At 41.5% G+C, this 57,671-nt stretch carries 47 protein-coding genes and 3 pseudogenes (1 of these 50 running past the window's edge); 25 read left to right on the top strand and 25 right to left on the bottom strand.

The genetic code is table 11. The features are described 5' to 3' along the window. From V2H77_RS14940 to V2H77_RS14920, 5 genes are all read right to left on the bottom strand, one after another. On the bottom strand, window positions 1-101 hold the beginning of the coding sequence (locus V2H77_RS14940; protein ID WP_341499427.1) for a hypothetical protein. The gene continues 343 nt to the left of window position 1, outside the view; 101 of the gene's 444 nt are visible here — the first part of the coding sequence; it begins with the start codon at window positions 99-101; its stop codon lies off the left edge, out of view. A 232-nt stretch (window positions 102-333) separates the two neighbouring features. Beyond that, complete coding sequence (locus V2H77_RS14935; protein ID WP_341499426.1) at window positions 334-1,641, bottom strand: 6-phospho-beta-glucosidase; 1,308 nt, start codon at window positions 1,639-1,641, stop codon at window positions 334-336. Then, on the bottom strand, window positions 1,638-1,979 hold the full coding sequence (locus V2H77_RS14930) for a PTS lactose/cellobiose transporter subunit IIA (protein WP_341499425.1): 342 nt from the start codon (window positions 1,977-1,979) through the stop codon (window positions 1,638-1,640). The genes V2H77_RS14935 and V2H77_RS14930 overlap by 4 nt, the downstream gene beginning before the upstream one ends. An 18-nt stretch (window positions 1,980-1,997) precedes the next feature. After that, on the bottom strand, window positions 1,998-3,326 hold the full coding sequence (locus V2H77_RS14925; RefSeq protein ID WP_341499424.1) for a PTS sugar transporter subunit IIC: 1,329 nt from the start codon (window positions 3,324-3,326) through the stop codon (window positions 1,998-2,000). Between the two features lie 28 nt (window positions 3,327-3,354). Next, window positions 3,355-3,660, bottom strand: a complete 306-nt coding sequence (locus tag V2H77_RS14920; RefSeq protein ID WP_265379307.1) for a PTS sugar transporter subunit IIB — start codon at window positions 3,658-3,660, stop codon at window positions 3,355-3,357. A 369-nt stretch (window positions 3,661-4,029) separates the two neighbouring features. On the opposite strand from V2H77_RS14920, the gene V2H77_RS14915 reads away from it, so the two are divergent. From V2H77_RS14915 to hda, 3 genes are all read left to right on the top strand, one after another. Beyond that, on the top strand, window positions 4,030-4,707 hold the full coding sequence (locus V2H77_RS14915) for a DUF2384 domain-containing protein (RefSeq protein WP_341499423.1): 678 nt from the start codon (window positions 4,030-4,032) through the stop codon (window positions 4,705-4,707). Further along, the gene (locus tag V2H77_RS14910; protein ID WP_341499422.1) at window positions 4,700-5,365 is read left to right on the top strand and encodes an RES family NAD+ phosphorylase; all 666 of its coding nucleotides are present in this window, start codon (window positions 4,700-4,702) and stop codon (window positions 5,363-5,365) included. Before V2H77_RS14915 ends, V2H77_RS14910 begins: the two co-directional genes overlap by 8 nt. 234 nt (window positions 5,366-5,599) lie before the next feature. Then, window positions 5,600-6,307, top strand: a complete 708-nt coding sequence (gene hda, locus V2H77_RS14905) for a DnaA inactivator Hda (RefSeq protein WP_088374386.1) — start codon at window positions 5,600-5,602, stop codon at window positions 6,305-6,307. A 38-nt stretch (window positions 6,308-6,345) separates the two neighbouring features. Here hda and arsC read toward each other — a convergent pair whose 3' ends face one another. Then, complete coding sequence (gene arsC, locus V2H77_RS14900; RefSeq protein WP_341499421.1) at window positions 6,346-6,702, bottom strand: arsenate reductase (glutaredoxin); 357 nt, start codon at window positions 6,700-6,702, stop codon at window positions 6,346-6,348. A gap of 9 nt (window positions 6,703-6,711) precedes the next feature. Further along, a complete protein-coding gene (locus tag V2H77_RS14895) occupies window positions 6,712-8,175 on the bottom strand; it encodes a beta-barrel assembly-enhancing protease (RefSeq protein WP_341499420.1) in 1,464 nt (487 codons plus the stop codon). Window positions 8,176-8,311: 136 nt separating this feature from the next. On the opposite strand from V2H77_RS14895, the gene V2H77_RS14890 reads away from it, so the two are divergent. Further along, entirely contained in the window at window positions 8,312-9,391 is a 1,080-nt protein-coding gene (locus V2H77_RS14890; protein ID WP_341499419.1) for an AI-2E family transporter, read from the top strand. Window positions 9,392-9,518: 127 nt separating this feature from the next. On the opposite strand, the gene bcp is transcribed toward V2H77_RS14890, so the two are convergent. Next, window positions 9,519-9,989, bottom strand: coding sequence for a thioredoxin-dependent thiol peroxidase (gene bcp, locus V2H77_RS14885; RefSeq protein WP_265379313.1), 471 nt, complete (start codon window positions 9,987-9,989; stop codon window positions 9,519-9,521). A gap of 26 nt (window positions 9,990-10,015) precedes the next feature. Continuing rightward, on the bottom strand, window positions 10,016-10,561 hold the full coding sequence (locus tag V2H77_RS14880) for a glycine cleavage system transcriptional repressor (protein ID WP_341499418.1): 546 nt from the start codon (window positions 10,559-10,561) through the stop codon (window positions 10,016-10,018). A gap of 258 nt (window positions 10,562-10,819) precedes the next feature. On the opposite strand from V2H77_RS14880, the gene dapA reads away from it, so the two are divergent. The 7 genes from dapA to V2H77_RS14845 all read left to right on the top strand — a co-directional run bounded on the left by dapA (window position 10,820) and on the right by V2H77_RS14845 (window position 19,557). Next, window positions 10,820-11,719 carry a 4-hydroxy-tetrahydrodipicolinate synthase gene (gene dapA, locus V2H77_RS14875; protein WP_341499417.1) on the top strand — a complete coding sequence of 300 codons (900 nt, stop codon included), beginning with the start codon at window positions 10,820-10,822 and terminating at the stop codon, window positions 11,717-11,719. Between the two features lie 16 nt (window positions 11,720-11,735). Then, window positions 11,736-12,785 carry an outer membrane protein assembly factor BamC gene (bamC, locus tag V2H77_RS14870; protein ID WP_341499416.1) on the top strand — a complete coding sequence of 350 codons (1,050 nt, stop codon included), beginning with the start codon at window positions 11,736-11,738 and terminating at the stop codon, window positions 12,783-12,785. Window positions 12,786-13,192: 407 nt separating this feature from the next. Beyond that, window positions 13,193-13,906 carry a phosphoribosylaminoimidazolesuccinocarboxamide synthase gene (gene purC, locus V2H77_RS14865; RefSeq protein ID WP_265379317.1) on the top strand — a complete coding sequence of 238 codons (714 nt, stop codon included), beginning with the start codon at window positions 13,193-13,195 and terminating at the stop codon, window positions 13,904-13,906. A 622-nt stretch (window positions 13,907-14,528) separates the two neighbouring features. Next, window positions 14,529-16,244 carry an ABC transporter ATP-binding protein gene (locus V2H77_RS14860; RefSeq protein WP_341499415.1) on the top strand — a complete coding sequence of 572 codons (1,716 nt, stop codon included), beginning with the start codon at window positions 14,529-14,531 and terminating at the stop codon, window positions 16,242-16,244. Next, a complete protein-coding gene (locus tag V2H77_RS14855) occupies window positions 16,241-17,893 on the top strand; it encodes an ABC transporter ATP-binding protein (protein WP_341499414.1) in 1,653 nt (550 codons plus the stop codon). The genes V2H77_RS14860 and V2H77_RS14855 overlap by 4 nt, the downstream gene beginning before the upstream one ends. A gap of 91 nt (window positions 17,894-17,984) precedes the next feature. Continuing rightward, entirely contained in the window at window positions 17,985-18,251 is a 267-nt protein-coding gene (locus V2H77_RS14850; protein WP_088374396.1) for an antitoxin of toxin-antitoxin stability system, read from the top strand. A 130-nt stretch (window positions 18,252-18,381) separates the two neighbouring features. Then, a complete protein-coding gene (locus V2H77_RS14845; RefSeq protein ID WP_341499413.1) occupies window positions 18,382-19,557 on the top strand; it encodes an alpha/beta hydrolase in 1,176 nt (391 codons plus the stop codon). 136 nt (window positions 19,558-19,693) lie between these two features. Here V2H77_RS14845 and V2H77_RS14840 read toward each other — a convergent pair whose 3' ends face one another. The 8 genes from V2H77_RS14840 to V2H77_RS14805 all read right to left on the bottom strand — a co-directional run bounded on the left by V2H77_RS14840 (window position 19,694) and on the right by V2H77_RS14805 (window position 30,658). Further along, window positions 19,694-19,924, bottom strand: a complete 231-nt coding sequence (locus V2H77_RS14840) for a phosphopantetheine-binding protein (protein WP_341499412.1) — start codon at window positions 19,922-19,924, stop codon at window positions 19,694-19,696. 34 nt (window positions 19,925-19,958) lie between these two features. After that, window positions 19,959-21,182, bottom strand: coding sequence for an ABC transporter permease (locus V2H77_RS14835; RefSeq protein ID WP_341499411.1), 1,224 nt, complete (start codon window positions 21,180-21,182; stop codon window positions 19,959-19,961). Window positions 21,183-21,184: 2 nt separating this feature from the next. After that, a complete protein-coding gene (locus tag V2H77_RS14830) occupies window positions 21,185-21,850 on the bottom strand; it encodes an ABC transporter ATP-binding protein (RefSeq protein ID WP_341499410.1) in 666 nt (221 codons plus the stop codon). Beyond that, the gene (locus V2H77_RS14825) at window positions 21,834-23,000 is read right to left on the bottom strand and encodes an efflux RND transporter periplasmic adaptor subunit (protein WP_341499409.1); all 1,167 of its coding nucleotides are present in this window, start codon (window positions 22,998-23,000) and stop codon (window positions 21,834-21,836) included. The genes V2H77_RS14830 and V2H77_RS14825 overlap by 17 nt, the downstream gene beginning before the upstream one ends. Window positions 23,001-23,015: 15 nt before the next feature. Next, window positions 23,016-27,458: a condensation domain-containing protein gene (locus V2H77_RS14820; protein ID WP_341499408.1), complete on the bottom strand. Its 4,443-nt coding sequence runs from the start codon at window positions 27,456-27,458 to the stop codon at window positions 23,016-23,018. 110 nt (window positions 27,459-27,568) lie between these two features. Then, the gene (locus V2H77_RS14815) at window positions 27,569-28,063 is read right to left on the bottom strand and encodes a hypothetical protein (RefSeq protein ID WP_049581221.1); all 495 of its coding nucleotides are present in this window, start codon (window positions 28,061-28,063) and stop codon (window positions 27,569-27,571) included. Then, entirely contained in the window at window positions 28,060-29,070 is a 1,011-nt protein-coding gene (locus V2H77_RS14810) for a hypothetical protein (RefSeq protein ID WP_341499407.1), read from the bottom strand. Before V2H77_RS14810 ends, V2H77_RS14815 begins: the two co-directional genes overlap by 4 nt. Window positions 29,071-29,593: 523 nt before the next feature. Continuing rightward, the gene (locus V2H77_RS14805; RefSeq protein ID WP_341499406.1) at window positions 29,594-30,658 is read right to left on the bottom strand and encodes a radical SAM protein; all 1,065 of its coding nucleotides are present in this window, start codon (window positions 30,656-30,658) and stop codon (window positions 29,594-29,596) included. A 253-nt stretch (window positions 30,659-30,911) separates the two neighbouring features. Between V2H77_RS14805 and V2H77_RS14800 the strand changes: the two genes are divergently transcribed. The 5 genes and pseudogenes from V2H77_RS14800 to V2H77_RS14780 all read left to right on the top strand — a co-directional run bounded on the left by V2H77_RS14800 (window position 30,912) and on the right by V2H77_RS14780 (window position 36,784). Continuing rightward, window positions 30,912-32,531 carry a (2,3-dihydroxybenzoyl)adenylate synthase gene (locus V2H77_RS14800; RefSeq protein ID WP_341499405.1) on the top strand — a complete coding sequence of 540 codons (1,620 nt, stop codon included), beginning with the start codon at window positions 30,912-30,914 and terminating at the stop codon, window positions 32,529-32,531. Between the two features lie 22 nt (window positions 32,532-32,553). Continuing rightward, window positions 32,554-33,174 (top strand): annotated as a pseudogene (locus tag V2H77_RS14795) (isochorismatase family protein); the annotation flags it as partial. Window positions 33,175-33,250: 76 nt separating this feature from the next. Further along, a complete protein-coding gene (gene dhbA, locus V2H77_RS14790; RefSeq protein ID WP_341499404.1) occupies window positions 33,251-34,021 on the top strand; it encodes a 2,3-dihydro-2,3-dihydroxybenzoate dehydrogenase in 771 nt (256 codons plus the stop codon). 223 nt (window positions 34,022-34,244) lie between these two features. After that, window positions 34,245-34,697 (top strand): DUF441 domain-containing protein, encoded by a 453-nt coding sequence (locus tag V2H77_RS14785; protein ID WP_049581226.1) that lies wholly within the window; start codon window positions 34,245-34,247, stop codon window positions 34,695-34,697. A 5-nt stretch (window positions 34,698-34,702) separates the two neighbouring features. Beyond that, window positions 34,703-36,784 carry a tRNA(Met) cytidine acetyltransferase TmcA gene (locus V2H77_RS14780; RefSeq protein WP_341499403.1) on the top strand — a complete coding sequence of 694 codons (2,082 nt, stop codon included), beginning with the start codon at window positions 34,703-34,705 and terminating at the stop codon, window positions 36,782-36,784. Here V2H77_RS14780 and V2H77_RS14775 read toward each other — a convergent pair. From V2H77_RS14775 to V2H77_RS14755, 5 genes are all read right to left on the bottom strand, one after another. Next, the gene (locus tag V2H77_RS14775) at window positions 36,735-36,923 is read right to left on the bottom strand and encodes a YpfN family protein (protein ID WP_341499402.1); all 189 of its coding nucleotides are present in this window, start codon (window positions 36,921-36,923) and stop codon (window positions 36,735-36,737) included. The two genes, V2H77_RS14780 and V2H77_RS14775, sit on opposite strands and share 50 nt — an antisense overlap. Then, complete coding sequence (locus tag V2H77_RS14770; protein WP_341499439.1) at window positions 36,923-37,585, bottom strand: M15 family metallopeptidase; 663 nt, start codon at window positions 37,583-37,585, stop codon at window positions 36,923-36,925. Before V2H77_RS14770 ends, V2H77_RS14775 begins: the two co-directional genes overlap by 1 nt. Before the next feature lie 11 nt (window positions 37,586-37,596). Further along, window positions 37,597-38,724: a succinyl-diaminopimelate desuccinylase gene (gene dapE, locus V2H77_RS14765; RefSeq protein WP_341499401.1), complete on the bottom strand. Its 1,128-nt coding sequence runs from the start codon at window positions 38,722-38,724 to the stop codon at window positions 37,597-37,599. A 1-nt stretch (window position 38,725) separates the two neighbouring features. Continuing rightward, complete coding sequence (locus tag V2H77_RS14760) at window positions 38,726-39,109, bottom strand: ArsC family reductase (protein WP_265379351.1); 384 nt, start codon at window positions 39,107-39,109, stop codon at window positions 38,726-38,728. 229 nt (window positions 39,110-39,338) lie between these two features. Beyond that, on the bottom strand, window positions 39,339-39,974 hold the full coding sequence (locus tag V2H77_RS14755) for a response regulator (protein ID WP_011146941.1): 636 nt from the start codon (window positions 39,972-39,974) through the stop codon (window positions 39,339-39,341). Window positions 39,975-40,563: 589 nt separating this feature from the next. Here V2H77_RS14755 and maeB point away from each other — a divergent pair. From maeB to V2H77_RS14730, 5 genes are all read left to right on the top strand, one after another. Beyond that, window positions 40,564-42,843 (top strand): NADP-dependent oxaloacetate-decarboxylating malate dehydrogenase, encoded by a 2,280-nt coding sequence (maeB, locus tag V2H77_RS14750; RefSeq protein WP_265379336.1) that lies wholly within the window; start codon window positions 40,564-40,566, stop codon window positions 42,841-42,843. Between the two features lie 224 nt (window positions 42,844-43,067). Continuing rightward, a complete protein-coding gene (locus V2H77_RS14745) occupies window positions 43,068-43,946 on the top strand; it encodes a ChaN family lipoprotein (protein ID WP_341499400.1) in 879 nt (292 codons plus the stop codon). A 153-nt stretch (window positions 43,947-44,099) separates the two neighbouring features. Further along, entirely contained in the window at window positions 44,100-44,897 is a 798-nt protein-coding gene (locus V2H77_RS14740; RefSeq protein ID WP_341499399.1) for an energy transducer TonB, read from the top strand. A gap of 130 nt (window positions 44,898-45,027) precedes the next feature. Then, on the top strand, window positions 45,028-47,085 hold the full coding sequence (locus V2H77_RS14735) for a S9 family peptidase (protein WP_341499437.1): 2,058 nt from the start codon (window positions 45,028-45,030) through the stop codon (window positions 47,083-47,085). Between the two features lie 122 nt (window positions 47,086-47,207). Next, window positions 47,208-49,484 (top strand): TonB-dependent receptor domain-containing protein, encoded by a 2,277-nt coding sequence (locus tag V2H77_RS14730; RefSeq protein WP_341499398.1) that lies wholly within the window; start codon window positions 47,208-47,210, stop codon window positions 49,482-49,484. Window positions 49,485-49,520: 36 nt separating this feature from the next. On the opposite strand, the gene xseA is transcribed toward V2H77_RS14730, so the two are convergent. Continuing rightward, window positions 49,521-50,894: an exodeoxyribonuclease VII large subunit gene (gene xseA / locus V2H77_RS14725; protein WP_341499397.1), complete on the bottom strand. Its 1,374-nt coding sequence runs from the start codon at window positions 50,892-50,894 to the stop codon at window positions 49,521-49,523. A 172-nt stretch (window positions 50,895-51,066) separates the two neighbouring features. On the opposite strand from xseA, the gene guaB reads away from it, so the two are divergent. From guaB to V2H77_RS23675, 3 genes and pseudogenes are all read left to right on the top strand, one after another. Next, the gene (guaB, locus tag V2H77_RS14720) at window positions 51,067-52,533 is read left to right on the top strand and encodes an IMP dehydrogenase (protein ID WP_341499396.1); all 1,467 of its coding nucleotides are present in this window, start codon (window positions 51,067-51,069) and stop codon (window positions 52,531-52,533) included. 73 nt (window positions 52,534-52,606) lie between these two features. Beyond that, window positions 52,607-54,184, top strand: coding sequence for a glutamine-hydrolyzing GMP synthase (gene guaA / locus V2H77_RS14715; protein WP_341499395.1), 1,578 nt, complete (start codon window positions 52,607-52,609; stop codon window positions 54,182-54,184). Window positions 54,185-55,192: 1,008 nt separating this feature from the next. Beyond that, window positions 55,193-55,608 (top strand): annotated as a pseudogene (locus V2H77_RS23675) (ISNCY family transposase); the annotation flags it as partial. Between the two features lie 97 nt (window positions 55,609-55,705). Here the strand turns inward: V2H77_RS23675 and V2H77_RS14705 are convergent. Beyond that, window positions 55,706-56,302, bottom strand: a complete 597-nt coding sequence (locus V2H77_RS14705) for a type 1 glutamine amidotransferase family protein (RefSeq protein WP_341499394.1) — start codon at window positions 56,300-56,302, stop codon at window positions 55,706-55,708. A gap of 706 nt (window positions 56,303-57,008) precedes the next feature. Between V2H77_RS14705 and V2H77_RS14700 the strand changes: the two genes are divergently transcribed. Continuing rightward, window positions 57,009-57,596 (top strand): AAA family ATPase, encoded by a 588-nt coding sequence (locus V2H77_RS14700; RefSeq protein ID WP_341499393.1) that lies wholly within the window; start codon window positions 57,009-57,011, stop codon window positions 57,594-57,596. Here V2H77_RS14700 and V2H77_RS14695 read toward each other — a convergent pair. After that, window positions 57,559-57,671, bottom strand: a pseudogene (locus tag V2H77_RS14695) (IS630 family transposase); the annotation flags it as partial. The gene V2H77_RS14700 and the pseudogene V2H77_RS14695 overlap by 38 nt on opposite strands.

Here is a 57,671-nt window from a genome sequence, read left to right as displayed (position 1 = left end):
GAGATAATTTCCATTATAATCAAAGTATATTCCACGCCAAATACCTCAAAATCTGAGATGTGTGCTTCCCCATATCCGAGGTTTTCTATTTTAAAAGGCATAGAGTTTCCCAAAATTTCAACGTGTTGAAACTTTATATTTCAGTATTCTTCAATAAATTGATTTCATCACAGTATAATACAGACTTTCCTGTTTAAACTTAGTGTGAGAAATAATTGCGTATTGCACCGCAAAAAAAGTGACAAGATCAATTAACGATACCAGTATTAGTTGCAATGATGGGTATCTCTTTAACTTTATTCCGATCCTAATTTCAAATTAATTACTGTTTATTCATCGAAATTGTGGCAGATAATCACGGTTTATCATTAATACGTCATCCAATAGTGGTGAAGCAATATCTGCATCGGCAACCAGTGGATTGGTAATCAGTGCTAATAGAGCTGCATTGCGATCGCCATAAACGGCTGCTTTGATCGTCAAACGTTCGTAGATTTTTATCTGTTGGGTCAAAGGATACATACTGTCAGGCAAACGGCCAAACGTCAGTGGGTGGGCGCCTTCTGCATTAATAATACAATTGGTTTCGATGACGGCATCGTCCGGCAAACCCCGAATAGCACCGTGGTTTGTGGTATTGACCACCAATTGGCTATCGAGATTGTTATGAATGGCGCAAATCAGATCCAGTGCGACCTCAGAATAGAATGCGCCACCGCGGAAACTGAGTTGTTCTGGCTTGTGATCAAGTTCTGGATCAGCATATAGTTCAAATAGTTCCTGTTCTACTTTCATGACCTGTTCTGCCCGAGTGCCTTGTTTGACCGCAGCCTCGCGCTCTTCCTGTAACATATTGCGGGTTTGGTAGAAATAGCGGTGATAAGGACAGGGGATTGCGCCTAGTGCCTTGAGTAGTGGTGGCGGCCAGGGTGCCTCTTGAATATTATTCATGGTTAAAACCGCACCATTGCATAGCATATCAAGTACTTGTTGAGTTTTATCCTGACCTGAAACCAGTACTTGATGCACCCAGACCATATGATTAAGCCCGGCAAAGCGTAACTGCACGTCCTGATAAGGGCGTTGTAACATATTAGCTATCATATGATGTATTGTGACTGGGACGTTACATAAGCCAATAATTTTTGCTTTGCTATAACGGGAAATTGCTTCGGTGACGATCCCGGCTGGATTGGTGAAGTTAATCATCCATGCGTCTGGTGCAAGTTGCTCGACTTTATGAGCGATATCTAGCAAAACGGGGATGGTACGTAGCGCTTTGGCAAATCCGCCTACGCCGGTAGTTTCCTGACCTATCAAGCCATATTTTAGCCCCAGACGCTCGTCCGCAGCGCGAGCCGGAAGCTGGCCGACGCGTAGTTGAGTCAAAATAAAACTGGCGCCGCGAATGGCGTTATCTGGTGTGAAATGGACGCTGACAATAACGTGATCCATGTCGTGACGAGCTAACATACGGCGAGTAAGCGCGGCGATAATTTCTACTTTTTGTTTTCCACTGTCAATGTCAACTAATGCCAATTCAGATAGGGGAATACTTTTTTTGTGTTGAATAAGTCCTTCGACTAATTCGGGTGTGTAGCTGCTACCGCCGCCAATAACGGCTATTTTGATTCGTTTCATATTTTTTCCTCTTGTGATGGTATTCGGCGATAGAGTTCAATCATATCGTTGGCAAGATCTTGAATAACCATTGCGTTCATTAAGTGATCTTGCGCATGTACAGTGATGAGATTGACCGGTAATTTACCGCAGCCTTCATCCAATCCGATGAGGGTAGTTTGAATGGTGTGTGCTTCTTTGATTGCTTGTTGGGATTCAGCCATCAGTGTTTGTGCTGTTTGAAAGTCACCGTTTCTGGCATGTTGTAATGCCATTAGCGCGTGACTGCGTGCGCTTCCGGCATGAACCAGCAGCTCTACAATAGTTTTTTCTAAATCAATAGTTTGTTCTAAATCCATGTGTAAATCCTCCAAAAATTATGGTTGGGGTTGAGTTTCTACACCGGGGGATGCTGTGTTTTCTCGCTGTTTATCTTCTTCGTTGAGCAATTGTTTTTCATAAATTTTGAAGAAGGGATACCAGATAAAGAGGTCGATGATCATCAATACGATAACTAGCACTGCCGCACGATAATCCCAGGCGGCGGAAATCATTGCGCCGAATGGCGCCGGTGCAGTCCAGGGGGAAAGGGCGACCGTTTTATGCACCAGGTCAAGATGCAGGGTGCTGTAGGACAATACTGCATTGACCAATGGCACAACCAGTAGTGGAATAAATAAGGTTGGATTCATCACAATCGGTGAACCAAATAGCAGTGGTTCGTTAATATTGAATATGGATGGAACTACGCCCAGTTTTCCAATAGTACGCAAATGTATAGAACGGCTGCGCAGATAAAGAATCGCCAGAACCAGTGTAGAACCAGAGCCGCCAATACAGATATAAAACGACCAGTAAGGGTCAGTAAAAATTTGTGTTGCAACAGTACCTTGAGCCATTAATGTCGCATTGGTAGCAATATTTGCCATAAAAATAGGGGCCATCAAACCAGTGACAATGTTGGCGCCATGAATACCGGCAAACCACAGTAGGTTAGAAATGAGTAGCGCCAGTATAATGGCAGGCAGAGTATCACCGACGGAGATGAGTGGGTGGAACATCTGCATTATGGCTGCGGGAATAAGTAGATTGAATTCACTCTGTAATAGCAAGCTGGCAGGATAAATTGTCAACAAGATACCTATGACTGGGTACAGAAGTTCAAAAGAACGGGCAATTGCTGGCGGCACTTGCGTTGGCATTCGGATGGTGATGTTATATTTTTTTAGTAGACGAGTTAGTTCAACTGACCAGATAGCGCAAATTAATGCGGTAAATACACCGGTGCCGCCGAGGAAATCGAGAGCTATTTTGTTTTCTATCTGTGGTGCTGCTGCTAGCAAAAACGCCACCAGTGACAGTAAAGCAGAAGTTAGCCCATCCAGACCGTAAGATTTAGCTAAACTATAGGCGGTACCGACCGCAACAAAGACACTCATTAAGCCCATAGTCATAAAGTAAGGCATGGTGATGGTGCCCCAGTGAGTTTTGGCAAAGGACAACCAAGTTTGGCCGAATGAGGATGTAGTCTGTAAATCGAAGGGTGGGTTTGCCACAATTAACATCATGCTGCCGATGATCAAAAATGGCATGGCCGAGATAAAGCCGTCACGCATTGCAATAATATGCCGTTGGTTACCGATTCGCCCGGCAATCGGGATAATATAGCGTTCTAAGATACAAGTAAAAGAGGTATAGAGACTCATGAGGGACTCCAAGTGGTGGTGAAATGGCTTATTCCAACAGGTTTAATGCCTTATCGAGAACCTTATCACCACGAAGGGTGCCATAATCCATCATGTCAATAACGTCTATTGGTTTGCCGAGTGGTTTGGCGATAGCGGAAAAATGAGATAATTGATACTTCACTTGTGGGCCGAGTAGAACAACGTCAACGTCGGTTATCAGGTGTTCTAATTCAACTATGGGGGCTGCTTTGATCTCAATGTCCAATGCCCGTTTTATCACTTCTGCTTGCATGCGTTGTACCAATATGCTGGTGGACATACCGGCTGCACAACACAATAGGATTTTTTTCATTGCTCAGTCTCCAGTTTGTTATATCGTTTCTTATGGGATAAATGGTTAATGAGAGTTTTCACTTTATTAAGACTAGCAACTTATGTTAAATATGTTGCGATTTTGTTCGCATATTAATCAAGAATAGTTTAAGGAATAGGGATAGAATGTGATCTTCGTTTGGATTGTACAGAGTGTGAAAATGTCAAGTTATGTAGGACGTTGCAGCGAGATTTTTCACTTATGGAATGAGGGTGAGTGCTTGTTTATACCTCGTATGGTTATCGGCTATGGATCGTTAATCTTTGCCTTTTTCATAAATACGCCATATCATTCATATAAGTAATATATGCAAAATACGCACTCAAGTAGATACACTATGGAGGCAGTATGATTACCAAATCCCACACTAAGTCGAAGCATGTTAGCTTTAACTTCCTTTCAATGGATACCATTGAGTTGTCAAGCAATAAGGATGTTGCTAAACATATCAATTTGTCTGATATTCCCGTTGATGAGGCAGATCAATATGTTGTCGTGAAATTGCCAAGATCAATTGATTATTATGATATTAAGCTTGCAATAGCTAGCGCAGTAACTGCTGTCACTACATTCAATAAACACAAACACTTGCCTTTGGTGACTGAACCATCTGAATGTGAATTTGCTTCCCGTAATGAAGCTCGTCTCGAAAAATTAAAAAATCAGATCCTTACTGATTCAAAGTGGCTAACTGCAAGTGAACTTAGCAGATTAACCGGATCTAAATCGGTTAATTCCAGCGCTGCGGCAAATCGGTTGAAAAAGTCGAAAAAAATATTCGCATTGCCCATTAATGGTAAAGATCTATTCCCGTTGTATGCTCTAGACGAAGGCGGCCAGCCGTTACCTGTGATAAAAAACGTTATTGAACTGTTTAAGAACAAAACTCCCTGGTCAATAGCTATTTGGTTTGGTACACCAAATAGTTGGCTCAGTAATAAAAAGCCAAAGGATCTTTTATTAACTCAACTTGATGATGTTTATATGGCAGCCAAAGAAGAAGTTGAAGGGCCGCGTCATGGTTGATGATGAAAAGGAGCTTCAAGAAAATATACCATTTCCTCCAGAGAATACAGGAGTTAAGGTTCAAAAGTGGAAAGCTGGTACACCTATTGAACGTATTCATAGAATTAAGTTTAAAGGGATTGAATTTAATCTTGGCATTGGCAATGCTCGTTTTAGTCCGTTCAAAAATAATGGAATTTTCGTTCCGACAATCTATGGTGGTGAAAACATAGGGGTAGCTATTATGGAGACGGTTTTACATGATATTCCATTGAATTGCTCCGGTATACCTGTTTATCTTGGTAAACTAGATGACTTAGCGCGCAGCAGAATTATTCCGAGAAAGGATATCAAGTATGTGGATATCAATCCACGAATACTGAAGAAATGGGGAATTATTCAGAGCCAGTTAATAGAATCAGAAGCATCGGATTATCATATTACTCGAAGATGGGCAGCCAAAATTTATCATGATAATCCTGATGCTCAAGCAATTCGATGGTCTTCTAAGCAGCACGGGAGCAAAGCGATAATAATTTTTGGGGATCGGGTAAAAGAAGGAGATTTGAGTGTGTCTATTGAATCTGAGCCAGCAGCTACTTCTAAAGAAGTTAACGAAAAACTTCAAGATTTGGCCGATGAAATGGAATTAGTTCTGGTGCCTAAAAATATTACGTAAATATCCGTTGATTTTCATCATTAGAGAGGTTTTTAGGTTGTTCGACTAAACCATTATTTTACAAGTGCTTGCGGGCTGTTCTATATTATGACAAAACATTATGCGCTGCTAGAGCTGGAATGGATTTAACTTATTGAATCCTAAAAATAGTTTTTTTATTATTTACCTATACAGTTCATTTACAACTATTTTCTGTGATAAACTTGTCGGCGTTTATTACCAGCTCTGTTTGAGGTGCTTCTGAACACACCATCGCAGCTTTCGTTACCTTTGTATCTTCCCGATGATGAAACTTTTGCCAGTTTCTTTCCGGGGGAAAATGCCACCCTGTTAGCTGCAATCAAATTGGCCATTAATCAGCCGCATGGCAGCTATATTTATTTCTGGTCCCGTGACAGTGGAGGCCGAAGTCATTTGTTGCATGCCGCCTGTGCTGAGTTGTCCCTGAAAGATGAAGCTGTGGGCTATGTTCCGCTGGATAAACGCGCCTATTTTATCCCTGAGGTGCTTGATGGCATGGAACATTTATCACTGGTTTGTATTGATAATATTGAGAGTATTGCTGGTGATGAAGAGTGGGAAATGGCAGTTTTCAATCTTTATAACCGCATTCTGGAGATTGGTCGCACTTGTTTGCTGATTAGCGGCGATCGCCCGCCTCGCCAGATTAATCTTAAGTTACCTGATTTGGCTTCTCGTCTGGATTGGGGGCAAATTTATAAATTACAACCGCTTTCCGATGATGAGAAATTACAAGCCTTGCAATTGCGAGCGAAGTTACGCGGCTTTGAATTGCCAGAAGATGTAGGGCGCTTTTTGCTGAAAAGATTGGACAGAGAAATGCGAACTCTGTTTATGGCATTGAATCAGTTAGATCACGCTTCGATAGTTGCTCAGCGTAAGTTGACGATTCCATTTGTGAAGGATATTTTGCACCTTTAAAGATGATGGTGGTGTCACCATCATCATATCTATCCTTATCAATCAAGAATTTCTTTTACTTTTTCCGGTGGGCGTCCAAGTCTAGCTTTATCACCGCAAACGACGATTGGGCGTTCAATCAGTTTAGGATTGGCGATCATCGCTTTCAGTAAATCATGCTGAGTGAGTTTTTCATCAGCCAGATTCAACTCTTTGTATAGATCTTCTTTCGTTCTCATCAATTGGCGTGCATCATGGAAACCAAGTTGTTCTAGCAGAACGGATAATTGCTCTACGGTGAGAGGAGTCTCCAGATAGAGGATAATTTGTGGTTTAATTCCCCGTTCTTCAATAAGAGCCAGAGTTTCACGGCTTTTGGAGCAGCGGGGATTATGATAAATCGTCACCTGTTGCATGAGAATTCCTTAACGTTTGTATTGACTGTAACGCTGTTGTAGCTGGCGTAATTGATCGATACGAGCATCATAACGTGCTTGATCGTAACTGCCTAATTTTACGAGCGCGCTGGCGCTACTGAGGTATTTGATCGCATTGTCAAATTGACCGCGAAGCGCCATTTCTTCAGCATGCGCTGATAATTCTTCATGGCGTCTGCCTTGTTTGGCGGCGGCTTCGGCTATCAGGCGCCAACCGTTTGGATCATCTGGGTTATTGAATGTATAGCGGTGGAGTAGTTTTAAAGCTTGTTGATATTGCTTTGCGTGAATAAGCGCATTAGCGAGATTAATTTGTAATACCAAATTGTCCTTTTGTTTTTGTAAGGCGTTTTGCAACCGGGTGATAGCCTGAGCAATTCGGTTTTGTTCTATATCGATGTCAGTCATTGTGTCAATAAACCAGACATTATCCGGTTGTTTTGCTAACAGTGGTTCCAGAATAGCCTGCGCCTCAGTGTATTTTTTATCTTGAGCAAGCAAGATTGCCCGGCCATAAGCGGCGGCAAGTTGCTCTTTAGCTGTGCCTCTGCGGTAATTTTCCAAAATTTGTTCAAGATAGCTGCGTTGCTCGGTGGTGTACATCCCCATAACACGGACTCTGGCGAACAGAAAGTCTTGAGATTGTGGAATGTTCTGGGCCGGGTATTGATTAGCGCGGTTACGCGCATCCGCAAGGCGGCTGTCAGGTAGCGGGTGGGTGAGTAACATTTCTGGCGGCTTAGAACTGTAACGGGTTTGATCTACCATGATCTGCATAAAAGCTGGCATACCTTGAGGATCAAAGCCAGCCTTACGTAGTGTCTGCATGCCGATACGATCAGCTTCCTGTTCATTGGATTGAGTAAAACTGATCATGCCTTGTTGTACGCCAGCAATAGTACCACTGAGGGCTGCCATTCCTGCTTGTGGGTTAGCCATTAGCAAAAGGATAGAACCTAGCGTTCCTGCCCAGGCTAGCGGTGCTGTACGTTGCTGATCTTCCATCATTCGCGCCAGGTGGCGTTGAGTGACGTGAGAAATTTCGTGAGCTATTACGGAGGCAAGCTCGCTTTCATTACGGCTATAACGAAAAAGCGCAGCATGGAGTACCACATTACCGCCAAAGAAAGCATAAGCGTTGATATTCGGGTTATCAATCAGATAGAAATGGAAAGGAGTTTTAACTGAGTCCGCATGAGCCACTAGCCTTTGTCCAATGGCATTAATATATTGTGTTAACAATGGGTCATAAATCAGCGGGGCGTTGCCACGCATCTGGCGAGCGTAGAAATCGCCCATTGCCAATTCCTGATTGATGCTTAGGATTGAGCCGGCCGTGGTACCGATATCCGGCAATGAATCTTCAATAGAGGCGCTGAGAACAGGGGTGTTTGTTAGCAATAATGTACTGATTAATATTGCTGTCAGAGATTGATTAGACATTATTTTCATAAAACAAAAATGCTCTCATTTGACCATCGTTTTAGATAATGCGTGTATGATAAACAAGGGTACCTTAAAATTAATCAATTAGTACAATTTTTAAGAAAAATAGAAATATGAATATTGCTATCAAGGAGCCTGGTCAATGCTGGATATGATTATACAGTGGTATCGCCGTCGGTTTACTGATCCGCAAGTTATTGCGTTATTTGTCATTCTCTTGGTAGGGTTTTGCATTATTTATTTTTTACATGGCATTTTGGCGCCTTTGCTGGTAGCGATTGTTCTTGCCTATTTGTTGGAATGGCCAACAGCTAAACTTGAAAAACTGGGATGTTCGCGTACAGTGGCTGTTTGTATTGTGCTGATTATTTTTTCCGGGATTAGTTTGTTGGTTATCTTGATCGTAGCGCCAACTGCCTGGCAGCAGGGGATTAATCTGTTGTCGGATATACCTAATATGCTTAATCGGTTTAATGAATATGCCCAAACATTACCGGCTCGTTATCCGGTTTTGGTTGATGCTGGCATCATTGATATGATGGCCGAAAATTTGCGTAGTAAGATTTCAACTGCCGGGGAATCTGTGGTGAAGTTTTCGGTGGCTTCATTGATTGGTTTATTAACGCTGGCTATTTATCTGATTCTTGTGCCGCTGATGGCCTTTTTCTTGCTAAAAGATAAAACCCAGATGTTGCAAGCATTGCAACGGGTCCTGCCACGTAATCGCATTTTGGCCGGGCAAGTATGGCGCGAGGTGAATCAACAAATTACTAACTATATTCGGGGTAAAGTCACCGAGATGGCGATCGTCGGTATTTGTACCTACGCGGTGTTTGCATTTCTTGGATTGGATTATTCATTACTGCTTTCTGTTTTGGTCGGGTTGTCAGTGTTAATTCCCTATGTAGGGGCGCTGATTGTCACGATTCCTGTTGTGCTGGTTGCGCTATTTCAATGGGGAGTCGGGACAGATTTCTGGACCTTGATTATTGCTTATCTAGTCGTTCAGGGGCTGGATGGTAACTTGCTGGTGCCGATTTTATTCTCCGAAGCTGTAAACTTGCACCCTCTGGTAATCATTCTTTCTGTGATTACTTTTGGTGGTTTGTGGGGATTCTGGGGCATATTTTTTGCTATTCCGTTGGCGACGCTAATTAAAGCGGTGATCCATGCATGGCCGGAAGAGATAGTGATAACAGAACACGATGAAATAAAAGAGTAAATTTATTTTTAATGATACTGGTACCCGTCAGTAGAGGAAGCACGGGATGGGAATATCCCTCCCGTACTTGCCCTTATGCATCTTGAGCTGTTAAATGAGCGTGATTAAATTTTAAATCATTTTCTATTTAAGGGTGTTGTTTCAGATAATCCACCACGATTTGGTGGTGATCGCTGGTCTTAAATTTATCAAAAACGTGCTCAATATTGCCGTTGGTATCGATCAGGAAACTGATGCGGTGGATACCATCATAGGTTTTGCCCATAAACTGTTTCTTGCCCCAGACGCCAAACTGTTCAGCAACTTGATGATCCTCATCGGACAACAATGTGAAGTTCAGCATTTCTTTCTCCACAAAGCGTGACAATTTACTTGGGGTATCTGTGCTAATGCCTAGCACTTCAACACCTGATTCCTTTAATGTATCCATTTCATCGCGCAGACCACAGGCTTGGACAGTGCAACCAGGAGTCATTGCTTTAGGGTAAAAATAGACTAAAACACGTTGGCCTTCGAAATCAGATAAATCGATTGTTTCTCCATCTTGGTCAGGAAGGCTGAACTGAGGGGCCTTATCACCGGCTTTCAATGGGTTCATCCCGTATTCTCCGTTTAATCTTTCAACTAAAGTGGTTCAAGAATACTAATACTGCCTTGTGCATTTAGATCTGTACATAACTTATTAAACGCCTGCTTAATAATTATGCCGTCATCCTCTAATAGACTATGGGCGGTAATCTGGATCTGCAACCGAGCTGGGGTATCGCCTTCTGGCGGCTGTGTTTTTGATACCAGTTCAGCAATATTAAAATCCTGTGTGGTAAACAGATTGGTAAACTGCTCGACAATACCGGGTGAATCATCAACATCAACCTTAACGGAAACCGTGGAAGGAAATGTTGTATGGGTATCGCACTTTGTACGTTTCATGACGATAAGAAGATCGAGTTCGGCTCCTTTCTGCGGTAGTGAGGATTCAATCATTGTGATAGCGTTCCAGCTACCGGAAAGCAGCATAATGAAGGTGAATTCCTCACCAAACATGGCTAAGCGGCTGTCTTCAATGTTACAACCACACCCACTCACAAGACGAGTAATGGTGTTGACGATACCAGGACGGTCAGCGCCTAAAGCGGTTATAACGAGAAAATGTTGTTCTGATTGTGGCAAAGTCACTTTTCCTTCTCTGCTATGGTTTCGTTAAGGTAAACATAAAAAGGCTATACTGCCAAGGCCAATTGCGTCAAAGTTGCGCTATTGTACTCCCATTCCCAGCCATTGAATTTCAACAAATTACTTTGGTTATCACTTCTTTTTAATAGAGGTTATCTGGTATTAACAAAATTCATTGAAATTCCGCGTTAAATAGTTTCCTTCTGGATGACTAAAAAGTACCATGAAGCTCTTGTTTGTATAGGGGGTTATGTAATGTCTAGCGGGAGATTTGAATTTACAGGCAGCATTGTTGCGCTGGTAACACCAATGGATGCGAACGGTCAGGTTGATAAGGCCAGTTTGAAAAAATTAATCGATTACCATGTTGCTAGTGGGACATCAGCGATAGTCTCGGTAGGGACAACCGGAGAATCTGCCACATTGAGTCATGATGAGCACGGCGATGTTGTTTTGACAACCGTAGAATTGGCTGATGGGCGTATTCCGGTTATTGCCGGAACAGGTGCAAATGCGACTGCTGAGGCAATATCCCTAACGAAACGTTTTGAAAACAGCGGCGTTGTTGGTTGCCTAACGGTAACGCCTTATTATAATAAGCCGTCGCAAGAGGGTTTATATCAGCATTTTAAAACAATTGCTGAAAATACGGATTTACCACAAATTCTGTATAATGTGCCTTCTCGTACCGGGTGTGATCTGCTGCCGTCAACTGTAGCGCGTTTGGCGAAGATTAAAAATATTGTCGCAATTAAAGAAGCTACAGGGAACTTAAATCGTGTTAGTCAAATCCAAGAATTGGTTAATGATGATAGTTTCATCTTATTGAGTGGTGACGATGCAAGTGGATTGGATTTTATTCAGCTTGGCGGCAAAGGGGTTATTTCTGTTACTGCAAACATTGCAGCGCCTGAGGTGGCTAAGTTTTGTGAATTGGCATTACACGGCCAGTTTGCAGAGGCGCGTAAGGTAAATAATCTCCTGATGGATTTACATCGTCAGCTATTTGTTGAACCTAACCCGATTCCAGTTAAATGGGGATGTTACAAATTGGGTTTGATTGCTGGTGACACCGTGCGTCTGCCGATGACGCCATTGACGGATGCAGGAAAAGTCTCAGTTGAAAAAGCCTTGAAAACGGCCGGATTACTGTAAAATTTAGGGAATTTTAATGGCAATATTGTTGCAAAAATCGAAGGTGATAAAGGTTGCTGGTATGTCGCTTGTCGTGTTACTGGCAGCCTGTTCTGGCGACCAAAGTTATAAACGCCAAGTCAATGATGATGACACATATCTTGAAACACCTCCCCTGAAGGCGTTGAAAGTTCCTGCGGGTATGGTATTGCCATTGCAGAATGGTGAATATGATATTCCAGCAATAGCCTCTAAAGGGCAGGTTGGGAAAGCGCTTGATATTCGCCCGCCATCTCAGGCACTGGCCCTGTTGAGTGGTTCCCGTACTGAAAACAGTGTAAAGAGCAGTAAATTGCTACTTGAAAGCACTCCTGAGAATAGTCATTTGTGGTCACAGATTAACAATGTTCTGTTGAAAAAAGGTTACCCAATTAGCCAACGCGATGATGCTAGCCAGACATTGACAACTGATTGGATCGATTGGCCGCGTGCAGATGAAAATGTTCCATATCAGACTCGTCATCGTATTAGTGTCGCACGCCAGAGCTATCAGATTGAATTATCCGTTACTAATGAAGGGCTGAGACAAGGTGATCGACAGGTCACTGATCCTATTGAAATCCAGCGTTATAACTCACTGATGCTCAATGAATTAATTGAAGGTGTGAACCAGCAGCGCGAACGCATTAGCGATGATTCTGTAGCGCGTAATCTAGGTCCATTGGAGGTACAGAGCGGCGGTGATACTTCTGGATTACCTCAGATGATTGTTCGTGCGCCATATAATATTGTTTGGGATAGATTACCGGCAGCATTGGAAAAATTAGGCATGAAAGTGGGTAGCCGCAGCCGTTCAACCGGGGCTATTACTGTGACTTATAAAAGCCTCAGCTCATCTAGCTGGAAATCAATGGGTGTTAGTGAACCATCCATTAGTGAAGGCGATTACAAATTACAGGTTGGTGATTTGAATAATCGGAGCAGCTTACAGTTTATTAGTGATAAAGGTAAACCGTTGACCCAATCACAAAATGACGAATTAGTTGCAGCGTTGAAAGCCGCTTTCAGCCAGAACACAGGATCATAGGTGTAAAATAGAGGGGCAGAAGGTCCTCTTAAAATATTGATAAGGCGTTGGCTGTTTAGTCAGCGCTTTGATTTAATTGGAAGCTCATACGGAAAATGAGCTTGATGTTATGTTAAGAATATCCCCTCTACGTAATTTCTTCCTGAAACGATGTCTAAAGTATTCACGATATTTTGGGTTTTTAACGATCCAGAAAATTTCACCGGATGGCTTTTGAGGAAAGTTTTTCAAAGGTCATCAGCCTACCTTGGAACTGAGAGGGAAGGGAGGCAGTTTTTTAGCATGAGATTTGGGTGTTTTTTAGACTAATCAGATAACTATAGAAAAAATCAGCCCTTTGGACAGGATTTTATCGACAATCTGTTTTATTATTTATCTATGGTAGTAATATCTCTGGAGTATATAAGATGCAAAAAAAAGCTGAGTTGTATCGTGGAAAGGCAAAAACGGTGTACACCACGGATGATCCTGATTTGCTAGTGCTGGAGTTCCGTAATGATACATCAGCATTGGATGGCGAGCGTATTGAACAGTTTGATCGTAAAGGGATGGTGAACAATAAATTTAACCATTTCATTATGAGCAAATTGGCAGAAGCAGGGATTCCGACGCAAATGGAGCGTCTGTTATCGGACACTGAGGTATTAGTTAAAAAGCTGGATATGGTGCCGGTTGAATGTGTTATTCGCAATCGGGCTGCGGGTTCATTAGTCAGACGCCTTGGTGTTGAGGAAGGCTTGGTATTGAATCCACCTCTGTTCGATCTGTTTCTGAAAAACGATGCTAAGCACGATCCAATGGTGAATGAATCTTATTGTGAAACTTTTGGCTGGGTTAGCAAAGAACATCTGGCTGAAATGAGAAGATTAAGCTACAAGGCCAATGAAGTATTGAGCAAATTGTTTGATGACGCGGGTTTGATTTTGGTTGACTTCAAACTGGAATTTGGTTTGTTCAAAGGTCAGATAGTGCTAGGGGATGAATTCTCTCCTGATGGCAGCCGTTTGTGGGACAAAGAAACGTTGGACAAAATGGATAAAGATCGTTTCCGCCAAAGCCTTGGTGGCCTAATTGAAGCGTATGAGGAAGTAGCGCGTCGTATCGGTGTTATTTTGGACTAATTACGCAAACGATTACCTAGGGCCGCAAGGCCCTTTTTATTGGCCCAAGTGATTCTGGTTGTGATTTTTTCATTGGCTTTTTATGACCAAATATTATCCGACAATGAAGTAGTTAATATGAATTAATCCAATTATAGAATAGACTACCTCTTTGTAAGAGGTGATTTGCTTAAGTTTAGAACAATTTAAGGCATGTTAATATTGAATAGGAATTCATTTATATAATCGCTATATATTTAAAAAATCATTATAATTCATTGGAATTATTGTTATTTTTTACTCCATCTATGATTCATCGTTTGGAATAAATTGTTTATTATTCATATTGGCTAGATATTTTACATTTAGTATATTAAATAACCTAATAAAGGTATTGACATTGTAGAATAAGGTATCAATTTTATTTTTTGGCTATTTTCTTGTGATAGTGTTTATAAACATTTCAATCAGATCGTGATAAATGCGGGTATTTTGCGATAATTGCATTTTGCTAAATGTGAACCAGATCTTACTGTTGTGATCGGTCTGTTATTAATAACCTTGATGTTGGCTGCATACACTGATGTTGCAAATAACATCGTTAATTTTGATGAGGTGCCATAACCTAAAGATGAAAAGCGTGATGTCAAAGAATTTAACTGTGTGGCGGATATTGTTACAAAGCGCCATACCATTTAAGGGGACTGTTTTATGTGCGTTTTTGGCCTTAACCGTTACATTATCGTGTGATCTAAGCGGTCCTTATATTATCAGGAACTATGTTGATAAGGCGACATCAGGGACGACTGTTGATCAACTTATCATGTTGGCAATCATTTATGTTTTTATTGCGTCGATTGGTGTTATCGGTAATTTGGTAACCAGTTACATGAGCACCAAAGCCGGTTGGGGTATTGCTGATACCATTAGATATAAGCTTTTTCGCCATGTGATGACAGTGTTGCCTGTATTGGAAATAGAACGACGATCGCAGGGAGAGTTACTGGAAAATATCGAAGGTAACGCAGATATTATAGGAAAAACGATTTCTAAAGCAGGCTTCAAAGCCATCGCTAATTTAGCGCTGACATTAGGGACATTGATAATTATATTCAGCGTTATGCCTCAGGCAGGTATTGCCATAACTGTCGTCGTCATACTAGTAGCGTATGTGTTGATTCAATTAACCAGACTTTCTGTTCGTCGCTGGCTAATTGCGCGAAATGAAAAAGCCCGAATCTTTGGTTTTGTCGGTGATTCATTACATGCAATGGATGATTTACAACCATTGTCCCAGGCGCATTGGCCTGCCATTGCATTTCGTAAAATGTTGTCAATATTGCTCAAATTTGAACGTAGCGCTTATATTGGCGGCAGGGCTTTTTGGCCAATTACTCAGCTCTTTTTTGCCCTCTGTTTCGGTATTGGGTTTGGCTTTGGGCTTCAGTTACTTGGTGAGAACAGTTTAAGTATCGGTACATTAACGATGGTTTATCTCTACGTTGATAAACTTCGGGAACCGGTGGAGGATATGTCATCAGAAATAGAGTTGATACAGAAATTGTTTGCTGCTTTGTCACTTTCGGCAAAAATGTTAAATGAAGGTACTCCTGATAAATCATCGGATAATTTATTGCCTGATGGTCCTCTCTCGATCCATTTCGATAATGTTGATTTCAGTTATAACGGAGAAGAAGCGCAAGTTTTGCATGGCGTTAATTTTTACGTCGCGCCGGGGAGTAAGATTGGCATTATTGGTAGAACGGGGGCGGGAAAAAGTACCATTCTTAATTTGATGTGTGGATTTGCGCGACCTGATTCAGGAAGAGTGACAATTGGCAATGTCGATGTCTCAACGATTAAACCTGAGGAGTTTGCAAAAAAGATTGCTGTCTTGAGCCAGCGTTCTCATCTGTTTTCCGCAACATTGCGGGAAAATTTAACGCTTTTCAGTAGTGAAATATCTGACGACCAAATTTGGGTGGTTCTGCAAGAATTAGATGCGCTTGAATGGGTTAGGGCATTACCTGATGGTCTTGATACACAGGTTGGTACTAATGGTCTGATGCTATCAGCAGGAGAAATCCAAATGATAGCGGGCGCCAGAGTGATGCTACAGCATTGCTCGTTAGTGATTATTGATGAAGGAACTTCTCAACTTGATCCCCGAACGGAAGAGAGTTGGCTGAAATTGCTTGAAAAGTTAAGCCGCAATTGCACTGTCGTGATGGTTGCACATCGCCTTCACACGCTTTCGGTTGTTGATGAAATTATCATTATCGATGATGGGCGGATTCAACAACGAATCCCTGAAACAGAAATCGCAATGTTAACGAGTAATCATGGGCTCATGGTATGACTATATCTAATGTATCAACTAAACTTAAAATGTTGCCGGCCTTGACTGAGCTGATAAAAAAGTTTGCTCCTCTCTATTTCATTACCATGTTTGTGTGGACACTGATGCATGGTTTTCCTCTGTTGATTGGTTACCAAATCAGTAAATTACTTGATAGAGCGATGAATGAGCCAACTAACCCTGTCGTCTGGTGGTTGCTTGCCTCTGCGATTGCGACTATGGTCTTGCGATCGCTATTTCTATTCTTGGGATTAACCTTTGATTTTACGTTGATCTTTAAGGTCAGTGCTTATCTGAAAGAGCGGGTTTTGTGGGGAGTGAGCCATTGTTCCCACAATCAGAGACAGGCTTTTTCTCAAGGCGATATTCTAAACCGTATTCGTGATGATAGTGATGAAATTGCGGAATTTCTGAGTTGGACCTCTGATTTTATTTACCGTGCATTACTTTTAATTATCGCATTAGTTGTGCTTATCAACACTGACATAATAACCACACTTGCTCTTATGCCTATGATTGTGGGCCTGTGGGTCGGGGCGATACTTAAACGCAAGGTAGGGAATTTACAGAAGAGTAAACGTCAATCGCAAGGGGACATTGCCGGCAAGATTACTGATGTCTTAACGGGAATACGCGATCTACGCCTTGGCAACAAAATGGAGGGGCAGATTGAGCGGTTATCGCAGAAATTTGTCAATCGACGGGCTATTCAAGCCAAACATCAGGTATTTACTGACCTTCTTTCTGGGCTGTTCAAAAATATTGTCATACTTGGGACGTCGGCTGTTTTATTGATAGTGAGCAAACGAATTGTCGATGGCAGTTTTACTGTAGGTAATTTGGCACTGTTTTTGACCTATATCGGCTGGATCAGTGAACAGATACTTTTCTTTGGCCGGTCAGTTGCCTATTACAAAAATGCTGATGTGTGTTACGGACGAATCAGACAGTTTCTGGCAAATAAAGTAGATAAAAAAGAAACCAAAGAATATGGGCAAGATGAAATTCTGCATAAGCTGAGCGTTAGTCATCTGACATATTCAAAAAACCAACCCCCTGTTTCATTTGAGGCAACAGCTAATCAGGTTATTGGCATTGTTGGTGATATTGGTTCGGGTAAGACCGCCTTTTTGCGTTACCTGATTGGTCTGGAAAAATCCAGTTCCGGCAGTGTGCTTTGGAATAACAAAGAGGTTCTGGGAAATGAAAACTGGTGGCGGAATCCACGTATCGGATATGCCAGGCAGAAGGCGGGGTTTTTTGGTGGAACCGTAAGACAAAACCTGGCGTTGGGTGATAAGGATATCGATGATGATGTCATGGTGCGGGCGCTGGAGGCAGTCGGTTTGACGCCCGGATCATATGAATTGCCAGAAGGGCTTGATACTGTCATTAATTCTGGCAGTGCTGGTCAATTATCTGGCGGCCAGCGTCAACGTTTGGCATTGGCCCGGATGTTATGTCGTCCCGCTGACGTTTATATTGTTGATAACTGCGATTCGTCATTAGATATGGATACAGCCCGTCGTTTATGGGCGGTTTTACCTGAGCGCTGGCCCGGTCTGTGGATCGTTGTCTCGCATAATGCCGATCTTCTCGCTAAAGCGGATCATATTGTTACCGTTCAACAGCGGAGAGAATTAGCATAATCCATTGGATATCCACTTCTGGCTAAGTCGGTAGGAGTGGATGTCAATAATGAAATGGTATATATTTTTTTATATCAAACGAGGAGGGACTATGGGTAAACAAGCTGTTTTTACTATGAAACTTGAATCAGATCTGCGTGATCACTTTATGGCTGCTACGGCAGCAGAACACCGCCCAGCTTCTCAAGTTGTCCGTGAACTGATGCATGAATATGTCCAGCGTCATAAATATCGTGCTTTCCTTCAGGAAAAGGTTGATATCGCACGCCAATCTGTAAAAGAGGGTAATGGTGTTGAACATAGCGACGTAAAAGCGATTTTTGCGGCTCGAAGAGAACAGGTTAAGGCTCGTAAGTGAACGTAATTTGGACACCTCAGGCGCTTTGCGATAGCGAGGCAATATGGGAGTGAGATCAGTAGTGAAACTGTCTGGATTTTAGCTTTAGCGCATACATCACGGTTGTGGCCGTAGAAAGTTGAGTAATTACATGCTTATTAAAAACTTAATTGCCACATTGGAAGGTGAAATACAGATATTAATAACCACATTGCTTAATGAGCAATGGGAAGCAGCCAGGGAATTAATGAATGAATCATTGCGTATGGCGGCTGATGATTTAGCTTTAACTGTATTGGCAGACAGTTTGTGTAACTCAGATATCGATATTATTTATCAGCAGCAAGGTGCTTGTCATCTGCGGCTAAATACTCTCAATGGAAAGCTCAATCTTTATATTGGGATTAAAGATCGGCAAATTGATTCGCTCACGTTATCTCGATGCCCAATACCTGATGCATATACAAAACAGGGTATTTTTATTGAAAAAACGTTAAAGACGTTTGGTCTTAGAGATGTCCCGGATGGTTTGGTCTGTTTGCCATCACCACATAATGATGCCAAAGCACTTGTACTATTGCTTGCAGGTTCTGGTCCTCATTCGATGGATTATGATGTTGGGCCTAATTCACTGTTTCGTATGCTGGCACATGAATTAAGTCAATATGGCATTGCGAGTGTACGTTTTGACAAACGCTATTACCGTATCCGGCAGAGAAATATGGACCCTGAAGTTGTCGATCTCAATACGGAAATTGTTGACGATGCTTGTAACATTCTGACCGGTTTAATGGGACATATTGAATTACACGATGTGCCGGTATTTCTGGTTGGGCACAGTTTAGGCGGATATGTCAGCCCATTAATTGCAAAGAACTTACAGCAAAAATCGGGTTTAAATGTTACGGGCATTGCGATGTTGGCGGCGCCTTTCCGTAATTTACTCCGGGTGATTTTATCCCAATTACCCAGTGGGAAAGAGCAAGATACAGTATCTCTTGCGAGCTTTTTGTCAGTGCCGGATAGTTATCTCAAACAGATTGAGAATTATCATGCATTTGACTGCTTAAACAGCTTGCCTGCAATGCCGTTATTTTTTGCTCAGGGAGATCAGGATTTCCAGATTTTGCATAATGTTGATTTCACGATGTGGAAAACGGCACTGCAAAATAATAGGCAGGCAGAGTTCAAACTCTACACTGGATTGAATCATATTTTATTGCCCACAATGGGGTGCGATGGTGGAGAGGATTATCTGCACCCAGGTCAGTTCCCGGTGCAGGTAATTGCAGATTTGACTACATGGATCATTCGCCATTCGTCATGAAATATACCCGTTATCTTTCAAGTTGCCTCTTTGTTGGCTGCACTCGCTCACCCCAGTTACATAGTTTGCTATGCTCCCGGGGATTCGCTCCCTTGCCGTCGCGATGCATCTTGAAATCCATAGGGTATAGGCAGCGCTATTCATTTTTTGCGAGCAGCTTGACCCAATCGTTGATTGTCGGCCAGCGGGCTAAATCCGCAAAGTTGATTGGATAACCTGCATAATTTAGCCGATCAACTAGCATCAGCATTTTTACCGAATCGAAACCGATATCAAAAAGATTTTCATCCTCCGGTATTTCCTCTGCTTCTGGGTGAAGCGCTCTGATTTCTCGATGTAAAATTTCATAGATAAGCTGATTTTTCATTGTGTCTCCAAAAAGTGTTATGAAACAAAACAAGCTACAATTCTCTGATACCTTCGATTGGCGCTGATGCGGCTGCGCGATGTGATGGATATACACCAAACACAACGGTAATAAAGCAGGCTGCGAGGGAAGCGAGTAAAAAGGAATAGAAAGAGAAACCAACCGCAATATCAAATAGTAATAAAATTCTGAAACCAATAAATGAGAATAACAATCCTAATAGTGTTCCCAAGAATGAAATCAAAAATGCTTCGGTAAGAAACTGATAAAAAATATCGGAATAACTTGCTCCTACGGCAAGTCGTATACCAATTTCTCTTCTACGTTCTCTGACGCTGATGAGAATGGTATTCATGACACTGACGCCCGCAACAAAGAGGGTCACTGATGATATTGACAATAGGAAAAGGTTAATTTTTGATTGGGTTTCATGCAACGTTTTCAATAATTCCGTGGTATTACGTATCTCGTAGCTTTGTTGATGTTTAAACCGTGACAACCGTTGTTCAACAGCGTATTTAACCGGCTCAATATGAGAGGCGTCTTTGGCTTTCAACACCATGCCGCTAGGAGGCGTATGACCGAACAGCCGTACCAGATAGCTATTGCTTGGCAAAAATGCGGCATCATCGACACCGGCATCCATGCCTTCGCCTTTCTGTGTCAAGATACCAATAACTTGCATCGAGATATCATTGATCTTGATGTTCTGCTCAAATGCGGTTTCTTTTTGTGGAAAAAGTCGTTCGGCCAGAGAGGCTCCCAAAACAACGACATTTGCCAAAGCTGCATCTTCTTGTGGCGTGTAAAAACGTCCACGATCAATCACTAGATTACGGATAATCGCGATATCTGCATTGGCGCCAATCAATTGACCATCAGCAGAGCTTTGTGGGGAAACTATTGTTCCTGACGCAGTATAAAACAGGGTGCTGTGGCTGATATAGGGATGACTTGAAAGTGACGTTATATCCTCTGGTGTTAGATAATCATGATGGGAATCGAAAGCGCCGTTTTCCTGTCTCTTATATTTTACTGAAATGATATTACTTCCCATTGAAGAGACCATCTTGACAATATGATGCTTGGTTTCTGTACCAATTGCTTGCATGATCACAATCGAAGCTACCCCGATGGCAATGCATAATAGCGTCAAGAAGACGCGTGTTTTATGAGCGGCAAGAGAGCGTACCGCCATCTTGAGGTTAAACAGGATAACCGTCGAATAAACATTGAATTTTAAGGTTATTTTACTCATGCTCATTGAGTCACCAGACAACCATTATCCAGGTATAGTTTGCGTTTGGCATATTTGGCGACAGCTTGGTCATGTGTTACCAGGATAATACCGCATCCATTATGATGTAATTCAGTAAAAAGTTGCATGAGATTGGTCGCATTAGTGGTATCTAATGCGCCGGTAGGTTCATCGGCAATAATAAATTTGGGGTTGTTGATCAAGGCGCGAGCGACAGCAACCCGTTGCTGTTCTCCTCCTGACAGATGGCGCGGGTATTTATCTAATAAATTGTTAAGCTGGAGGCGATCGATTAAGTAGTGGAAATGCTCTCTGTCATAATCAAAGTTTCTTTTTAAGTAATACATGGGCATTGAGATATTTTCATCAATGCGGTAGTTTTCAAGCAGATTATAATTCTGAAAAACAAAGCCAAAATATTTTCGCCGTAAAAGTGCCAATGAGTGAATCTTTTGCTGAGTCACCGTGAGATCGTTAATAAGATATTCTCCCGCACTGGCGATATCCAAAAGCCCGATTATATTCAGTAAGGTACTTTTCCCTGAGCCAGAGCGACCAAGAATAGCAATGTAATCATTCTGGTCTATGGTTAAGCAAATATCTTTCAGGACCAGATGCTGTTTACCTTCATTGCCGTAGGTTTTGCAGATATTATTTAGCGTTATCATTGTGACTACCCCCAAGATTATCTTGTTTGGAAAGTACAACGATCTGCTCATTATTCTGCAATCCATTGACAACGACTGAACGTCTTCCGTCATTATGGCCGATCAGCAATTTTCTTACTACGACGTTTCCCTCTTTCATCTCACGTAAAAAATAGGTGGTTAGATCATCATTCAAAGGTTGATGCCGTTTATTATTCAGTATGTCATTGGGTATGGTTACTACTCCGATGCTTTCGTGGGTCACAATAGTGACATCCGCACTCATACTGGGTTTGAGCAGGAAATTATTATTAGGGACATCAAATAGCACCGTATAATAAACGGCATTATTAATGAGATCGGGCTTATACATAATCTTCTTAACATTGCCGTGCCATATATGCTGATTTGCGCTATAGATCTTGAAGGAGGCTTTTTGCCCCGTCACGATTTGGTTAATATCTGCTTCGGAAACTTTTGCGTAAACCGTCATATTGTTGAGGTCGGCAATTTGCATGAGAACCGGTGTCTGTTGATTGACATTCAGCGTTTGCCCTGGGTCAACATGGATTGCAGTTACTACGCCGGCAATCGGTGAATAGATTTGGGTATAACTGAGGCTGACTTCTTCACTATGCAAAATATGTTCATTCTGCCTGATGTCTGCCTTAAGGCTTTCAATTCTTGCCTGACTTTTCTTAACGCCGAAAGCGGCTTCATCCAGCAGTTGCTGACTGGTTGCGGAGCGCAGGTTAAGCTCTCTTTGGCGTTTTTCCGTGATGACCAGAAGTTGATAGGCGTATTGTTCTTCCTGCAACATGGCTCGCAATTTTTCTAACCGTGCGCGGCTGGCCTCAACTTTAGTACGATAAAAAGTATCATCAATGCTGGCGACCAGTTTACCTGCTTCAACGATATCCCCGACCTCAACATATAACTTAGTTAACTGGCCTGAAATTTGGCTACCAACATTGACCTGTCTGGTCGGTTGTATAACACCGGCAGCACTTACCGTAGTAATGACGTCACCTAACGTTCCAGTGACAATTTGTTCCGTCATAACCGTAGATGTTTTTTTGGGGCTAAAGTTGTTATAAAGCACGGCAAGAAAAATGCTCATGACGATGGTGATAACAACCCATTTCTTTTTTTTAACCAGCACAATCAGCATCCATTTTACTATTTGTTATCGTTCCGTATCGCCAGACATCAGGTCATGCTGAGTGCTTAGGCAATCCAATAAATCAATCAAAAACAGCCCCATGTCGCTGATAATATCTTCAGAGAAAATATCATCATCGTAGAGCCATTCCAGCCCTATTCCGGTTGGCAAATTGATCAGCTCGAGCGCAATATCTCCTTTAGGTTTGAGCCCCTTGATTTTTTCCTTGATGCAACGGGTTTCACCAAGATATAAATCAGTTTCAAACCCTATTTGAGAAGAAAAATAATAAGTGACTTCCGGCAATTGCATACCGTGGTGGTGGTGAAGATGTTGTTTTAAATAGGCCAGTGAGATATTGGAATGCTTATTCGTGTTTGCCAGAAAATCGCGGACATATCTGGATACGTTAATTAGCGAAGTTTCCGCCGTAACGTAGGGCAGCAGTAGTGTTGTTGCGAAGCTACCAACGCTGTCAAACGATATGGGAGGAATGCGGTTGGCACAAGGAATACCTACAATAATCTCATTTTTATTGAGTAATGAATTAATGGTCATCAGAAATGCGCCAATCACGATATGTTCCAGAGTCACCGCATGTTTTTTCTGCGTGTTGGATAGCGCGGCAATTAATTGAGGAGACAACGGCATTGAATAACGTCGGCCCCGGATTCTCTGATGAGCTTCTGATGTATCATTACGTTGTCCGGCAATCGAAAGTACATTGAACAATTTTTCTGTCCAAAAATTTAATGTTTCGTCTGACATGCGCTGATTGATGACATTAATGCCTGTTTCCGTAGCGGTTTCAATCTTTGGTACATTATCTGCGTAAGCGGAAGATAATTTTTGCAGCACATGAGCAATCGACATCCCGTCACAAAATGCATGATGGAAATTTAATAAAAGGTAGTGCTCATGCTCTGCTATTTTTAATAACTTAAAATATACCGGTGGATTATCTTGTAATGCCATCGGCTTAAATGCCATATCATTTAAGATTCTGCGTAATGAAATCTCAATATTGATGCCGGTAGCATGAGTTAAATCGATATATTCGAAAGGCAGATTCTCTTCGCTAGCCGGTGAGAAAGTTAAAGAGAGTTGCCCATCTATTATGGTAACTCTTTGGCAGAGGGTAGGGAAATATTGCATGGTATACAGCAAAGCGTAATGTAATTTATTTAAATCAATCTCGCCGGACAGATGATAATATAGTGGGATATTATGAGCGCCTGATCGATTAGAGATAGTATCGATAATCCAATAATATTGGTCGTGTTGCTCTGTCAGGCAAGTGCTATTTTTATCGGTTAAAATCGGTATTTGCCCTTGTTGAATGATAGATTGTAATAAATAACCTAATCTAGGGGCATGATAAAAATCTTCCAGATGCAGAGAACAATTAAAGCGTTGCTGGATCTTATTAATTAACAATAACGCTTTCAGCGAAGTACCGCCTGCGTCAAAGAAATTAGTCTCTTCATCAATAACGTTATCGCTATCACCAAAAACTTCCCGCCATAGAGTAAAAAATATTTCTCGTTTTTCCCCGTTAATCTGCGAAATATTATCATCTTTATTCAATTCTGACACTGGAACAGAATTATTGGATGATGCTAATTCAACAATAAAAGGCACCTGCAATTTTGGATAACATCCACGTAAGAATGAGACGATTTCGTGACGTGTGATTGAGTAGGAACCATCAGGTATAAATATATTAATATATTGGTACCCAGTTTCATTTTCTTTTATCGTTAAATGAATGTCATCAATATTGATCGCCGTTGTCAGTAATTTTTGCATTTCATCCAGATCGACACGTTTCCCATCAATTTTACGCTCTTTATCCAGGCGACCAATGAAATTTAAATTCCCTTGGTCATCGTAAAATCCACGGTCTCCGGTTAAATAATAGATTTCTCCATCGTTCAATTGTAAGAATTTACGTGAAGTTGACTGATTGTCGTTAATATATCCGGCACAGATAGAATCACCACGGATGCATATTTCTCCACTACTGTCATTAATGATCTTGTCAGTTCCATATTCCCGAATAACGATAGTGGTATTTGCTAGCGCTTTGCCAATGATATTACCGGGTTGAAATTTATCATCTATTTTGTGACTGCTAGCCACAACGCAACATTCTGTTGGGCCGTAAGAGTTAATCAAAGAAATGCCACATCCTACTTTTTCCAACCAATGATGAATAGCTTTATCCATTGCCAGATCGCCACCGATAATTGTCATTCTAATCGAAGGGGCGAGTTCTTTAATAGCTGTATGTAGGAAAAAGACAATTTGATGCCAATAATTGGTAGGAAAATTAACTATAGTGACTGATTGTGCATGGCAAAATGAAAACAGTGTATTAAGTTCAACGATCATATGATCGTTGGCAATCGCCAATGTAGCTCCTTGATAAAAACAGCCAAACACCTCTTCAATATAAGCATCGAAAACCGGTGTGCTGAAATTGAGAATAACGTCATCTTGTTTAATACCATACTGCTCTGTCATCGCAGACAAATAGGCATAAAGCCCCTTAAACGTTATCGGTACTGCTTTTGGTACACCAGTGGTGCCTGAGGTAAAAAAGATATAGGCTTCGTCCTCTTGAGTCGCGGGGCGTTTTATATCATTTCCCAAGAATATCTCAGAAGGACGAGTTTCTATATCTTCAATAAAGAGAAAATGCGTATTATTAATACCGTTTATTTTTTCATGATAGCGACGGGCAGTAATTAATAAAGAAATATTCAGGCTATTTAATATGTTATTAATTTCTTCTTGCCCAAATGTCATATTGATTGGGACAAAACATAATCCCGCAGTATGGATTGATAATATAGATAATAATGAATCTACCCCTCTGGGTAATAATACAGCGACTCTTCGGTTTTGTAGCGGGCAGGATAGTAGCAGTTGACTGAAAGTTAATAATTTGTGGTAAAGTTCACGGTAATTAAGGCAATGTACACTGCTTATTTCTGCTTGATTCCCATAAATAACTGATTTTTTATCCGGCGATATTTCGACGATCTTTGCTATTCGGAAAATAATATTATCTTTGATCGGGTGATGAGCGATAATATTTTCTGGCCGCCATAGGATAGAAAGAATATTATCCATTGGTTCAATTGCTTTATATTTTTCCCAATAAATCTCGATCGTTTCATTAATATTTTCTGCAATAATACTATAAATACGTAAGTAATCTTCGAGCAGAGCATGAGCGGCAAAATGACTATACAGGCGGCTCCCTACATCCAATTCAACTAATGCTGATTTCTCATCAGGAAAGAATCGGATGTTAATACCATAATTATTGACCGCGCCGGAAGTCATACAACCGCGAATAGCGCGATTATCTTTCATAAGATCATGTTCAAGCTCGTGCAGCAAATTGACATACGGGGCGGCAGTGAATTGATCTGCTCGACTAATTGCTTCATCGTTTAAATCATTGATATCAATACGGCTATGCTTGCTGTGTAAACTAATTTGCGACTGCATTGCTACGAGGATCTGTTTTATTGTTGCCTGCGGAGTCAAAGAAACCATAAGAGGTAAGGTGTTCATTGCCGGGCGATAATAGCGATATTCTCCTTTATCACGTCGGTTAGAGAAAGGTAAATTGATAATACTTGTTGATAAACGACCTCGTTTGGTCATTTGCAGACATAAAGCCAGTATCATCATTAACTTATCATTAAAGGTAAAACTACCGTTGTTTGCGGTGAGCGGCCGGCTTACTTTCATTGCTTTTGAGGGAAATAGGCGTTTACGGGCATAATCCTCTAATTTGGGCAGTTGGTTGAGGTAATTATTCCAATACTCTTTGTTGTTGGCATAATGCACGTTTGTTTTATATTTAACATCGTTAAGGTAAGCCTGATAGGTAAAAACAGGCGCTGCTGTTGGGTGTGTTTGTCGTTCATAGCAAGACAAAACATCGTGAATTAACTGACCTATGCCCCAATAATCTGTGGCGATATGGTGCGCGATGATTCCCCAAAAACAGCACCCAACATCATTAAAGTAAAGATAATGCCTTATCGTCACCCCTTTTTCAGGCGCTAGCGGTTGAGTTGTTCGCTTGGCAAAATCAGCTTTTGCCGCAGGTTCTACTGCTGGATCTGACAGTTTTATTTGTATAACTTCGACCGGCGTAGAGTCCTTTTCCTGAAAAATATTGTGTTCGGTAATACGGTAACGTAAGGAAAACCCATCATTAAATTGATGAATGGTGATAATGGCCTGCTTCAATCTTGCCAGGCTAATATTATCACTGAAGCTGACGAATTCACCGACATTAAAGACAGATTTATCGTCAGCAACAGTATTAGCAATAGCTAAGCGGAGCTGTGTATAATTCAACGGCCAATAATTGTCACTATATTCCATTATTTTGCGGCTCCACGCTGTCTGCCTATCCAAATAGGCTATTTTATTTGCCATTTTGAACCTAGGCAGTGCTCAAAATCCTCACGTACTACGTGTACGCTCCGGTTTTTCCGCGCTGTCCGTGTTCAAACTGTCTGCAACAATTACGCCTATTGGGATAGGCGCTATATTTTACCTTGCAACTCGCCCTTTATTTTTTCAAAAATAGATTCATCTATGCATAATCCAATATTACCTTCTGAGTTAAAGCAAATCAGAGGGCGCTTGCTTACACGTAGAATGAAATATTTATTTTTTCCCTTGTGATAGTATCCAGACGAATAATGGATAATATGTATACCATTACTGCGGCTAAAATCTTCCAGGGAAACGCCTTCTTCCCGGCGTAATGAGGAAATAACCCATTCGTGTGAATATACCCCGGACTTCATCAATAATTTTTCTTCCTTGATCACGGCTTTATTTGATAACAGTTGATAGCCTACAAATAAGGCAATGATGACAAAGAGAGTCGTTGCGATACTTGCTGCCAGCTTATTGGGATTGCTGTTACTGAGCCAGTAGGGTACAGGCAGAAAAACTAAAGCGATCAGGACGAGCATAGCGACATTCATTAATATGACTTTGAAGTCTGGATTTAATCCCACGATATTATTCATGCTGCTGCCATTCCTAAAGATAATTCGGTAAAGAGATGAATCACTTCTTTGCGTTCTTCACGTGTTGCGGGCAGATTGATATAACCACACTTTTGCGCCGCAAACAGGCAAGCGGTGATTTCCCTTCTGACAGCTTCTTTAACCAGTGAATCGACCATTTCTTGGTTGTTATAGAGCCTGGCAAGGTGAAGAGAAGCCGTGCCGGTTGAAAGGTCGCTATGATCAAGTTTGGGTAAATAATTCGCCATACATACCGTAACCGCTGTTTGTACCGCCAGGCTTAAGTAGGCGACTACGTTAACTGCCGCTGCCGCATTCACTGCTGCGACAACTCGGGTGCCGACGGCCACGTTGACCGCAGCGACTACATTGGCCCCTACCGCAAGGCGAGCAATCTCAATACTGGTGTCATCTTCATGGTTTAAGGGTTCCAGAATTTCTTTCAGCCGGATAAGAGGAGGACTGTTTGTATCTTGGAGCTGATAGGCGTCGATGTTCTCTTTAAAATGTGCGAACAGGCTGGCATCTTGATTGAGATGGTGATTGATTCGGCTTCTCAGACTTGAGCCTCTTTCGTTTAGGCCATAAGTTTTTAGATGGGAAAAGAGCGCTTCATAGTCATTAGTTTTTACCGCATTCATTAAGTCTTTATCATAAGTGATGAATAGCAGTAATTCCTCTGCGGAGCCGGGGCTAACGATATCTTTGTCTATGCCAAATTCAGCTAGCACTTTTTCCGGTGATTCCCGGTATTCTAATGCTAGATTAGGCTGCTGTTGTAGGGTTTCCCAGAATCGGTTATAGGTGATGATCTCTTCCCAAACTTCAACCGGAAGTTTGGCGTTTGACATTGACAACCTGAGCTTATTTTCTTCAACCTCTCCGGGAGAGAGTAATGAACGTGGCACGCCAAAGAGGCGGTTGCTATCAGTGCGAGCATTAACGGTGGGTATAACACTGCCAATAGCTGCGCCGGCAGCCACGCCAATAAATGTACGTCTTTTCATAATTCGTTCCTTTATAAGTTAACGGAATTCTTTTTTTATTGAGCGTTATATAAGATAAGATGTAACCTTTCCTTATTAAGTTTCTTCATTACTGAGATAATTTCGTGAATTAATTATCTAACTGATATTTCTTACCTGCGATATTCATTGTGAGTATATATTATGATTATCATAACAGGATTTGGCTATCATTCTTGATACTCAATGGAAAAACATAGAATAATTTATCCTCTATTAAATTAAAGGTTAGACGATACTAACTATTAGCTGGATAGTGACATTTTGCAATAGCTTAGTTGATTAAATTTATATTCTGAGCGTTTAGACTAAATATGTTTTGCGACAAAAGGCTATTATTTAGAGTCCGATCACAAAATAGTAAGTAAAAATATTCCTAAAGAAGAATAAAGCCTTTCCTTGATTACCACCTCATTCAATAAAAATTTTCTAGTCGAAAAAGAGTTATTTTAGCGATATTCGTTAGTAATAACGTTAAAATATGGATTTGATCCTGTCGTATTTTTCATTCCTCAGTTAAGTTAACGGCATTTTTTTCTGCTGAGTAGTAGATGAGATCCAGTCTTTCTTTAGCATTAAATTTCTTCATCACGGGAATGATTTCTTTGTGATAATTATCTAACAGATTGCGGCGTGTTCCTTCGTCTTTATGCAAATGAGCACAGGCTTGGCAGGGATGAACGATTTTTTCCAGATTAATGTTGCTATCCAACGGGCGATATTTTTTTAGGATCTTATACGGCCCTTCTGTTCTTAACCATACTTTCATAAAGTCTTCTTCCTGACCTTTAAAAAGTTGAGATACATCGCCTCCTTGCAAACGGCCAAGTTTCATTTCAGGGATATGCTCTAACGTCAGCCCACAGCAAGCGGAAATTTCACCATGTGGTGTCAATACAATATTTTCGAAGACCTGATCGCACCCTTTTGCCAGTTGCTGATCCCGGTTTGGAACATCTTTCCGTTCTTCGCTGGTGTCATAAAACGGCATCCAGGTATTTCGTTGTAAATTAATCTTGTTTTGTTCTTTCAGGCGTTTAATGACCGGGTTCTGGGTGATTTGCGTTGCAATGGCGGAATCAGCGGTATCCTGCTCTACGGTAATCAGGGTTGTAATGTTTTGTTCGGCCAATGCTTCCGCCGCGGTAACTACACTATCAAGGGGAATCCATTCACTGTGATCTTTCCCTGTGCTGATGTTCATTTCTGTGATGCCGGCATTTATTAAATCTTGGGCTATTTTTTGCGCCTTTTCTCTATTTTTTCCCCAATAACCGTTAGTCACGCAACGAGTTAATAAGCCGTGATCTGAGGCAAAGCGAATGGCTTCAATCAGATCTTTACCTAGCAGGAAACATTCACCGCCACTGAAAACCACGAGCTTTAAACCGGGAAAATTAGCTTTTGAGTGTGCAATAAATTGTTTAATTTCATCCAGGCTTAAACGCGCTTTTACCGAGGGGTTGCATTCAAAACAACACTCTTTGCAAGCTGCATTGCAAGTATATGTTGTGATCACGGTGGCAGTATTCGGATATTGTTCCCAATACCCAGGAGGAAAGCATGACATAATTTACCCCTGTTGGATTAAAGGTTATACGTTACTAACTATTAGCAGTATGATTTTATTTTGCAATATATTTAGATAATTAAATTTGTATTTTGAGCGCTTGCGCTAAGTATGGTTTGTTACGAGATGCATTTATTTAGAAGCGGCTCACAAAATAAAGTTCGAAATATTTCTGGTTGAGGATAAAGTAAATATGCATAAACAGTAATCGACTATTGTTAACACATTGAATATTATTGTGAGGAATAAAATCATGTCTATTGAATTTACACCCTGGCCGGCTGAGTTAGCAGAACGTTATCGTGAAAAGGGTTATTGGCTTGGTAAGCCCTTAACTGACATACTTTATAAACAATGTCAGATACAACCTGAAGCAATTGCGATTATTTGCGGTGATCGTAAATTTAGTTATCATCAACTTGATCAACAATCTTCTGCGTTAGCGACAAATTTAACGTTAGCGGGAATAAAAAGAGGTGATACTGCCATTGTACAATTGCCAAATATAGCTGAATTTTATATTACATTTTTTGCGTTGCTGAAAATAGGTGTAGTACCTATTAATGCATTATTTAGCCATAATAAATTAGAGTTATTTGCTTATGCACAGCAAATTGATCCAAGTCTGGTTGTACTTTCGTCAGAGCATCCACTTTTGCAGAATGATGATTTCCTGGAACAATTAAAAATAGATTGTCCACAGCTGAGAAATATCGTCGTTGATGGTCGCAAAATACAATATACCAATGAATTAAAACCGTGGTTAGAGTCAACAAATTTACCTTTGAATTTTGAGGTGACACGTTCAGATGAGGTCGCTTTTTTTCAACTTTCAGGTGGGAGTACAGGAACGCCTAAATTAATTCCAAGGACGCATGACGATTACTATTATAGCGTAAGACGCAGTGTTGAAATTTGTGAGCTGACACCACAAACCCGTTATCTTTGTGCTTTACCTGCGCCACATAATTATCCGTTGAGTTCTCCGGGGGCGCTTGGCGTATTTTATGCTGGCGGTTGTCTCATATTAGCAACAGATCCTGGGCCTACGACTTGCTTTCCACTCATACGTGAACATCAAGTCACAATGACTGCACTGGTGCCATCGGCTGTTGCGTTATGGATTCAAGGGATTCGGAAATACGAATATTCACTGGAAAGCCTTCGGTTATTACAAGTCGGTGGAGCAAAGTTAAGTGAAAGTGTGGCGCGAGTGATACCGAAACTTTTTTCGTGTAAGTTGCAACAAATTTTTGGTATGGCTGAAGGGTTGGTATGTTATACCCGGCTTAATGACGATGATGAACGTATATTTACCACTCAGGGGCGTCCAATGAGTGAAGATGATGAGGTGCGTATCGTTGATGATAACGGCAATATACAAGCGCCAGGTTCGGCGGGTATGTTAATCGTTCGTGGGCCATATACATTCCGGGGATATTATAAAAGTCCAGAGCACAATTCGAAGGTATTCGACAAAGAAGGTTTTTATTATTCCGGTGATGTGGCCTATATGACTAAAGAGGGTGATATATGTATAGTCGGACGTGAGAAAGATCAAATTAATCGCGGTGGTGAAAAAATTGCTCCGGAAGAAATTGAATCTTTGTTGCTCAAACATGAAAGTGTTATCCATAGCGCTTTAGTTTCGATGCCTGATCCTTTAATGGGAGAAAAAAGCTGTGCTTTTGTTGTGCTGGCTGATCCGAGTATAAACGCATTGCAATTGCGGAAATATTTAAGAGGGCTAGGAATCGCGGAATATAAATTACCTGATCGTTTCGAATTTATTGATGTTATGCCTGTTACACCGGTTGGAAAGATTAATAAACGATTATTAAGACAAATCATTCGAGATAAATTGGAAAATTAATTAATCACATGAAGGTGTTGAAATGACCATTCCATCATTGAAAAATTATAGGTTACCTCAGCCGAAAGATTTTCCAGGCAATAAAGCATCCTGGTTATTCGAACCTCATAAGGCAATTTTACTTATTCATGACATGCAGGACTATTTCTTGCAGTTTTTCGGTAATAATAGCCCTTTAGTTAATAGATTAATTGAAAATATTCATTTGTTGAAAGTATTTTGTAAAGAAAAAGAGATTCCCATTATATATACAGCACAACCTAAAGTACAAAGTGGTGAAGAGCGAGCATTACTTAATGATATATGGGGAGAAGGCTTGAATAGATCACCTCATTTACAGAATATCAGCCATGCTTTGGCCCCTGCCAACGATGATATTGTGATAGTTAAGTGGCGTTATAGTGCGTTTCAACGTTCTTCGTTAGAAGAAATTATAAAAGAATTAGGGCGGGATCAATTAATTATTTGCGGGGTGTATGGACATATTGGTTGCATGATTACTGCGGTTGACGCATTCATGAGAGATATAAAGCCTTTTTTAGTCGGTGATGCGATAGCGGATTTTACGCTTGAAGATCACCTCATGGCTTTAAGATATGTTGCTGAAAGATCAGGAATGGTTGTGAGTACTAAAGAAATAATTTCATCAGTAAATTTCGATAAATCGGATTTATAAAAAGTGCATAATAAATCGCTATTAAAATTAAAGAAGAAATAAAATGAAAAATAAACAAAATTTACAAATGGATTTTAGCCATAAAACCGTCTGGGTAACTGGAGCGGCACGCGGTATTGGTGAACAAATTGCCCGTGATTTTACTGCGCTTGGCGCTAATGTCATAGGTTTCGATCGCGTATTTGAGCACGATAATTTGCCGTATAAATGTATACAACTCGATATCAGCGATCCAGAAAAGGTCGACATGATTTGTTCCCAACAACTGGCTATCTCAGCCAAATTAGATATTCTGGTTAATGCTGCCGGTATATTGCAATTGGGCAATGTTGATGAGTTAAATATTAGTGACTGGCATCGTTGTATTAATGTTAATACTTCTGGGGCTTTTTATCTATTTCGTGCAGTGATTCCCCATTTTAAACGTCAACGCAGTGGCGCGATTATCAGCATCAGCTCTAATGCGGCACATGTTCCACGTATGCGAATGGCGGCTTATTGTGCATCAAAATCAGCGCTGACAAGTTTAACCCATTGTGTTGGGTTAGAACTCGCGCCATTTGGTGTACGTTGTAATGTTGTATCGCCTGGTTCGACGGATACGCTTATGCAGCGTTCTATGTGGAAAACCGATGATGATGAAAAAAATACGATTAACGGGTATCCTGAGCAATATAAATTGGGTATTCCCCTTGGTAAGATTGCAAACGTTAATGAAATTTCACATACCGTACTCTTCTTGTCTTCTGATTTGGCAAGCCATATAACGCTACAAGATATTGTGGTTGATGGTGGTGCGACATTAGCTTGTTAATAGTTTGAATTAATACGAGAATACCGGTCATTTCTGTAACGTAAGGAAAAATTACCCTAGCCTAAATAGGATTATACCCTATGGATTTCAAGATGCGTCGCGACGGCAAGGGAGTGAATCCCCGGGAGCATAGATAACTATGTGACCGGGGTGAGCGAGTGCAGCCAACAAAGAGGCAACTTGAAAGATAACGGGTATAGGCTGTTGTAGGGTATTGAAATCTATGAGCCATCTCGATCCGACTTTACTGGTGCTGCTAGTGTTGGCAGCACTGGGTATTATCAGCCACAACATGACTGTCACGCTTGCAATGCTGCTCTTGCTGGTTATCCGCATAACGCCACTGAATCATTTTTTCCCGTGGGTGGAAAAATATGGTCTGACTATCGGTGTACTTATTTTGACCGTGGGCGTTATGGCGCCTATCGCCAGTGGAAAAATTACCGTACAAGCTGTCCTCAATTCGTTTATGAATTGGAAATCGTTACTTGCGATAGTGATAGGGGTATTAGTGTCATGGTTGGGTAGCCGGGGTGTTTCACTCATGTCTCATCAGCCATCAACCGTTGCTGGTTTGCTGGTGGGGACGGTATTGGGTGTAGCCTTGTTTAAAGGTGTTCCTGTGGGGCCGCTGATTGCTGCGGGGATTTTGTCATTGTTGATTGGTAAATCATAGCCGTTATGTTGCCAGAACAACTGAGTGTGATACAGACGGAAATGCAGCAGCAAGGGCTACGTCGTTTGCTGGTGTTGAGTGGAGATTATCATTGGTGCTATTTACAGGCTAATGAATTACAACAGAAATTTACCGGTGATTGGTTATGGATCTCTTATCGTAAACAGAACGCTGTGTTGCCGGAAAAGACAGCCAGTTTATTAGGTCAGGAATATCTGCACGGCATATTTGACGCTACCGAAGGTTTTAATGCGGAAGCACTGGCGATATTGGCAGGCGCATTGAAAGCCGGAAGCTGGTTGGTGATGATGGTTCCATCTTGGAACCAATGGCGTTATCAACCCGATAAGGATAGCGCCCGTTGGAACGAACAGTTAGATGCTATTCCAACGCCGCATTTTGTTCAGCATATTCAGCAGCAAATTGTTAGCGATCCCCAAGTTTTACTATGGCGGCAAAATGATCCCTTATGTATCCCTGAATTTCCACAGTATAGTTTGTGGCAATATGGTTCGTGGAAACATAGCGCGTGGCAACTGCCTGATGGCAATCCAACCGCCAGCCAGCAGGCCATTTTGGCGCGACTTTTACGGGCAAATCAGGGGGTATGGGTCATTACTGCGCCAAGAGGGCGAGGTAAATCGACCCTTGCAGGTATGTTAATGCAGCAATGGCAAGGAAATTGCTGGTTAACTGCACAGGCAAAGGCGACAACTGAAGTTATCAGGCGCTATGCGGGGGAAAAGGGAAAATTCTGGGCCGTAGATAATTTGCTGAAATATTGTAGGCAAAATAGCGTGTCAGATATTGATTGGCTGCTTATCGATGAAGCCGCTGCTATTCCAATGCCTCAATTATCTGAATTGATCAGCTATTTTCCTCGGATATTGCTGACCACAACTGTGCAGGGATATGAAGGTACGGGGCGGGGATTTTTACTTAAATTTTGCGTAGGAATTCCTGATAGCCATATCCTGAACCTGACGGCTCCTGTGCGTTGGGCTGAAAATGATCCGCTGGAGAACTGGTTAGAAAGCGCTTTACTGTTTGAGGATGCAATTCCGGTCAATGATGCCGATCAGGCGATCAGTTATCACGTCTATCATCAGCAACAATGGATTAAACAGCCTGAATTGCTGAGGCAGTTTTACGGCATATTAACCAGTGCTCACTACAAAACTTCACCTTTAGATTTACGGCGTTTACTTGATGCTAAAGGTATGCAATTTGTTGCCGCTGTTGGAAATAATGCCTTAATGGGGGCTTTATGGATGGTTGAAGAAGGCGGGTTGTCGCTTGAGTTAGCCCATGAAATATGGGCAGGCAGGCGTCGTCCAAGAGGAAATTTGGTTGCTCAATCGTTAGCTGCCCATAGCGGTTTACCACAGGCGGCGGTTTTGAAATCTCAACGGATCAGCCGGGTTGCTGTACAGGCCAGTCATCGCCGACAGGGTATTGCTCAGGGAATGATCGCGTATCAACGGGAAAGGGCAGAAAAACAAGGCGTGGATTTTATTTCTGTTAGTTTTGGTTATACTGCGGAGCTCTGGGCGTTATGGCGGAAATGCGGCTTCCAATTAGTGCGAATGGGAACTCATCTGGAAGCCAGCAGTGGTTGTTATACAGCAATGGCGATTCTACCATTGAGTGAACAGGGGATTGTTTTGGCGATTCAAGCTCAACAACAGCTTGCTCGTGATGCACATTGGCTAGAATCCCAGCTTGGGTTTAACTTGCCTGTCGGTTATCAAATTGATCGCCATCTCAATCAGCATGATTGGCAGGAATTATCAGGTTTTGCATTCGCTTACCGACCATTTTCCGCTTCATTGCCGGCCTTGCAACGATTGTTGCTGAACAGTGATTTGCCGTTGATTGCGCTGAGAAATCATCTCCAGCAACAAATGAGTGTTGAGCAATGTATCACCGTATTGAAGTTAAGTGGCTATAAAGCATTAATGCAACTCTGGCGGCAAGAAACCGCACAGGCGTTGTCAAGTCTCGATCAGAAACTTGCCAGAGACTGGCAACAGTGGACTACGGCTTTTTCTGCGGCCAATCATCCTCATCATCCCACTTGCTATTAAGATCTCGATGAGGAGGTAATTCCGGTTTATTGTCCAGAAACTTTTTCACATCCAGGCGGCGTAACTCTTTAATGGCATTGAGAAGAATGCCAACTAATAAAACTAAAATAATCCACCAATAGTCAGCTAACCATTGCATTAGGTTGTCTCCTGCTCAACGTGGAGGTAATTTTCAAATATATAAGGTAAGTTAGCCGATAACCAGTCAATACCTGCGATATCATGCTGTTGCCATACATCCAGTAATATCTGTTGAGTCAGCAATTTTTCTAATTGTTTGGCTAATGGTTGGTAGCTGATATGCCACGGTTCATAAGCGACGCCGCTATTATGGCCGATAAAAGGACGGTAAAAACCGAAATGGGCCATATTCTCGGTTAACCAGCGAGTTAATGGCTCAAAATAACCGCCATTTTCATATTCCCAAGGTTCGAGTAATAACTTCTGGTTATCCGGTAGCATCGTTGGATCATAGATATCCAGATCTGTTCCCCAATGATGGCGGCTACCACCGGGTAGGGCAGACCAACGAAGAATTGCCTTACAGCGTTCTCCTTCTGATAACTGGGTGATATCTATTGGCTGGCTGTTTTCATCCAATACAGGGCGTTCACCACGGAATTTTCCATTCCAGATAGCTTGCTGACGCTGAAAATCACGGAATGTACTGGCAGGTTGCAGATTAATTCCGGCTTTTTCAGCGGCTTGTTGCATGGTAAGAAAAGCATTGGCGGCTTCTGGTTGTAATCGGTGATTGCCAGAGAGAGAAATCAAGTGACCAGTAGCCAGGCCGGTTAACATATTTGCTGTGATCACTGGATTAGCTGCTCCATAACGCGTTGATAAATCCGGCTGAGTTGTTGCAGATCGGCGGCACTGACGGATTCGTTGACTTTATGGATTGTTGAGTTTAGTGGCCCAAGTTCGATAACTTGAGCGCCCATCTGAGCAATAAATCGTCCATCGGATGTCCCGCCACTGGTAGATAATTCAGGTTGATAGCCACAATATTGGTCTATTGCCTGTATGACAGCATTGACTAACTCGCCTTTGGCTGTCAGGAAAGGTTGGCCTGGTAGTATCCACTCAATCGTGTAATTCAGGTGGTGATTTTTTAGGATAGTTTCAACTTGTTCACGGATTTGGCTATCAGTCAGTTCTGTACTGAAACGGAAATTGAATTGAACTTGCATCTTCCCAGGGATCACATTATGGCTGCCTGTTCCGGCATGAATATTGGCAATTTGCATGCTGGTTGCCGGGAAAAATTCATTTCCTTCGTCCCAATGTGTATTGACCAGCGTTTGTAACGCGGGAAGAGCACGGTGGATTGGGTTATCAGCTAAATGCGGATAGGCAACGTGGCCTTGAATACCGTGGACAGTGAGGTTAGCAGTAAGAGAACCTCGACGACCATTTTTCACCATATCGCCAAGGCGATGCTGGCTAGAAGGTTCACCGATCAGGCAATAATCCAAGCGTTCATTGCGGGACATGAGTGTTTCAACCACTTTAACGGTGCCGTGGGTGGCTTTCGCTTCCTCATCTGACGTAATAAGGAAAGCCAGCCGACCGCGGTGGTTGGGATGAGCGGCAACAAAACGTTCAGCAGCGATAACCATAGCAGCCAGTGAGCCTTTCATATCTGCCGCTCCCCGGCCATATAACATGCCATTACGGATCGTCGGCTCAAATGGGGGATGGTCCCACTGAGAGTCGTCGCCCGCCGGGACAACATCAGTGTGTCCGGCAAAGGCTAACGTCGGGCCTGTGCCGCGATAGGCCCAAAAATTGTTTGTATCGCCAAAGGGCATCCGCTCAATGGTAAAACCAATCGCTTGCAAGTGGGCGATCATAATATCTTGACAACCTTTATCGTCCGGGCTGACAGAGGGTTGCTTGATGAGTTGTTGTGCAAGTTCAATTACAGGACAAGTCATTTTAAAGTGCCTCAGCAAAAAATTGCTGATATTCATCCACTTTATAACCTAATAGGCAATCACCTTTTGCAGAAACTAATAGTGGACGTTTGATAATAGCGGGTTGTTCCAACATCAACGCTTTTGCCGCGTCGGCATTATTAATTGTCGCTCGTTGCTGATCGGTTAGTTTACGCCAAGTTGTACCGCGGGTGTTAATCAATGATTCCCAACCAAGTTTGTCAATAAATGACTGCAAAAGCGCAGCATTTAGTCCATCAACACGATAATCATGAAACAGGTAAGTAATTTCCTGCTCTTCCAGCCAACGACGGGCTTTTTTTATCGTGTCACAATTCTTAATCCCATAGAGAGTAAAAGCGGGTTGAGAAGATTTATCCAACATCATTTAACAGATCCTTAAAGAAAATTTAAATACCTAAACATAATGCTGGAAAATGCTAGTTTTATCCAGATGATATCCTGATTTTTATTACCAGAGAGGAGGCTCAATTTTGTTGGCTTGTTTCATCGGGGATATTTGCTACATAACATTTGCTACATAGCATTTTCTACATAACAACGAGAAGAGCCGATCCTCGGTAATAAGCTCAAGGAGCGGCTCGGTAGAAGTATTAGGCTACTCCATTTTTCCTATGTTGCAAATACATGATTGTTGCAGCCAGGCGGGAACGTACATTCAGTTTTTTTAATAAGTTTCTGATGTGTACCTTCACTGTCTCTTCAGAAATAAATAAGACATCAGCAACTTCCTTATTAGTCATGCCGCTGGAAACTTCTTTTAATACATCTAACTCACGTTTGGTCAATTCAGATAAAGGATCAACATGTTTATGACGGTTAGCCAGATGTTGGTATATTTTTTCGCTAAATACCGTTTGTCCACGAGCAGCGTGGCGAATACTGCTTAATAACGAATCTAAGTCGCTGTCTTTAAGTAAGTAGCCATTGGCTCCAGCATCAATAGCTGCGTAAACATCATTTCGATCATCTGAGACGGATAATACCAGTACATAGGAATTGATCCCTTTTCTACGGATAGATTTAATTGTATCTACGCCTGAAAGACCATTCATATTGAGATCTATCATAATGACATCAGGTTTCAGCTTGCATGCAATATTTATTGCTTCTTCACCATTGTCAGCTTCTGCTGTCACGGTAAGCGCTCGATCGAGCTCTACAATCTGTTTCAAGCCATGGCGAATGAGAGGGTGGTCATCAACTATCATCACTGAATGGTTATACATTTTCCTTCTCCCTTAATAAGTAAAGCCACGAAACGCAGACTTTGAATTTGATTAAAAGGCAGTAATGAATGGGTCTGCCATAAATTAAATTACTATGAAAAAATTTTACCAAAACCGATTGATTTACAGAATTGATAGCTCTGTAAGTCCAGAAAGCACATCCTGATATAAAAATATAAATAGCGCAAATTAGTTTGATAAGTAAAAAAAGAAGATGAGTAATTTTCACAAAAAACACATAACTTTATATCTTAAAATAATGTTAAAAATCAATATATTAAATTTGTGATTATTAGATTTGTTTTCTTTTATAAAATTTATTTTAATTGAATTTATATTGAGAGTTTTTATATGTAATAATTATTACGGTTATTATAACTTAAATGATATTGTACAAATGGTAATGTTTCTTTCTTTATTTTCCTATATGAAGTAGGGGTATGGATGTAAATTGGGTAGTGTTTTTTATGAGCAAAAAAGTGCTACTTTATTGATAAGGTGCTGTCAATGTTATGATTTGACACACAGTACCTATTATACTGCTCCTGCTCTTACTCCAGATTGTAGATTGTATATAAAGGATCCGACGATGGATGAAAAATTAAAACAGAGTGCATTGGATTTTCACCAGTTTCCACAACCAGGGAAAATCACGGTTACTCCAACTAAACCGCTGACAACTCAGCGAGATTTGGCCTTAGCTTATTCACCGGGTGTTGCTGCGCCTTGCCTGGAAATTGCAGAAGATCCATTAGCGGCTTACAAATATACTGCGCGTGGCAATCTTGTGGCAGTGATATCTAATGGTAGTGCGGTCTTAGGATTGGGGAATATTGGCGCATTGGCAGGTAAGCCAGTGATGGAAGGAAAAGGTGTACTGTTTAAAAAATTCTCAGGTATTGATGTATTTGATATTGAAGTCGATGAGTCTGATCCTGACAAATTGGTTGATATCATTGCGGCACTGGAGCCGACGTTTGGGGGAATTAATCTCGAAGATATTAAAGCACCGGAATGTTTCTATATTGAGAAAAAACTTCGGGAAAAAATGAACATTCCGGTATTCCATGATGACCAGCATGGCACAGCGATAATTTGTACTGCTGCTGTTTTGAATGGTTTGCGGATTATGAAAAAAGAGATTTCAGCCGTTCGCTTAGTGGTTTCTGGTGCCGGTGCTGCCTCAATTGCCTGTATGAACTTGCTGGTTGCGCTTGGGTTGCAACGCCGGAATATTGTGGTATGCGACTCTAAAGGGGTGATTTATCGTGGTCGCGATAAAAATATGGAAGAGACTAAAGCTGCCTATGCGATTGAAGACAATGGCAGCCGCACATTAGGCGATGTTATCCCGGGTGCGGATATTTTCCTCGGATGTTCCGGTCCTGGCGTGTTGACTCAGGACATGGTGAAAACGATGGCCAAAGATCCACTCATCATGGCATTAGCAAACCCTGAGCCGGAAATTTTACCGCCATTGGCAAAACAAGTTCGCCCTGATGCCATCATTTGTACTGGTCGTTCTGATTATCCGAATCAGGTTAATAATGTGCTCTGTTTCCCGTTTATTTTCCGTGGTGCGTTGGATGTCGGCGCAACAACCATTAACGAAGAGATGAAGCTTGCCTGTGTTCATGCGATTGCTGATTTGGCGCTGGCGGAACAGAGTGAAGAAGTGGCTTCCGCTTATGATGATCAGGATCTGTTTTTTGGTCCAGAATATATTATTCCTAAACCGTTTGATCCACGCCTGATTGTGAAAATTGCCCCGGCGGTTGCCAAAGCAGCAATGGATTCCGGCGTGGCAACCCGTCCGATCAAAGACTTTGGGGCGTATATCGAGAAGCTAAATGAATTTGTCTATAAAACAAACTTGTTTATGAAACCTATTTTTTCTCAGGCTAAAAAAGCGAAAAAGCGCATCGTTTTGGCCGAAGGGGAAGAAGTACGTGTATTGCATGCGACTCAGGAGCTGATTTCTCTTGGGCTGGCTTACCCAATTCTCATTGGTCGCCCCGGTGTTATCGAAATGCGTATCCAGAAACTGGGATTGCATATTGAAGCAGGTAAAGATTTTGAAGTAGTTAACAATGAGAATGATCCGCGCTTCAAAAAATACTGGCAGGAATATCATCACATTATGAAACGTCGAGGTGTTTCTGCTGAACAAGCTCGCCGGGCAGTTATCGGTAATCCAACCCTGATTGGGGCGATCATGGTACTGCGTGGTGAAGCTGATGGCCTGATTTGTGGTACCGTCGGCAGTTACAGTGAACATTACGATGTCGTGAAAAATGTATTTGGTTTCCGTGATGGGGTGCATACTGCTGGTGCAATGAATGCACTGATGTTGCCAAGTGGCAATACTTTTATTGCGGATACTTATGTCAATAATGATCCAACCCCTGAACAATTAGCCGAGATCACCCTTATGGCGGCAGAAACTATCCGCCGTTTCGGTATTGAACCTAAAGTTGCTCTGCTCTCTCATTCAAGTTTTGGTTCCACAGATTGCCTCTCAGCACGGAAAATGCGCCAGACGCTGGAGTTGGTGAATAAGATGTCACCTTCACTTGAAATTGATGGTGAAATGCATGGCGATGCTGCATTGGTTGAAAGTATTCGCCGTGACATCATGCCAGATAGCCCATTGAAAGGGGCTGCCAATCTGTTAATTATGCCAAATATGGAATCTGCCCGTATCAGTTATAACTTGCTACGTGTCACCAGTTCTGAAGGCGTTACCGTTGGTCCAGTTCTGATGGGAGTTTCCAAACCGGTACATATTTTGACGCCAATTTCTTCTGTACGCCGTATCGTTAATATGGTCGCTCTGGCGGCAGTTGAAGCGCAAACTCATCCATTGTAATACTGATTGCCCCTGTTCCTAGTATGGACAGGGGCTGTTTGTTGTAAACGATTCTTATCATCTATACCTAATAGATTTCGAGTTGCAGCGCGGCGGGCAAGTGAACGAATCCCCAGCAGCATAGATAACGATGTGACTGGGGTGAGTGAAAGCAGCCAACAAAGCAGCAGCTTGAAAGATGAAGGGTATATATGATGCGAAAAACATTAATATGGATAATGGACATGACGAAATTTCTCACGGTTGTAAAATCTTCTCTGATTATCTGTGGTTTACTCATCTTATCTGGCTGTGTCTCTGTACAACAAAAACCCACTCTCCAAGCGCTTTCACCGGAATTAACTCAACAAGGAGTTATTATCGATCTTAAAACAGGTCACGCCCTGACGCCTGATGAATTGATCAATCGATTGGCATCACATCAGCGGATCGTTGTGGGTGAGAAACATGATAATCCATATCATCATCAAGTAGAGCTTTGGCTGGTTCAGCAACTTCCGCTCAAAAGAGAGCAGGGATCGGTCCTGTTAGAGATGATTACCCCTGATCAGCAGCAAAAAGTGAATAAAGTTAAGAGTTGGTTGCAAACTAAGCCTATCGTGCGTGAAAGCCGTATAAAAGAGCTTCTTGCATGGCAAAATGGGTGGCCGTGGGAGTTGTATGGCGGATTGGTCATGGAGCTTATATCTCAGCCTTATCCGTTGTTGTCTGCAAACTTGGATCGCAGTGAAATTAAAGCAGCTTACAGTAATCCTCCGGTCCTCCAGGGGAATATTTCTGTTGCTGAAAATGTCAAAGCGCAGATTAAAGCGGTGATTGAAGATGTTCACGGTGGTGAAATAACGGAACAACAGTTATCTGCCATGACAGCTATTCAGCAAATGCGGGATCGTAGAATGGCGGAGCAGTTACTTAAAGCGCCGGTTCCTGCCACACTGATTGCGGGTGGATATCATGCAACGAAAGTGATGGGTGTTCCTCTGCATGTTAAAGACTTATCGCCTCAAGAGGACCTTGTTGTTGTGATTCTGGCTGAGAAAAGCAATGAATTGGATAGCCAACATGCTGATTATGTCTGGTATACACCAGTAAAAAAACCATAGATATTTTAAACCAATGGCGGTCTTTTCCCTGTGTATAAGCGGTCTTGGCACAGGGATGTGCTCAAGTTAACGATACAGGTAAAAATAATTTTCATTAGCATATGAAATTAATTATCATTACTAAATGATAATTAAAATTATGCGCTATTATTCATGTTGACGCTGACACACCCGGCCTTTCAAACGGGTCATTTTAAAAAAGGGCTCGTTTCTGCTATTGCTGCTCACTTCATTTTGATTGGCTGGATTATCTACCAGCCGGAAGAAATTGCTGTTGATGACCTGATGCCGCTGCCATCGGTAATGATGGAGCTTTCATTGTTGACAGAAGCGACACATCAGGTACAAAAACAGCCTATTGGTATTGAACAGCAACTTTCTGTTGCCAGCCGGCAGCAGGAAAGTGAGGTTAATGAGATTAAGATGCCTGAGCTGATTAAAGATGAACAGGCGCAGATTTTGGTGCATAAACCTAAAAAGCAGAAAAAGCACTATGAAGAGCTTAAAAAAACATTGCCAGTGAAGCGGCAGGCAGAAGAACAAGAGAGTGAAAAATCTCAAAGTAGTGCTGCTATGGTAAGCAATACGGCCGCCTCCACTAATCTGACTTCGCGGGTTGCCGCTGCTTATGACAGTGATTCAAAGGCGGTTGCTGATGCGGGTGCGCAATGGCAAGCGGAAGTTGCCGGGCATTTAAATCGGTATAAACGTTACCCAGAGGATGCACAGAGAAGAAACCGCACTGGTCGTCCAACAGTCAGATTCACTGTTGATAGACAGGGCTATGTTACTAACAGTGACGTAGTTCGTCGTTCCGGAACCCATTCTTTAGACCGGGAAGCGAAGCGAATTCTGGCAAGGGCGCAGCCGTTGCCAGCTCCCCCCGATACCGTTTTAAACGGTAATGAAATTACGATAGAACTTCCTATTGATTTTAGTTTAACTAATTAATATTTTGAACGACTTAAGGACAGCAAATATGTTAAGGCAGCAAGCGCGGTTTGCCCTGAAAACTAAAGGGCTGTTATTGATGTTTTTATTGAGCGGCTGGTTGAATTCTGCCGCCGCAGAGGAAGAAATTATGCCGCCAAAGGCTATGAAGCAACCACACAATATAACTATTCACGGTGATACTCGTATAGATGATTATTACTGGATGCGGGATGATAATCGTAAAGATCAAAAAGTCATTGATTACTTGACCGCCGAAAATAAATACACCGAACAGATGCTAAAACCCGGTGAGCCATTACGGGATACGTTATACGAAGAAATGGTTGGCAGGATGAAGCAGGATGATCAATCGGTACCTTATACTTATAATGGGTATATTTATCGGACAATCTATGAAACTGGCAAAGATTTCCCGATTTATCAGCGTAAAGCTGTTGATGGCTCATCAGATTGGCAGGTATTGGTCGATGGTAATGAAAGAGCTAAAGGGCATGAATATTACCAACTGAGTAATTTTGCTGTCTCTCTGGATAATAAACGTATTGCGATTGCTGAAGATACGCAGGGACGCCGTAATTATCAGATCTCTTTTAAAGATATTGCGGATAAACAGTGGAATAATGATGTAATAAAAAATACTTCTGGCAACATGGTTTGGGCTAATGACAACAATACATTGTTTTATGTGCGCAGACATTCACAAACCTTATTGCCATATCAAGTATTTCGCCACCAATATGGTAGCAATACCAGCGAAGATCAGAAAATATATCAGGAAGACGATGAGCGTTTTTATTTAAACGTGTCTAAAAGCACTTCCCGTGATTATATCATGTTGTCAATAACCAGTAATTCGACTTCTGAATATTTGTTGATTGATGCAAATAAGCCACAAGCTGAACTTCAAGTATTTTCTCCTCGTCAGGAAGGCAGAGAGTATTATATTGACCATTTCCGCGATCACTTCTATATCCGTTCAAATCATGAGAATGAAACTTATGGACTTTATCAGACGGAAACAATCAATACACCGTGGAAAATAGTTATTGCTCCGCAACAAGATAGTGATCTTGAAGATTTCGATCTGTTTAATGACTGGTTGGTCGTACAGGAGCGAACAAAAGGATTGCCGACAATTCGTCAGATTAATTGGCAGACACAGCAAGAAAAACAGATTAAGTTTGATGATCCAAGTTATATGGCATGGATTGATTACAATCCTGAACCTAATACTGATTTTGTACGTTATGGTTATTCATCCATGACGACACCAAGCTCAACATTCCAATGGAATATGAAAACAGGTGAGCGGGAATTACTTAAGCAGCAGGAAGTCAAAGGTTTCGATAAACATCATTATGAGAGCCAGCGTATTTGGGTGAAGGCCCGTGATGGCGTTGAAGTTCCGGTATCTTTGGTGTATCGAAAATCACTGTTTGAAAAAGGTCATAACCCGATACTGATTTATGGATATGGGGCTTATGGTATCAGCATGGACCCTTCATTTAGCTCACCGCGATTGAGTTTATTAGATCGAGGCTTTGTTTACGCCTTGGTACACGTGCGTGGCGGCGGCGAATTGGGTAAAAAATGGTATCTACAAGGTAAAGTCGAAAATAAAACGAATAGTTTTAATGACTTTATTGATGTGACTAAAGCACTGATTGCTCAGAAATATGGTGACAGCAAACGTGTTTATGCGATGGGAGGGAGTGCTGGTGGTTTATTGATGGGCGCTGTGATTAATCAGGCACCGGAATTATATCACGGTGTGGTTGCTCAGGTTCCATTTGTTGATGCTGTGACAACCATGCTTGATCCTTCTATTCCTTTGACAGTAGGAGAATATGAGGAGTGGGGTAATCCTGAAAATAAAGAGGATTATTTCCGGATTAAATCATATAGTCCGTATGACAATATAAAACACCAACGTTATCCAAACTTATTGGTTACGAGTGGATTTTATGACTCCCAAGTACAATATTGGGAACCCACTAAATGGGTAGCAAAATTACGGGATATGAAGAAAGGTGACTCTGTCCTGTTATTAGAAACCAATATGAGCGCCGGGCATGGTGGTAAATCAGGTCGATTTAATCGATTAAAAGATACTGCACTGGATTACAGTTTTATTTTGATGCTGGATGATGCTAATAAATATTTTCCACAATTGAAAGATAACTGAAATAAATAATATAAGTTTGTTATTTGAAGCACTGATAATAATTTATCAGTGCTAAACATTTTTATTTTCTAAAAACTGGTATGTGAGCAAATATTGATTTGTATGCATTTGGGATGATTGAAATGAAAATAATGACAAAGATAGCAGGGGCCGGTGTGGTTTTAATTGGGCTGCAAGGGTTTGCTTATGGTGAGGAAAAACAAGAAAGGAAATCAGATAAGGTAATGAAGTTCAGTAGCCTTAAGGTTTCTGGTTCGCAGGATGATGCCGAAGTGCGGGCAATGGAAAGGCCCGGTTCTTACAGTTCTAAAGGAGAAGATACCAAACTTCAATCAATGGATAGCATATTACGCAGTATGCCAGGGACCTATACGCAAATAGATCCGGGGCAGGGAACGGTGAGTGTGAATATTCGTGGATTAAGTGGATTTGGTCGAGTGAATATGATGGTTGATGGTGTTAGCCAGAGTTTTTATGGCACATCTCCGACGAGTCCTGCGCACGGTACTACTTATAACCAATTCGGTACAATCATTGATCCTAATTTTATTGTCGGAGTTGATGTCAACCGTGGTCAATCTGATGGCTCAGGTAGTGTTAATGCATTAGTGGGTAGCGCTAATTTTCGCACAATTGGTGTAGATGATGTGATATTTGCTGGGAATTCATTGGGAGTACGCACAAAAACAGCTTATGGAAATAATGGTATTGGCTATAATGGCATGATAGCGGTTGCGGGTAAAACACCGGCTTTCAGTTCTGAAGGTTCAGTAGGCGCTATGTTGGCTGTCAGCGGGCATTCAATTGATGCACATTATAAGAATGGCGATGGCGTATTAAGCGATGAGTTTGTTACAGATAAATCGTTTAAACAAAAACCCAATTCGCAATTAATGAAAATAAAAATTGAACCAAATGAATTTCATGATATGGAGATAAGCGGTCGGAACTATCATAATAAATTCACCCGCCGCCATATTGATAGTCGGGATATTTATGTAAAATACAATTATACTCCATTTAGTGAATGGGTTGATATAAAATTACAGGTCAGCACCAGTGAGAGTAGTCAACGCTATGAAGGCGATGCACTTTTTAAGTTGCTAAATAGCAACGCTAAAAATAAGTCAGATGCAATAGATATCAGTAATATTAGTCGCTTCGATTATGGAGATACAAATTTTGAGTTAACATTTGGCAGTAAGTTGATGGAAACCGAATATAGTAGGACAACGAGTAGTGTTTATTCTGGTCAAGGTAAAGACGAAAAAGAAAAGGAAAAATATAAAAAGACAGATGGCGAAGTAAAAGAAAATAATGTTTTCGCGCCAAGTGGCAAACAAGATATTGCCAGTATTTATGGTGGGTTGAAAATAAATCGTGGAATTTATCAGGCAGATATTACGTTTAATTATATGGATTACAGTGTCAAAGGCTATAAACCGGCTTGTGATCTACGGATTCCTTGTTTTCCCCAAGGAGCAACCGAATTAGATTTAAAAGAACGTGGGTTTAACCCAGGGGTTTTACTATCAGCAGAAATTATTCCTGAGTTCCAACCATTCGTTAGTTATGCCCGTTCAATGAGAGCGCCGAATATTCAGGAGACTTTCTATAGTAATGAAGGTGGTGGCTCCATGAATCCATTTCTGAAAGGAGAGACATCAGACACTTATCAAATTGGCTTTAACAGTTTCCGCCCAGATTTAATTGTAAAGGGGGATATTTTCCGTCTGAAAGCGGCTTGGTATCATACTAAAGTAAAAAATTATATTCTCAGTGATATCTGGCTTATATGTGGCAATAGAAATAAATGTAAAGCCGATAGTTCGACAGATTACAATGAAGTCGATCCTAACATCAAAATGTATATCTATCACAATAGCTTGACTCCGGTAAAAATACACGGATATGAAGTTGCTGCTGATTATGATGCGGGTATGTTTTATAGCAAATTGGCTTATAGCTGGCAAAAAACTCGTCAGCCAACCTCTGCTGCTACAGCGCATTTTGGTGCAGAGCCGTTGTCACAATTACCTGATAGCTTTATGACGTTGGATACGGGTATTCGTTTATTTGATGAGAAACTCCGTGTTGGTGCGATTGTTAAATATACCGGTAATTCTCATCGGCTGGACCCGGATCAATATAATTTTGATGATGAGGGGAGGGTTGTACAGCAAGAAGAACCTAAAATCCCAACGATAGTCGATCTTTATAGCGATTATCAGATAAATCACAATGTGTTGTTGAAATTTTCAATACAGAACTTGGCAAATAAAAATTATTCTGAAGCGCTTAATCGTGCAAATTCTTCTCCATTAATGACTGAGCAAACTTCGGCTATGCAAACCGCTCGGGGCCGGACCTATATTGCCGGCGCAGAAATTCGTTTCTGATTATTTATAGGAAAAATAAGTGGCAAAGGAAGGCCGCTATTTCAGATTTGCAGATCGTTTTTTCCGTTCTTTCTTGATTTTCAATACTTCACTCTCAATCCAGCCATCTTGTAAACGAGTTTTCAGAGAATCACCAACATGTACCTGTTTAGTCTGTTTCAGTAATTCTCCATCCGATGTTTGACTGATGCTGTAACCACGGGCCAGTGTCGCCAGAGGGCTAACGGCTTCCATCCGTGAACAGGAAATAGCAAATTTTTCTCTGGAACGGCTGATTTGCCTTTCGATCGCTTGCCTTAATCGAAAATCTTGTTGCTGAATCTGTTGGCGATATTGGTGGATCTGCGGGCTAGGTTCAGCGTACCAGAGCCGTTGCTGTAATTTCTCATAAGCCAGGCTGCTTTGCTTTAAATGCCGCTGTAAACTGTCAGTGAGTCGTTGGCGTAAACTGACCAGTAAGTTTTGCTGACGCGCTAGTCGTAAATGAGGATGTTGTTGCTGTAAACGATGAGATAACAGACTGAAAATACGCTGTTTTTTGGCAAAGAAGTAATCCATTGCCATTTCCAACCGCTGTTGTTGCGACTGAATGTGGCGTAACAATTCGAGCTGATTACGGCTGACTAGCTCAGCCGCTGCTGATGGTGTCGGGGCGCGTAAATCTGCGACAAAGTCAGCGATAGTGACATCCGTTTCATGACCGACCGCACTGACTATCGGAATATTACTGTGAAAAATCGCTCTGGCGACTTGTTCGTCGTTGAAACTCCATAAGTCTTCTAAAGAGCCGCCTCCGCGTCCGACAATCAATACATCGCACTCCCGCCGTTCATTAGCTAATTCAATAGCTCGGATAATCTGTAACGGCGCTTCTGTTCCCTGAACCGCTGTCGGATAAATGATGATGGGTAATGATGGATCACGGCGCTTTAAAATGTTCAAAACATCATGCAGGGCTGCGCCGCTGGCTGAAGTAATTACACCAAGCTGTTGAGCAGGGGATGGCAACGGTTTTTTATGGCTTTGGTCAAATAACCCTTCTGTACTGAGTTTTTGTTTCAATAATTCAAACTGTTGCTGTAACAGGCCATCACCGGCGGGTTGCATACTTTCAACAATAAGCTGATAGTCCCCTCTTGGCTCGTAAAGCGTGATTGCCGCACGGACCAAAATCTGCTGACCATTTTGTGGTCTGAATGTCACCCGCTGATTGCTACTGCGAAACATTGCTGCCCGCACTTGGGCACGCTCATCTTTTAGCGTGAAGTACCAGTGCCCGGAGGAGGGTTGAGAAAAGTTGGATATTTCAGCGCTTAGCCAAATTCTACCCATTTCCATTTCGAGCAGTTGCCGAACCGTCTGATTCAGGCGACTAACAGAAAAAATTCCCGTGTTAAAAGATAGTGACATGTGAGTAAGATCAAATTTCAAAACAATAACTTAATGTGCTGATACTAACCTGCATCATAAAGTAAGCAAGAAATTTTTTGATAAAATGCTGGAGGCAACCGATTACGTTCTGTATAATGCCGCGGCAATATTTTATTCCTTAAATTTTCAGCAGATTGGTGAGATATTGCTTATGTTACGAATTAAAAAAGAAGCGTTAACCTTTGATGATGTTCTGTTGGTTCCTGCTCACTCTACTGTTCTACCTAACACTGCTGACCTGTCTACTCAACTGACTTCCACCATTCGTCTAAAAGTGCCAATGTTGTCTGCCGCTATGGATACCGTTACTGAATCCGGTTTGGCTATCGCATTGGCTCAGGAAGGTGGAATGGGTTTTATCCATAAAAATATGTCTATTGAGCGTCAGGCAGAAGAAGTTAGCCGAGTCAAAAAACATGAGAGCGGTGTTGTGACAGATCCGGTCACTGTGGCGCCGGAAACAACGCTGCGTGAAGTTCAAGAATTGACAGAACGTAATGGTTTTGCGGGTTATCCGGTTGTCACTGAAGGAAATGAGTTGGTTGGTATCATTACTGGCCGTGATGTACGTTTCGTTACCGATTTGGATCAGCCTGTTACTGCGGTAATGACGCCTAAAGAGCGTCTGGTGACAGTAAAAGAAGGTGAAGCCCGTGAAATTGTGTTGCAGAAAATGCATGAAAAACGTGTTGAAAAAGCGCTGGTAGTTGATGAGAACTTTCATCTACTTGGCATGATCACGGTTAAAGATTTCCAGAAAGCAGAACGTAAACCGAACGCCTGTAAGGATGAACGTGGTCGTTTACGTGTTGGCGCTGCGGTTGGAGCTGGCGCCGGCAATGAAGCGCGTATTGATGCATTGGTTGCCGCTGGTGTTGATGTTCTGCTTATTGATTCCTCGCATGGTCATTCTGAAGGGGTACTGCAACGTATCCGTGAAACTCGCGCTAAGTACCCAGACCTACAAATTATTGGTGGTAACGTGGCGACCGGGGAAGGCGCAAAAGCGCTGGCAGCGGCTGGCGTCAATGCGGTTAAAGTCGGTATTGGTCCCGGTTCTATCTGTACTACCCGTATTGTTACCGGTGTAGGGGTGCCGCAAATTACTGCTATCTCTGATGCGGTTGAAGCATTGGAAGGCACTGGTATTCCAGTTATTGCCGATGGCGGTATTCGTTTCTCCGGTGATATTGCTAAAGCCATCGCTGCGGGAGCGTCGTGTGTTATGGTGGGTTCAATGTTGGCAGGGACAGAAGAGTCGCCGGGAGAAATTGAGCTATACCAAGGACGTTCATTTAAATCTTATCGTGGCATGGGATCATTGGGAGCGATGTCTAAAGGCTCTTCTGATCGATATTTCCAAACTGATAATGCCGCAGACAAATTGGTACCGGAAGGTATTGAAGGCCGTGTTGCTTATAAAGGTTTGCTGAAAAACATTGTCCATCAGCAAATGGGAGGCTTGCGTTCCTGTATGGGGCTGACCGGCTGCGCAACTATTGATGAATTGAGAACCAAAGCAGAATTTGTTCGCATCAGTGGTGCAGGTATTCAGGAAAGCCACGTTCATGATGTCACCATTATCAAAGAGTCTCCAAACTACCGGTTAGGTTTGTAATCCATATTTATTGTGGCCCATATAAGGGCCACTTATCTCTATTTGTTACTTGTTTTTTTGGAATTCACCGCACATGACAACTAATATCCATCAGCACCGCATTCTTATCCTTGATTTTGGTTCGCAATATACTCAATTGATTGCTCGCCGTATCCGTGAAATCGGGGTTTATTGTGAACTTTGGGCATGTGATGTCACAGAAGAGCAAATCCGCGAATTCAACCCAAGCGGCATTATTCTTTCCGGTGGCCCGGAAAGTACCACCGCACAAGGAAGTCCACGGGCTCCTGAATATGTTTTTAACGCTGGCGTTCCAGTTCTGGGCGTTTGCTATGGCATGCAAACGATGTCGGTGCAGTTTGGTGGTAAGGTAGAAGATTCTACTGAGCGTGAATTTGGTTATGCTCAGGTTGAGATTAAAGCGGAAAGTGCATTATTCCGTGGAATCCAGGATTCATTAAATGAGCAAGGTAAACCATTATTGGATGTATGGATGAGTCACGGTGATAAAGTCACTGCAATTCCTGAGGACTTTACCACTATCGCCAGCACTGATACCTGTCCATTCGCCATCATAGCAAATGAAGAAAAACGTTTTTACGGCGTGCAATTCCACCCGGAAGTCACCCATACCCATCAAGGGCAGCGTATATTGGAGCGTTTTGTCCTGGATATATGCCAATGCGAAGCGCTGTGGACACCTGCTTCTATTATCGAAGATACCGTTGTACGCCTGCGTGAACAGATTGGTGAGGATCACGTTATTTTGGGGCTGTCCGGTGGTGTTGATTCCTCTGTCACCGCATTGTTACTGCATCGCGCAATTGGTAACCGCCTGACTTGTGTATTTGTTGATAATGGTTTGTTGCGTTTGAATGAAGCTAATCAGGTGATGGAAATGTTTGCCGGCAAATTTGGGCTGAATATTATTCATGTTCCCGCAGAAGATCGCTTCCTTGCTGCACTGGCTGGCATTAATGATCCGGAAGAGAAACGCAAAACAATTGGCCGTGTGTTTATTGAAGTCTTTGATGAAGAGGCAAGTAAACAGACTCAGGTTAAATGGCTGGCCCAAGGTACTATTTATCCAGACGTCATCGAATCAGCGGCATCGGCGACAGGTAAGGCACACGTTATCAAATCTCATCATAACGTAGGTGGTTTACCGGAAGAGATGAAATTGGGTCTGGTGGAACCGCTAAAAGAGCTGTTTAAAGATGAAGTACGTAAAATTGGTTTGGAATTGGGATTGCCTTATGACATGTTGAATCGCCATCCATTCCCAGGCCCCGGTTTGGGCGTTCGCGTGTTGGGTGAAGTGAAGAAAGAGTACTGCGACTTGCTGCGTTGTGCCGATGCTATTTTTATCGAAGAGCTGCACAAAGCTGATTTGTACAATAAAGTTAGCCAGGCGTTTACAGTATTCTTGCCAGTTCGCTCCGTGGGCGTGATGGGGGATGGCCGTAAATATGATTGGGTTGTTTCGCTACGGGCAGTAGAAACGATTGATTTTATGACCGCGCATTGGGCGCATTTACCATACGATTTCCTGGGCCGGGTTTCTAACCGGATCATCAATGAAGTCAATGGGATATCGAGAGTTGTCTATGATGTCAGCGGTAAACCACCTGCGACTATTGAGTGGGAATAAGTTCTCAGAATCCATAAATATCCATTGAGATCCAAAAACACCAGTAAAATTAATGTATTTTCTGGTGTTTTTATTTATGGAGGTTTGTTGAGATCTGTAATCAATAGGAAGCTACATGTTTATACTATGGCAGTATCAAAAATGGATATAGAGAGCTAGATATTATGGAAAATAAGTTAAAGTTGTTACAGCTTGGGGGTAACACTTTGATTGGGATGGTATTCTTAAAGTCGAGATCACCTAGCTGGCAAAAGATAATGTTATTCTGAAAAAAGCGGTGGCATTATTTGTATAGGAAAGTCTCTAAGGTACGTTAGTAGATTACTTAATTTCAGGATACTTTGAAATCATACGGAATAATTTGTTCAATGAATAGCAAAGACAATTGTTGTAATAGCGTGATAATGGGAAACTTTTATCACACACTGAAATCAGAGTTGATGTCGGGTAAAGTTTTTCCTGCTAGGTACAGGCAATAAACGTGACATTTGATGATATCTAAGTGTCTTGTAATTGGCGTTATAAATACTCTAAATTGGGTTATCTGTTCTCGGCAGATTATGACTACTGAGTAATTGGGTGAGAATATAATTTCGAGAACAGATGATTTTTTTCAAGGCATTGGTATTATGCCGTATGAGAGTAGATAGTTAATCATGATGTGGTTGTGTAGCACAAATATAGTAATGTCACTTTTTGCGGCATAAAGGATAAAACCCTTTTGCTAGAAGAAGGATATTCAGATGTTGGTGATTATGTCAGATAAGGAATTAAATCGGGTTAACGTTATTCAGGCGGTTTCTGAGAAATGCTTGAGACGGAGTGATACTGCGCTCAACTGAAACTGACAGAACGGTAGGTTCAACGGCTCGTCAATCGTTATCGTGAATCAGATACTGCTGCATTAGCTCACGGTCATCGGGGAAAACAGGGCACTGCCTGAATCATTTAAACTTCGGGTGTTGGCTCTGCTGCATGAGAATTACAGTGATTTTGGTCCGACATACCGAAAGCGCCGAAGAACTTGATGATATGTTTGCTTGGCAAGAGACTCGTAAGCTGACTAAATCGTTAACCTTCCGATATGACAAAATGATTTATTTGATTGAACCGACAAAAGAAAACTCAAGAATTGCCGGAGAAAATATCAAAGTCTATGACTATCCAGATGGCACATTAGCGTTTAAATATGGCTATTGGTCACTGAATTATCAAGTCTTCGATGAGCTCGATTGTATTAAATAAGGATAAATCGTTGATAATAAAAGTTTTGGCACGGTATTAAAATTCGCTCAGGACAAAATGGATGAACTGGAACGTCAGGGTAAACGAGACAGAAGTCAGAGTATGCCAAACGCCGGGCTCAGGTGCGTTATCAGGAGCAACTCAGAACCATAAATTCTGTACTGTTCAATTCTGAATAATTTAAAGTCAGTTTCAAATTATAACCGAAAGTTGAAAAGTTAATGCAGAAAAAAGGTATGTTAAATATCTATTCAATATTACTGGACTGATGTCTGTCTATTTAAATGGATCTTCTTCATATTGAAGAAGATAATTGTAATAGCCTATTCGAAACAACTCATGATCTTTTTTAATTATATCTGGTGTTTCAAAATTTAGATTTTTTAGTATGCACTCTGAGAATTGAATACATGCCGTACCATTTGCTGTGATTAAATTTCTATCAACAACTACTTGTTTTAAAATAAAATTATCATCATTTTTATATTTATTATAATTTCTCCATAAATATGGGGAATTTCCAGTGTGTTTATAATCATTTAATATTCCATTCCTCGCCAAAAAATCAACAGCCCCACAAATTGCAGCAACAACAACTCCATCATTGAGATAAATGGAAATAAGTTTATTTAGTTTACTTGATTCTATATGCCATGAATTTCCTCCGATCAAGACAAAAAGATCAACGTAGTAGGGAAGGGTATCAATGGAATGATCAATCATGGTGGTGAAACCACCTATTGATTTACAGGTTCCTTTTTCTAGAGAAACAGTCTCTACTGTCCACTCTTTGCTTGCATTCAGCCTACTAGCAAGAAAGGCACCTTCCCAATCTGCATAGTTATCCAGTAAGAAAAAAAAAGCTTTTTTCATCCGCAACTTCCTTTTGTATTTGGACTTCAAATCATTAACCCGCATCCCTATTCTTTCAGATAAAAGGTGACATTTCTGCCTTGCAGGATTGGGTGGCATTTTAAACTTGCAATAACAAGGGGTTGGTTGTTGTCTAGAACGAGAACTAAATATCAGTTAGTATCGGATCTATGTCTTGTTTACAGTTTTGACGTATCGTAACAGATCGATAAGTATTAAATAAGGAACCTCTCCACTGTCATTATCAATGTAATTAATGGGTTGCAAGGAGGAGTGAGCCGCCGCTTACTTAATCATTAACGTCTAGGCCAAGAACGGAAGTGCTGAATCACATTTTCCCACTGCCCATAACGAAAACGACGGTATTTACGAACGAAGACTGACTTTTGTCTGTTCATATTTCCTCCGTTATTTCTAACGACAGTGCGGACCACTGACAATCCTTAAACCTAACAGTTACAAGCATGTAATCTGGATAGCTAAGGAAAATAGGAAAAACGACAGCTCACAATGGATAGTATACAATAAATGTAAAGATATGGAAGTGTTATAATTACATGAAATTGAGAATTATTATGGCTAATTCGTGTGACACTCGACCATACCGGTGGTATAGGTATGTAGTCAATTGAATTTATAAGGTGTTTAAAAATATTAGTTTTTATGTTAAAACATGGGAATTTCGTGTATTTAGAGAGAAAATGATATGATTAAATCGTTGACTATATCTGGAGTTGCTACATATTTGAAAGAGCATGCTGTTGAAATTGATACAAATAAAAAAGTGAACTTATTTTATGGGCAAAATGGTTCTGGGAAATCTACTCTAGGGCGTTATCTGCAATCAATTGATGACAGCCAATTTTTGAATTGCTTGCATGAGCCGAGAAAGAATCAGTTAGATATATTAGTATATAATAATGAATTTATCGAAAGAAATTTTTATACTCATAGTCATCCGGGAATTTTCACTTTGAATGAGGAAAATATAGAAGCAAAGAAAATAATAGAAAGTAAAAAAAATAATAATTTTACTTTAAATGAGAGAAGGAATGTCTTATTTAATAATATTAATGAGTCTAAAGGAGAGATTTCTAGGCTCAAAAGTGAATTGAAAAATTTAGTTTGGGATTATGCTGCGGATTATCGAAATAATAATAATCCATTGCATAATTATCTGAATGGTTATAAGAAGAGTAAAGATAAGTTTTTCGAAAAAATTTTCAAATATCCCTGTGATATATACCCAATAAACTTCAAAATGCAGTTTTTAGCACCTGAAAATGGTCGTTAATTCTGGACGTCAGCGAGTCCGCTATATCAGGTAGCGTTGTAGTGAAAAATTTGAACACTTTGTCTCGAAATTCAT

Source organism: Photorhabdus sp. P32, from assembly GCF_038085095.1.
GTDB classification, from domain to species: Bacteria; Pseudomonadota; Gammaproteobacteria; order Enterobacterales; family Enterobacteriaceae; genus Photorhabdus; species Photorhabdus luminescens.
The sequence above is the reverse complement of the archived record's forward strand: the minus strand, read 5'-3'. Positions and strand labels throughout refer to the sequence as shown.

Coding starts and splice junctions, on each gene's coding strand:
- V2H77_RS14935 (WP_341499426.1), bottom strand. CDS start 1,641: ATGAAACGAATCAAAATAGCCGTTATTGGCGGCGGTAGCAGCTACACA.
- V2H77_RS14930 (WP_341499425.1), bottom strand. CDS start 1,979: ATGGATTTAGAACAAACTATTGATTTAGAAAAAACTATTGTAGAGCTG.
- V2H77_RS14925 (WP_341499424.1), bottom strand. CDS start 3,326: ATGAGTCTCTATACCTCTTTTACTTGTATCTTAGAACGCTATATTATC.
- V2H77_RS14920 (WP_265379307.1), bottom strand. CDS start 3,660: ATGAAAAAAATCCTATTGTGTTGTGCAGCCGGTATGTCCACCAGCATA.
- V2H77_RS14915 (WP_341499423.1), top strand. CDS start 4,030: ATGATTACCAAATCCCACACTAAGTCGAAGCATGTTAGCTTTAACTTC.
- V2H77_RS14910 (WP_341499422.1), top strand. CDS start 4,700: ATGGTTGATGATGAAAAGGAGCTTCAAGAAAATATACCATTTCCTCCA.
- arsC (WP_341499421.1), bottom strand. CDS start 6,702: ATGCAACAGGTGACGATTTATCATAATCCCCGCTGCTCCAAAAGCCGT.
- V2H77_RS14895 (WP_341499420.1), bottom strand. CDS start 8,175: ATGAAAATAATGTCTAATCAATCTCTGACAGCAATATTAATCAGTACA.
- V2H77_RS14890 (WP_341499419.1), top strand. CDS start 8,312: ATGCTGGATATGATTATACAGTGGTATCGCCGTCGGTTTACTGATCCG.
- bcp (WP_265379313.1), bottom strand. CDS start 9,989: ATGAACCCATTGAAAGCCGGTGATAAGGCCCCTCAGTTCAGCCTTCCT.
- dapA (WP_341499417.1), top strand. CDS start 10,820: ATGTCTAGCGGGAGATTTGAATTTACAGGCAGCATTGTTGCGCTGGTA.
- bamC (WP_341499416.1), top strand. CDS start 11,736: ATGGCAATATTGTTGCAAAAATCGAAGGTGATAAAGGTTGCTGGTATG.
- purC (WP_265379317.1), top strand. CDS start 13,193: ATGCAAAAAAAAGCTGAGTTGTATCGTGGAAAGGCAAAAACGGTGTAC.
- V2H77_RS14860 (WP_341499415.1), top strand. CDS start 14,529: ATGTCAAAGAATTTAACTGTGTGGCGGATATTGTTACAAAGCGCCATA.
- V2H77_RS14855 (WP_341499414.1), top strand. CDS start 16,241: ATGACTATATCTAATGTATCAACTAAACTTAAAATGTTGCCGGCCTTG.
- V2H77_RS14850 (WP_088374396.1), top strand. CDS start 17,985: ATGGGTAAACAAGCTGTTTTTACTATGAAACTTGAATCAGATCTGCGT.
- V2H77_RS14845 (WP_341499413.1), top strand. CDS start 18,382: ATGCTTATTAAAAACTTAATTGCCACATTGGAAGGTGAAATACAGATA.
- V2H77_RS14840 (WP_341499412.1), bottom strand. CDS start 19,924: ATGAAAAATCAGCTTATCTATGAAATTTTACATCGAGAAATCAGAGCG.
- V2H77_RS14835 (WP_341499411.1), bottom strand. CDS start 21,182: ATGAGTAAAATAACCTTAAAATTCAATGTTTATTCGACGGTTATCCTG.
- V2H77_RS14830 (WP_341499410.1), bottom strand. CDS start 21,850: ATGATAACGCTAAATAATATCTGCAAAACCTACGGCAATGAAGGTAAA.
- V2H77_RS14825 (WP_341499409.1), bottom strand. CDS start 23,000: ATGCTGATTGTGCTGGTTAAAAAAAAGAAATGGGTTGTTATCACCATC.
- V2H77_RS14820 (WP_341499408.1), bottom strand. CDS start 27,458: ATGGCAAATAAAATAGCCTATTTGGATAGGCAGACAGCGTGGAGCCGC.
- V2H77_RS14815 (WP_049581221.1), bottom strand. CDS start 28,063: ATGAATAATATCGTGGGATTAAATCCAGACTTCAAAGTCATATTAATG.
- V2H77_RS14810 (WP_341499407.1), bottom strand. CDS start 29,070: ATGAAAAGACGTACATTTATTGGCGTGGCTGCCGGCGCAGCTATTGGC.
- V2H77_RS14805 (WP_341499406.1), bottom strand. CDS start 30,658: ATGTCATGCTTTCCTCCTGGGTATTGGGAACAATATCCGAATACTGCC.
- V2H77_RS14800 (WP_341499405.1), top strand. CDS start 30,912: ATGTCTATTGAATTTACACCCTGGCCGGCTGAGTTAGCAGAACGTTAT.
- dhbA (WP_341499404.1), top strand. CDS start 33,251: ATGAAAAATAAACAAAATTTACAAATGGATTTTAGCCATAAAACCGTC.
- V2H77_RS14785 (WP_049581226.1), top strand. CDS start 34,245: ATGAGCCATCTCGATCCGACTTTACTGGTGCTGCTAGTGTTGGCAGCA.
- V2H77_RS14780 (WP_341499403.1), top strand. CDS start 34,703: ATGTTGCCAGAACAACTGAGTGTGATACAGACGGAAATGCAGCAGCAA.
- V2H77_RS14775 (WP_341499402.1), bottom strand. CDS start 36,923: ATGCAATGGTTAGCTGACTATTGGTGGATTATTTTAGTTTTATTAGTT.
- V2H77_RS14770 (WP_341499439.1), bottom strand. CDS start 37,585: ATGTTAACCGGCCTGGCTACTGGTCACTTGATTTCTCTCTCTGGCAAT.
- dapE (WP_341499401.1), bottom strand. CDS start 38,724: ATGACTTGTCCTGTAATTGAACTTGCACAACAACTCATCAAGCAACCC.
- V2H77_RS14760 (WP_265379351.1), bottom strand. CDS start 39,109: ATGTTGGATAAATCTTCTCAACCCGCTTTTACTCTCTATGGGATTAAG.
- V2H77_RS14755 (WP_011146941.1), bottom strand. CDS start 39,974: ATGTATAACCATTCAGTGATGATAGTTGATGACCACCCTCTCATTCGC.
- maeB (WP_265379336.1), top strand. CDS start 40,564: ATGGATGAAAAATTAAAACAGAGTGCATTGGATTTTCACCAGTTTCCA.
- V2H77_RS14745 (WP_341499400.1), top strand. CDS start 43,068: ATGACGAAATTTCTCACGGTTGTAAAATCTTCTCTGATTATCTGTGGT.
- V2H77_RS14740 (WP_341499399.1), top strand. CDS start 44,100: ATGTTGACGCTGACACACCCGGCCTTTCAAACGGGTCATTTTAAAAAA.
- V2H77_RS14735 (WP_341499437.1), top strand. CDS start 45,028: ATGCCGCCAAAGGCTATGAAGCAACCACACAATATAACTATTCACGGT.
- V2H77_RS14730 (WP_341499398.1), top strand. CDS start 47,208: ATGAAAATAATGACAAAGATAGCAGGGGCCGGTGTGGTTTTAATTGGG.
- xseA (WP_341499397.1), bottom strand. CDS start 50,894: ATGTCACTATCTTTTAACACGGGAATTTTTTCTGTTAGTCGCCTGAAT.
- guaB (WP_341499396.1), top strand. CDS start 51,067: ATGTTACGAATTAAAAAAGAAGCGTTAACCTTTGATGATGTTCTGTTG.
- guaA (WP_341499395.1), top strand. CDS start 52,607: ATGACAACTAATATCCATCAGCACCGCATTCTTATCCTTGATTTTGGT.
- V2H77_RS14705 (WP_341499394.1), bottom strand. CDS start 56,302: ATGAAAAAAGCTTTTTTTTTCTTACTGGATAACTATGCAGATTGGGAA.
- V2H77_RS14700 (WP_341499393.1), top strand. CDS start 57,009: ATGATTAAATCGTTGACTATATCTGGAGTTGCTACATATTTGAAAGAG.